At 68.4% G+C, this 52,469-nt stretch carries 46 protein-coding genes and 6 pseudogenes; 19 read left to right on the top strand and 33 right to left on the bottom strand.

Going from position 1 to position 52,469, the window contains the following annotated elements; genetic code table 11:
• Nucleotides 1-174: 174 nt before the first annotated feature.
• From IE239_RS37485 to IE239_RS37475, 3 genes and pseudogenes are all read left to right on the top strand, one after another.
• Nucleotides 175-372 (top strand): annotated as a pseudogene (locus IE239_RS37485) (transposase); the annotation flags it as partial.
• 110 nt (nt 373-482) lie between these two features.
• On the top strand, nt 483-1,202 hold the full coding sequence (locus IE239_RS37480) for an ISAs1 family transposase (RefSeq protein ID WP_190153927.1): 720 nt from the start codon (nt 483-485) through the stop codon (nt 1,200-1,202).
• A gap of 51 nt (nt 1,203-1,253) precedes the next feature.
• Nucleotides 1,254-2,354, top strand: coding sequence for a tyrosine-type recombinase/integrase (locus IE239_RS37475; RefSeq protein ID WP_190153926.1), 1,101 nt, complete (start codon nt 1,254-1,256; stop codon nt 2,352-2,354).
• 7 nt (nt 2,355-2,361) lie between these two features.
• Here IE239_RS37475 and IE239_RS37470 read toward each other — a convergent pair whose 3' ends face one another.
• Nucleotides 2,362-3,894 (bottom strand): ISL3 family transposase, encoded by a 1,533-nt coding sequence (locus IE239_RS37470; RefSeq protein WP_229878646.1) that lies wholly within the window; start codon nt 3,892-3,894, stop codon nt 2,362-2,364.
• Between the two features lie 345 nt (nt 3,895-4,239).
• Between IE239_RS37470 and IE239_RS37460 the strand changes: the two genes are divergently transcribed.
• Both IE239_RS37460 and IE239_RS37455 read left to right on the top strand, forming a co-directional pair.
• On the top strand, nt 4,240-5,166 hold the full coding sequence (locus IE239_RS37460) for a tyrosine-type recombinase/integrase (RefSeq protein ID WP_190153925.1): 927 nt from the start codon (nt 4,240-4,242) through the stop codon (nt 5,164-5,166).
• A complete protein-coding gene (locus tag IE239_RS37455; RefSeq protein ID WP_190153924.1) occupies nt 5,163-6,152 on the top strand; it encodes a tyrosine-type recombinase/integrase in 990 nt (329 codons plus the stop codon). The genes IE239_RS37460 and IE239_RS37455 overlap by 4 nt, the downstream gene beginning before the upstream one ends.
• A 141-nt stretch (nt 6,153-6,293) precedes the next feature.
• On the opposite strand, the gene IE239_RS37450 is transcribed toward IE239_RS37455, so the two are convergent.
• Entirely contained in the window at nt 6,294-6,437 is a 144-nt protein-coding gene (locus tag IE239_RS37450; RefSeq protein WP_190153923.1) for a hypothetical protein, read from the bottom strand.
• A gap of 50 nt (nt 6,438-6,487) precedes the next feature.
• Between IE239_RS37450 and IE239_RS37445 the strand changes: the two genes are divergently transcribed.
• Nucleotides 6,488-6,853: a transposase gene (locus tag IE239_RS37445; RefSeq protein ID WP_190153922.1), complete on the top strand. Its 366-nt coding sequence runs from the start codon at nt 6,488-6,490 to the stop codon at nt 6,851-6,853.
• A gap of 3 nt (nt 6,854-6,856) precedes the next feature.
• Here the strand turns inward: IE239_RS37445 and IE239_RS37440 are convergent.
• The 7 genes and pseudogenes from IE239_RS37440 to IE239_RS37410 form a co-directional block, all read right to left on the bottom strand.
• A pseudogene (locus IE239_RS37440) lies at nt 6,857-7,087 on the bottom strand (MaoC/PaaZ C-terminal domain-containing protein); the annotation flags it as partial.
• On the bottom strand, nt 7,084-7,983 hold the full coding sequence (locus tag IE239_RS37435; protein ID WP_190153921.1) for an amidohydrolase family protein: 900 nt from the start codon (nt 7,981-7,983) through the stop codon (nt 7,084-7,086). The gene IE239_RS37435 and the pseudogene IE239_RS37440, both read right to left, overlap by 4 nt.
• Nucleotides 7,980-8,369: a hypothetical protein gene (locus IE239_RS43185; protein WP_308435453.1), complete on the bottom strand. Its 390-nt coding sequence runs from the start codon at nt 8,367-8,369 to the stop codon at nt 7,980-7,982. The genes IE239_RS37435 and IE239_RS43185 overlap by 4 nt, the downstream gene beginning before the upstream one ends.
• 48 nt (nt 8,370-8,417) lie before the next feature.
• Nucleotides 8,418-9,635, bottom strand: a complete 1,218-nt coding sequence (locus tag IE239_RS37425) for a cytochrome P450 (RefSeq protein ID WP_190153920.1) — start codon at nt 9,633-9,635, stop codon at nt 8,418-8,420.
• 53 nt (nt 9,636-9,688) lie between these two features.
• Nucleotides 9,689-10,687, bottom strand: a complete 999-nt coding sequence (locus IE239_RS37420) for a PDR/VanB family oxidoreductase (protein WP_190153930.1) — start codon at nt 10,685-10,687, stop codon at nt 9,689-9,691.
• Between the two features lie 106 nt (nt 10,688-10,793).
• Nucleotides 10,794-11,561, bottom strand: a complete 768-nt coding sequence (locus IE239_RS37415; RefSeq protein ID WP_190153919.1) for an IclR family transcriptional regulator — start codon at nt 11,559-11,561, stop codon at nt 10,794-10,796.
• A 279-nt stretch (nt 11,562-11,840) separates the two neighbouring features.
• On the bottom strand, nt 11,841-12,386 hold the full coding sequence (locus IE239_RS37410; RefSeq protein ID WP_229878642.1) for a MarR family winged helix-turn-helix transcriptional regulator: 546 nt from the start codon (nt 12,384-12,386) through the stop codon (nt 11,841-11,843).
• 319 nt (nt 12,387-12,705) lie between these two features.
• Here IE239_RS37410 and IE239_RS37405 point away from each other — a divergent pair, with 319 nt between their 5' ends.
• The 6 genes from IE239_RS37405 (at nt 12,706) to hpaD (ending at nt 19,599) form a co-directional block, all read left to right on the top strand.
• Nucleotides 12,706-13,209 carry a flavin reductase family protein gene (locus IE239_RS37405; RefSeq protein ID WP_190153918.1) on the top strand — a complete coding sequence of 168 codons (504 nt, stop codon included), beginning with the start codon at nt 12,706-12,708 and terminating at the stop codon, nt 13,207-13,209.
• Between the two features lie 64 nt (nt 13,210-13,273).
• Complete coding sequence (hpaB, locus tag IE239_RS37400; protein ID WP_190153917.1) at nt 13,274-14,740, top strand: 4-hydroxyphenylacetate 3-monooxygenase, oxygenase component; 1,467 nt, start codon at nt 13,274-13,276, stop codon at nt 14,738-14,740.
• Nucleotides 14,740-16,185: a fumarylacetoacetate hydrolase family protein gene (locus IE239_RS37395; RefSeq protein WP_190153916.1), complete on the top strand. Its 1,446-nt coding sequence runs from the start codon at nt 14,740-14,742 to the stop codon at nt 16,183-16,185. The genes hpaB and IE239_RS37395 overlap by 1 nt, the downstream gene beginning before the upstream one ends.
• Nucleotides 16,182-17,114, top strand: a complete 933-nt coding sequence (gene dapA / locus IE239_RS37390) for a 4-hydroxy-tetrahydrodipicolinate synthase (protein WP_190153915.1) — start codon at nt 16,182-16,184, stop codon at nt 17,112-17,114. Before IE239_RS37395 ends, dapA begins: the two co-directional genes overlap by 4 nt.
• Nucleotides 17,111-18,598 (top strand): 5-carboxymethyl-2-hydroxymuconate semialdehyde dehydrogenase, encoded by a 1,488-nt coding sequence (gene hpaE / locus IE239_RS37385; RefSeq protein ID WP_190153914.1) that lies wholly within the window; start codon nt 17,111-17,113, stop codon nt 18,596-18,598. Before dapA ends, hpaE begins: the two co-directional genes overlap by 4 nt.
• A complete protein-coding gene (gene hpaD / locus IE239_RS37380; protein ID WP_190153913.1) occupies nt 18,595-19,599 on the top strand; it encodes a 3,4-dihydroxyphenylacetate 2,3-dioxygenase in 1,005 nt (334 codons plus the stop codon). Before hpaE ends, hpaD begins: the two co-directional genes overlap by 4 nt.
• A 167-nt stretch (nt 19,600-19,766) precedes the next feature.
• On the opposite strand, the pseudogene IE239_RS42690 reads toward hpaD, so the two are convergent.
• The 6 genes and pseudogenes from IE239_RS42690 to styD form a co-directional block, all read right to left on the bottom strand.
• Nucleotides 19,767-19,811: pseudogene (locus IE239_RS42690) on the bottom strand (hypothetical protein); the annotation flags it as partial.
• Nucleotides 19,812-20,065: 254 nt separating this feature from the next.
• A pseudogene (locus IE239_RS37370) lies at nt 20,066-20,431 on the bottom strand (TerC family protein); the annotation flags it as partial.
• A gap of 63 nt (nt 20,432-20,494) precedes the next feature.
• A complete protein-coding gene (locus IE239_RS37365; protein WP_190153912.1) occupies nt 20,495-22,039 on the bottom strand; it encodes an AMP-binding protein in 1,545 nt (514 codons plus the stop codon).
• Between the two features lie 24 nt (nt 22,040-22,063).
• Nucleotides 22,064-22,360 carry a MaoC/PaaZ C-terminal domain-containing protein gene (locus IE239_RS37360; protein WP_190153911.1) on the bottom strand — a complete coding sequence of 99 codons (297 nt, stop codon included), beginning with the start codon at nt 22,358-22,360 and terminating at the stop codon, nt 22,064-22,066.
• Nucleotides 22,361-22,446: 86 nt separating this feature from the next.
• On the bottom strand, nt 22,447-23,064 hold the full coding sequence (locus IE239_RS37355) for a TetR/AcrR family transcriptional regulator (protein ID WP_190153910.1): 618 nt from the start codon (nt 23,062-23,064) through the stop codon (nt 22,447-22,449).
• Between the two features lie 77 nt (nt 23,065-23,141).
• Complete coding sequence (gene styD / locus IE239_RS42685) at nt 23,142-25,940, bottom strand: phenylacetaldehyde dehydrogenase StyD (RefSeq protein ID WP_229878640.1); 2,799 nt, start codon at nt 25,938-25,940, stop codon at nt 23,142-23,144.
• Between the two features lie 423 nt (nt 25,941-26,363).
• Between styD and IE239_RS37345 the strand changes: the two genes are divergently transcribed.
• The 4 genes from IE239_RS37345 (at nt 26,364) to IE239_RS37330 (ending at nt 31,712) form a co-directional block, all read left to right on the top strand.
• Nucleotides 26,364-28,124 (top strand): amidohydrolase, encoded by a 1,761-nt coding sequence (locus IE239_RS37345; RefSeq protein ID WP_190153909.1) that lies wholly within the window; start codon nt 26,364-26,366, stop codon nt 28,122-28,124.
• Nucleotides 28,125-28,187: 63 nt separating this feature from the next.
• Nucleotides 28,188-29,252 (top strand): phosphotransferase enzyme family protein, encoded by a 1,065-nt coding sequence (locus IE239_RS37340; RefSeq protein WP_190153908.1) that lies wholly within the window; start codon nt 28,188-28,190, stop codon nt 29,250-29,252.
• Complete coding sequence (locus IE239_RS37335; RefSeq protein ID WP_190153907.1) at nt 29,231-30,886, top strand: amidohydrolase; 1,656 nt, start codon at nt 29,231-29,233, stop codon at nt 30,884-30,886. Before IE239_RS37340 ends, IE239_RS37335 begins: the two co-directional genes overlap by 22 nt.
• Before the next feature lie 58 nt (nt 30,887-30,944).
• Nucleotides 30,945-31,712, top strand: coding sequence for an SDR family NAD(P)-dependent oxidoreductase (locus IE239_RS37330; RefSeq protein WP_190153906.1), 768 nt, complete (start codon nt 30,945-30,947; stop codon nt 31,710-31,712).
• Nucleotides 31,713-31,730: 18 nt separating this feature from the next.
• Here the strand turns inward: IE239_RS37330 and IE239_RS37325 are convergent, their stop codons facing one another.
• The 8 genes and pseudogenes from IE239_RS37325 to IE239_RS37295 all read right to left on the bottom strand — a co-directional run bounded on the left by IE239_RS37325 (nt 31,731) and on the right by IE239_RS37295 (nt 37,920).
• Nucleotides 31,731-32,291: a dihydrodipicolinate synthase family protein gene (locus IE239_RS37325; protein ID WP_229878638.1), complete on the bottom strand. Its 561-nt coding sequence runs from the start codon at nt 32,289-32,291 to the stop codon at nt 31,731-31,733.
• Nucleotides 32,288-33,067, bottom strand: a complete 780-nt coding sequence (locus IE239_RS37320; RefSeq protein ID WP_229878636.1) for an RraA family protein — start codon at nt 33,065-33,067, stop codon at nt 32,288-32,290. The genes IE239_RS37325 and IE239_RS37320 overlap by 4 nt, the downstream gene beginning before the upstream one ends.
• Before the next feature lie 92 nt (nt 33,068-33,159).
• Nucleotides 33,160-33,363 (bottom strand): annotated as a pseudogene (locus IE239_RS42680) (fumarylacetoacetate hydrolase family protein); the annotation flags it as partial.
• Nucleotides 33,364-33,451: 88 nt separating this feature from the next.
• Nucleotides 33,452-34,081 carry an MBL fold metallo-hydrolase gene (locus IE239_RS37315; RefSeq protein WP_190153905.1) on the bottom strand — a complete coding sequence of 210 codons (630 nt, stop codon included), beginning with the start codon at nt 34,079-34,081 and terminating at the stop codon, nt 33,452-33,454.
• Nucleotides 34,082-35,164, bottom strand: coding sequence for an S-(hydroxymethyl)mycothiol dehydrogenase (locus IE239_RS37310; protein ID WP_190153904.1), 1,083 nt, complete (start codon nt 35,162-35,164; stop codon nt 34,082-34,084). It abuts the gene before it with no gap.
• Between the two features lie 49 nt (nt 35,165-35,213).
• Entirely contained in the window at nt 35,214-36,395 is a 1,182-nt protein-coding gene (locus IE239_RS37305; protein WP_190153903.1) for an NAD(P)/FAD-dependent oxidoreductase, read from the bottom strand.
• Nucleotides 36,392-36,730: a bifunctional 3-phenylpropionate/cinnamic acid dioxygenase ferredoxin subunit gene (locus tag IE239_RS37300; RefSeq protein ID WP_190153902.1), complete on the bottom strand. Its 339-nt coding sequence runs from the start codon at nt 36,728-36,730 to the stop codon at nt 36,392-36,394. The genes IE239_RS37305 and IE239_RS37300 overlap by 4 nt, the downstream gene beginning before the upstream one ends.
• On the bottom strand, nt 36,727-37,920 hold the full coding sequence (locus IE239_RS37295; RefSeq protein WP_190153901.1) for a cytochrome P450: 1,194 nt from the start codon (nt 37,918-37,920) through the stop codon (nt 36,727-36,729). The genes IE239_RS37300 and IE239_RS37295 overlap by 4 nt, the downstream gene beginning before the upstream one ends.
• A 148-nt stretch (nt 37,921-38,068) precedes the next feature.
• On the opposite strand from IE239_RS37295, the gene IE239_RS37290 reads away from it, so the two are divergent.
• Together IE239_RS37290 and IE239_RS42675 are read left to right on the top strand one after the other, a co-directional pair.
• A complete protein-coding gene (locus tag IE239_RS37290) occupies nt 38,069-38,998 on the top strand; it encodes a LysR family transcriptional regulator (RefSeq protein ID WP_190153900.1) in 930 nt (309 codons plus the stop codon).
• Between the two features lie 155 nt (nt 38,999-39,153).
• Nucleotides 39,154-40,012, top strand: a pseudogene (locus IE239_RS42675) (integrase core domain-containing protein); the annotation flags it as partial.
• Between the two features lie 136 nt (nt 40,013-40,148).
• Here IE239_RS42675 and IE239_RS37285 read toward each other — a convergent pair.
• The 10 genes from IE239_RS37285 to IE239_RS37240 all read right to left on the bottom strand — a co-directional run bounded on the left by IE239_RS37285 (nt 40,149) and on the right by IE239_RS37240 (nt 51,305).
• A complete protein-coding gene (locus IE239_RS37285; protein ID WP_190153899.1) occupies nt 40,149-40,400 on the bottom strand; it encodes a hypothetical protein in 252 nt (83 codons plus the stop codon).
• Nucleotides 40,401-40,702: 302 nt separating this feature from the next.
• Nucleotides 40,703-41,743: an LLM class F420-dependent oxidoreductase gene (locus tag IE239_RS37280; RefSeq protein ID WP_190153898.1), complete on the bottom strand. Its 1,041-nt coding sequence runs from the start codon at nt 41,741-41,743 to the stop codon at nt 40,703-40,705.
• Nucleotides 41,744-41,988: 245 nt separating this feature from the next.
• The gene (locus tag IE239_RS37275) at nt 41,989-44,154 is read right to left on the bottom strand and encodes a 3-hydroxyacyl-CoA dehydrogenase NAD-binding domain-containing protein (RefSeq protein ID WP_190153897.1); all 2,166 of its coding nucleotides are present in this window, start codon (nt 44,152-44,154) and stop codon (nt 41,989-41,991) included.
• A 41-nt stretch (nt 44,155-44,195) separates the two neighbouring features.
• Nucleotides 44,196-45,410: an acetyl-CoA C-acetyltransferase gene (locus tag IE239_RS37270; protein ID WP_190153896.1), complete on the bottom strand. Its 1,215-nt coding sequence runs from the start codon at nt 45,408-45,410 to the stop codon at nt 44,196-44,198.
• Nucleotides 45,411-45,427: 17 nt separating this feature from the next.
• Entirely contained in the window at nt 45,428-45,658 is a 231-nt protein-coding gene (locus IE239_RS37265; RefSeq protein ID WP_190153895.1) for a ferredoxin, read from the bottom strand.
• A 158-nt stretch (nt 45,659-45,816) separates the two neighbouring features.
• The gene (locus tag IE239_RS37260) at nt 45,817-47,217 is read right to left on the bottom strand and encodes an aldehyde dehydrogenase family protein (protein WP_190153894.1); all 1,401 of its coding nucleotides are present in this window, start codon (nt 47,215-47,217) and stop codon (nt 45,817-45,819) included.
• Nucleotides 47,218-47,230: 13 nt separating this feature from the next.
• A complete protein-coding gene (locus IE239_RS37255) occupies nt 47,231-48,022 on the bottom strand; it encodes a coniferyl-alcohol dehydrogenase (protein ID WP_190153893.1) in 792 nt (263 codons plus the stop codon).
• A gap of 21 nt (nt 48,023-48,043) precedes the next feature.
• Nucleotides 48,044-49,300 (bottom strand): cytochrome P450, encoded by a 1,257-nt coding sequence (locus IE239_RS37250; protein WP_190153892.1) that lies wholly within the window; start codon nt 49,298-49,300, stop codon nt 48,044-48,046.
• A complete protein-coding gene (locus IE239_RS37245) occupies nt 49,297-50,868 on the bottom strand; it encodes an acyl-CoA synthetase (protein WP_190153891.1) in 1,572 nt (523 codons plus the stop codon). The genes IE239_RS37250 and IE239_RS37245 overlap by 4 nt, the downstream gene beginning before the upstream one ends.
• 35 nt (nt 50,869-50,903) lie before the next feature.
• Complete coding sequence (locus tag IE239_RS37240) at nt 50,904-51,305, bottom strand: SCP2 sterol-binding domain-containing protein (protein ID WP_190153890.1); 402 nt, start codon at nt 51,303-51,305, stop codon at nt 50,904-50,906.
• Between the two features lie 304 nt (nt 51,306-51,609).
• Here IE239_RS37240 and IE239_RS37235 point away from each other — a divergent pair, with 304 nt between their 5' ends.
• Nucleotides 51,610-52,173, top strand: coding sequence for a TetR/AcrR family transcriptional regulator (locus IE239_RS37235; protein WP_190153889.1), 564 nt, complete (start codon nt 51,610-51,612; stop codon nt 52,171-52,173).
• The last annotated feature ends 296 nt before the right edge of the window (nt 52,174-52,469 follow it).

The following is a 52,469-nucleotide window of genomic DNA, read 5'->3' as shown; positions in this document are numbered from 1 at the left end:
GGCCTCCGTGCGGTGAAGATTCGACACCTCCACCACACACGGGGGCCTTCGTCACGATCAAGTCCGACCCGCGTCAACAACGCTCGTGATCAATACAACTAGGGCCTGTGCGAGGTCGTGATCAATCTCGGGTTTTGGTCCCTTGCGGGGGCAGGACCTGGTAGGACGCTGGGTGTGAAACGTAGGCAACTCAGCGACGGGCAATGGGAGTTCATCGAGCCGTATCTGCCGATAGGCGAGTACGGTCCATACCCCGAACGGCTGCGGGAGCAGTTCGAAGGGGTGATCTGGCGGTTCCGGTCCAGCGCCCAGTGGCGCGAGATGCCCTCCGAGTTCGGACCGTGGCCGACGGTCTCAGGGCGGTTGCAAGTTCCGGGATCGCGTAGATCGTCCGCTTCCAGCGGGAGTTGACGCAGCAACAGCACGGGCACGAGACCGGTGATCATCCGGGTGTCTACGCCAGCTGATCACATCGAGGTCCCGTGCCTGCCGCTTCATCCTCCCTGGTACCTGCCGCTCTGGCGAAACTGGGCCCCCTTCACCAGCACGACACCGGCCGCCTGCGCGCCCACCTCCGGCGCGTACCCGACCCGCGTTCGCGTCGCGGGCGGTGGTATCCCCTGACCGGCCTGCTGCTGATCTGCGCCTGCGCAGTCGTCTCCGTCGCCCGGACCATCACCGAGATCACCGAGTGGGGACAGCGCGCCACCACCACGGTGCTGGAACACCTCGGCATCCGCCGCCATCTGCCCGGACGCCGGCGCGCCCCGTCCCATGCCACTTTCACCCGGCTCCTGGCCGCTCTCGACGGCGATGCCCTGGACGCCGCGATCGGCGCCTACCTGGCCGGACACAACCACACCGACGCCGGCACCGGCTTGGCGCCGCGGCCGGCGATCGCGGTGGACGGCAAGGCATTGTCAGGCTCCGCGCACCGGCAGCAGCGCCACCGGCACCTGCTGTCCTCCGTCACCCACGCCCCCGCCGTGCCCCTGACCCAGCGCGAGGTGGGGGCCAAGACCAACGAGACGGCCGCCTTCCGTCCGCTGCTGGAACCACTCGATCTGACCGGCACCGTGGTCACCTTCGACGCCTTATGCCGACGTCGGCATAAGGCGTCCTATGAAGACCTGTGGGTTATGCCGATCTGCTGTCCGGTAGCGGTGCTGGCAGCGGCGTCCCCGGACAGCAGATCGGCGTAATCAGGCGCCGGATCGGCGTTGCCCCTCTTCCACCCATGGAGAGGGAAGAACGTGAGAAATCCTGCACTGGTCCAGGTCCTGGGCCCGCTGGCGCTGTTCGCGGAGGGGTTCCGCGAACGGCTGGAGATGCTCGGATACGCCCCACAGCCGCGGGTCGTCCACCTGCGAGTGATGGCCCACCTGAGCAGCTGGCTGGAAGAACGCGGGCTGGACGGCTCGGCGTTGAGCGCGTCGGTCACCGACGGGTTCATCCACGACCGACGGGTTGCTGGTCACCGTGATGCGCGGTCCGGCCGGTCGCTGCGGCCGTTGCTGGAGTACCTGCGGGAGATCGGAGCGGCTCCGCAGCCCGTGCCGCAGCAGGCGGTCGGGCCGGTGGAGGAGGTGCTGGCCGACTATGCGGCCTACCTGATCCACGAGCGGGGGCTGGGTGTACTGACGGTTCAACGCAGTACGGACTTGGTCCGCACGTTCCTGGCCGCCCAGGCCACCGGTGACCGGCTCAACCTGGAAGTGCTGACGGCCGCGGACGTCACCGCGTTCGTGCTCGCCCGCATCGAGAGCGTCTCGCCCGCGACAGTGCAGCGCACGGGTGCAGCCCTGCGCTCGCTGCTGCGCTTCCTGCACCTGCGAGGGATGATCGGCTTCTCGTTGGTGGGTGCGGTGCCCACCGCCGCCAACTGGAAACTGGCCGGGCTGCCGAAGTATCTGACACACGAACAGCTCGCCGCGCTGCTGACCTCGTGCGACCCGGACACTGCCGTCGGACGGCGTGATCTCGCGATCCTGACGTTGCTCGCCCGGCTCGGGCTGCGGGCCGGCGAGGTCGCCGCGCTGAGGTTGGAGGACATCGACTGGCGGCGTGGTGAGATCACGGTGCGTGGGAAGGGCAACCGGCACGAGCGGCTCCCGCTGCCGGCCGACGTCGGGGAGGCCGTCGTGGCCTACCTGAGCCAGTTCCGTCCCGCCGCTGCCGCGGGCCGGGAGGTATTCGTCGGCGCACGGGCCCCGCATCGGGCGCTGACCCGGGGCGCGGTCACGCAGCTGGTGGCCCGCGCGTCGCGCCGCAGCGGCCTGGGGTGTCGGCGTACGGACTTTTCTGGCCCTGGCAAGATTTTCGTGAAGCGGGGCTGTGCCACCGTGCGCCGGTGACGCTCCGTCACGGGTAGCGGCGTCGGAGGTGGGCCATGAGGACGACGCGGTGGCGCAGGAGCGGAACGCCGGCGCGGCCGGCCATGATCCGTTTCTGGAGCTTCAGGTCCGTGATCCGGCCTTCGTTGACGCCGGAGTTGAACGGGGTGGTGATGCCCTGCACGACTGCGGGCTGGTCCTCGCGGATGGCCTTGGCCAGGCTCGCCAAGGCAGACAGGCCAGAGGCCGCGAGTTGGTCGAGCCAGGCCGGCAGCGGGGCGGCGTCGCGGGCATCGAGCATGGCCGCGAACTGCCTTACCAGAGTGTGGGTTTGGTCGAGCTCCGGACAGTGTTCAAGCAGCCGACGGAGCGCCTCGGCAGGGTGCAGGCCGCGCTTCGGCGGTGTGGTGGTGATCCACCGGGCGACCTGGCGGGGGGATGGTGGCCGCTCGCGCGGTGTGTCGATCGGTAGACCGCGGCGTAGCGGCGCGATGGCCATCTTGACCCGCTGGTAGTGGCCGCCGTAGCCCTTGGCGGCGATCTCCTGGTGCAGCACGGTCGCGGTGTGCTCGCCTTCCTCCCACCGTTGCCTCAGATACTCCAGATACGGGTCGAGGCTCGTGGACCGGCGGGGCGGAGTGCGCCGTACGCACTCCTGCCAACAGGCAGCGCGTGCGTACTTGGCCACGGTGCGGCGGTTCAAGCCGAGCTCGCGGGCTATCGCGCTGAGACTGCGGGCCGTGCTGGTGTATCCCTGGACGGTCTCGAACAGTCGCTTCGCGTGACGGCGGGCGGGAGTGTCGGCCGCCTCGCACGGTTCGTCCGACGGCGGTGGGGCCGGTTCGGGTTCACGTACTGCGGCGGCCAGGCAGTCGCGGTGGGCCGCGGCGATGTCCGAGACCCGCTTCGACAGCCCCTGCCACAGGTGAAAGCGGTCGCTGACCTGCACCGCGTCCGGGGCTCCCTCGGTGATGCCCTGCCGGTAGACCAGCGAACCGTCCCGGCACACCACCTCGACGCCGGGATGCGCACGCAGCCAGGAGGCCAGCTGCTCGGCATCACGCCCGGCCCACAACTCGATCGGCAGCTGTGTGTCGGCATCCACGAGCAGCGTGCCGTAGACGTCCGCGTACAACGCGAAGTCGTCCACGCCCAGCACGCGCGGTGTCGCGACCGGCGGAAGTCCCATGCGCATCAACTGGAACAGCACACTCGTCCGCGACAACGGCGTCTTCAAGATGCGCAGAAGCCGGGCCCCGCCACGGCCAGCGAGCAGCACCCCGGCCATCTCGACCAGATGCTGCAGCAGCGGACTGCGACGCTGATAGCGCACCGTCAGCCCCTCCACCTGCTCGGCAAACGTCCGCCGACCGCAGTCCGTACTGTCGCAAAACAACCGCCGCACCGCCAGACTGATCAGCACCGGACGGCCCCCGGCAGCGACATCGGCCAGCGTGCGGGAATACCGGCTGTGCACCCGCGTCGACTCGCACCGGCAATCCGGACACGCCACCATCAACTCGCTGGTACGGGCAGCGATACGGACCACGCCGCCCGCCACCCACACTCGTTCCACCCGCACCGCATCGAGGTGCGGCGACACAATTCGTACGAGGTCATCACACTCGCCGAAGGTCCCGCTACCCGTGACGGAGCGTCACCGGCGCACGGTGGCACAGCCCCGCTTCACGAAAATCTTGCCAGGGCCACGTTCACGTGTACGCCGACATGGGGACGATCTACGCGCACCGGCTGCGTCACACCGCGGCCACCAGCATGCGGGCGCGTCACTGGAGGAGATCGGCCAGGTGCTGCGGCACCGGCATGCGCTGACCACGGCTGGTTACGCGAAGGTGGACCACGAGGGCCTGCGCGCGCTGGCCCGGCCCTGGCCGGGAGAGGCCGCGTGAGCGCGCTGCACCGGCGGTTGCAGGAGTATCTGGCCGTCCGCCGGGCCATGGGGTTCAAGATGGAACGCCACGAGAAGCTCCTGACGCAGTTCACGGACTACCTCGCGGCGCACCGCACCTCCACACTGACCATCGAACACGCCCTGGCCTGGGCGACCTTGCCGAGCTCGTCGGATCCGCGCTGGTGGGCGGCGCGGCTGTCCATGGTCCGCGGCTTCGCCGTCCACCTGCACGCGCTCGACCCCGCCCACCAGGTGCCGCCGAGCGGGCTGATCCCGCACGGCTCTCGACGTACCGTTCCCCACCTCTACACCGGCCAGGAGATCAACGCCCTGATCCGGGCCGTCGGTCAGCTGTCCTTCCCGCTGCGGGCCGGGACCTGCCAGACCCTGATCCGCCTGCTCGCCTCCACCGGCATGCGCGTTGGGGAAGCGATCCGGCTCGACTGCGAGGACCTGGACGACAAGCTCGGCGTGCTGACCGTGCGCGGCACCAAGTTCGGCAAGTCCCGGCAGCTGCCCCTGCACCCGACCACCAGCGCGGGCCTGCAGGAATACCTGCGGCTCCGCGACCGACTGCTGCCGCAGCCGCACACCAGTGCGCTACTGCTGTCCACCAGGGGCTTCCGACTGCGCTGTGAACGCGTCTGGGACACCTTCCACCGGGTCCTCGGACAGGCCGAACTGACACCACGTTCGCCAGCGAGCACACCAAGAATCCATGACCTGCGGCACACCTTCGCGGTCACCACCCTCCTGGACTGGTACCGCGACCGCGCCGACGTTCAGGCCATGCTGCCGCGCTTGTCGACCTACCTCGGCCACGCCGACCCCAAGTACACCTACTGGTACCTGTCCGCCGCCCCGGAACTGCTCGCACTGGCGGCCGACCGCCTCGACGCCCACCAGGAAGACCCCCGTTGACCTCCCTCGCCCCTACCCTGCAAGCATTCTTCACCGACCGGCTGGCCCGCCAGCGCCAGGCCAGCCCCCACACCGTCGCCGCCTACCGCGACGCGCTGAAACTGCTGCTGGCCTTCGCCGCCCAGCGCACCGGCAAGCAGCCCTCCCAGCTGGAGATCAGCGACATGGACGCGCCCTTGATCGGCGCGTTCCTCGACCACCTGGAAACCGAACGCGGCAACGGCGTCCGCACCCGAAACGCCCGACTGGCCGCCGTGCACGCGCTGTTCCGCTTCGCCGCCCTGCACCATCCAGAGCACGCGGCCGTCATCCAGCGCGTCCTGGCGATCCCGCCCAAACGCTTCGACCGCAGACTCGTCACTTACCTCACCGAACGCGAGGCCACCGCGCTGATGGCCGCCCCGGACACCACCACCTGGACCGGGCGGCGCGATCACGCCCTGCTGGTCCTGGCCATCCAGACCGGCCTGCGGGCTTCCGAACTCACCGCGTTGGCCTGCTCCGACATTCGCCTGGGCACCGGAGCGCACGTCAACTGCCTGGGCAAGGGCCGCAAACAGCGGATCACCCCGCTGACCTCCACCACCGTTGCAGTGATCGGCTCCTGGCTGGCCGAACGCCGCGGAGACCCCACCGAGCCGCTGTTCCCCAGCCGATACGGCACCGCGATGAGCCGGGACGCCCTGGAGCGGCGGCTGGCCAAGCACGCCGTGACCGCCGCCCACGCGGAACCGACCCTGGTCGAGAAGAAGATCTCGCCTCACGTTCTACGGCACACCGCAGCGATGCGCCTGCTCGCGGCCGGCGTCGACAGCACCGTCATCGCTCTCTGGCTGGGCCATGAGAGCGTCGCCACCACCCAGATTTACATACACGCCGATCTCGCCCTCAAGGAACAGGCACTCGCCCGCACCGCGCCGCTGGACACCGCACCAGGACGCTACCGCCCATCCGACACCGTCATGGCGTTCCTCGAAGCACTGTGACTATGCCGATCTGCTGTCCGGGGACGCCGCTGCCAGCGCCGCTACCGGACAGCAGATCGGCATAACCCACAGGTCTTCATAAGACGCCCTGCGCAGCGTCAAGGACCAGGTGCGCTGGCTGGTACAGGAGAAGAAAGCCCACTACATCGCGGTGATCAAGGGAAACCAGCCGACCGCGTCGGCCCAGCTCAAGGCCCTGCCGTGGAAGCAGGTGCCCATGGCGCACACCGTCTCCGGCACCGGCCACGGCCGGCGGGAGTCCCGCTCGGTCAAGACCATGGCCATCGCGGCGAACCTGGGCGGGATCGCCTTCCCGCGTACGCCGACAGCTGGCCTTGCGCATCCACCGGCGCCGCCAGGAGAACGGCAAGCGGCAGGCCCGGGAGACGGTCTACGTCGTCACCAGCCTCGACACCCACCAGGCCACCCCTGCCGACCTGGGCGGATACGTGCGCGGGCACTGGGGAATCGAAAATTCCAGCCACCATGTCAGAGATGTCGTGTTCGCCGAGGACGCCTCCACCGTCCACACCGGCAGCGCGCCGCGGGCGATGGCCGCTCTGCGGAACCTGGCCATCGGCAGACTGCGGCTGCTGGGAGCGGACAACATCGCCAAGACCACCCGGGCGATCCGGGACGCACCCGAACACGCCCTCTGGACCTGGGGCATCACCGACAGCCCGCTCCTACCGGGACCTTGAAGCCACCCTGCTCCACAGCGGGATCAGCAGCGACAGGGTCAAATAGCCGTGGGTGATCGGGCCGCCGAAAGGCCCGTCCTTGGCGCGCTCGGGGTCCGTGTGGATCTACTGGTGATCGCCGGTGGCGTCGGCGAACTGGTTGATCATCGACTGGGTGACGTCGATCCAGTCACTGGCGCCCAGCTGGGCGCCCTCCACTCCGGACAGGTCTTCCAAGGAAACGGTGATGGTCATCGGCTGCCCTCTCGGTCGAGTCGTAGGGCCCGCACCGCGTTGTCCTTAAGGATCTTGGGGCGGACGTGGTCCTTGATGTCGAGCTTGGCGAAGTCGGCTCGCCACCGGTCGGGGGTGATCAGGGGGTAGTCGGAGCCGAACAGGACCTTGTCCTGCAGCAGCGTGTTGGCGTACCGCACGAGCTGGGGCGGGAAGTACTTGGGCGACCAGCCGGACAGGTCGATGTAGACATTCGGTTTGTGCGTCGCGACGGCCAACGCCTCGTCCTGCCACGGGAAGGAAGGGTGCGCCATGATGATCGTCAGCTCGGGAAAGTCGACGGCGACATCGTCGAGCAGCATCGGGTTCGACAACGAGAGGCGGATTCCGCCTCCGCCGGGCAGGCCCGCGCCGATGCCGGTCTGGCCGGTGTGGAACAGTGCCGGCACTCCCAGTTCCTGGGCGACCTCCAGCAGCGGGTAGGCACTGCGGTCATTCGGAGCGAAGCCCTGGATCGAGGGGTGGAACTTGATGCCGCGCATGGCATGCTTCTCCACGAGGTCGCGGAATCGACGGGCGCCGGCGAGGCCCTTGGCGGGGTCGACGCTGGTGAAGGGGATGAGGATGTCGCGATGACGGGCTGCGGCTTCGGCGATCTCCTCGTTGGACAGCGCCGTATGTCCGGTCGCGGATTCGATGTCGACGCTGAAGACGACGACAGCCGTTCTGCGCTCCCGGTAGTAGCCGGCGATCTCGTCCAGAGTCGGTGCCCGGCGCTCGGCGGCGAAGTACTTCGAAGAAGCCTCGACGAAGTCGTCGGGCAGGGACAGATGACCGTGTCCGTCCACCTCGACGTGGGCGTGTACGTCAATTGCGTCGAGCGTGTCGAGGTCGAGGCCCGTGGCCGAGGTGCTCACGAGGCGTCGGTCTTCGGCTCGGGCAGCGTTTCCCCGACGCTCTGTTGGTGGCCGGCGAACACAGTGGGCCACGCCTCGGCGATGGCGTCGGCGCTCCAGCCGCCGTCGGCATAGGCGGAGACGGCCTGTGTCGGGTGGGTCCACAGGCTGAGCCGGTCCCCGCCCACACCGATCGCCTGGCCGGTCACGTCGGCCGCGGCGTCCGAGGCGAGGAACGTGATCACACCGGCCGCGTCCTCCGGGGATCCGATGGTCGGCGTCCGGCGCGCGAACGGCGGGATCGGCCGACCGGCGCGCAGAGCGCCCGGAGCTGGCAAGACGATCGTCTCGACGCGTACCGGTTCACCCTTGGCACGGGCGACGACGCCGCGTACTTGCTGGGACATGGGAATCCTCTCTGTACAGCTGGGAAGCGGCAGGACGGAGCGGCGCAGTCACCGCGCCGTGCGCACGCGAACGGGTATCGAGGCCCAGGAGCGCAGGGTGTTGTTGAGATGGCGGCGCGGTTCGCCGGTGAGTTCGATGCGTTCGATGCGGCGGGCGAGGGCGGTCAGCAGCGCCTCGGCTTCCAGACGGGCGACGTGCTGGCCGACGCACTGGTGGATGCCCATGCCGAAGCCGACGTGGCCGGAGGGGTCACGGGTGAGGTCGAAGCTGTCGGGGTCGGACCAGCGGGCCGGGTCACGGTTGGCGGAGCCGAGGAACATGAGGATCTTCGTGCCTTCGGGAATGCGGGCGCCGGCAATCTCGACGTCGGTGGTGGCGGTGCGGAAGAAGGTCTGCACCGGCGACTGCCAGCGCACCGCCTCGTCGAACGCGACCCGGGCCAACTCCGGTCGTTCGCGTAGCCGCTGCCACTCGCCGGGGTGAGTGGCGAAGGCGTAGAGGGCGGCGGCCAGGCCGTGGACGGTGGTGTCGACGCCGGCGGTGAGCAGGGAGCGCACCACCAGCGGTGCCTGCTGCTGGGTGAGTTCACCGCGGTCGGCGGCTGCCCAGATGCGTGCCCCGAAGCCGTCTTCGCTCAGTGCCTCGCGGGCGCACTGGGCGTTCACCCAGGCCGACAAGTCGGCCACCCGGGGCGCGTCGGACTTGACGAGGTCGTTGACCGGTCCGAAGGCGTTGAAGGCCATGTTGCCGTAGGGCAGGAGGTTCGCCCGTCCATCAGGTCCTAGGCCGACCGCGTCGGGGAAGACCCGCAGCGGGAAGGCCTTGGCCAGGGCGTCGAAGGCGTCGAAATCCTCTCCTCGCTCGGCCAGTACGTTGTCCAGGAGGTCCTCGGCTGCCTCTTGCCATACATCCCGCAGGCGGCGCAGCGCGGGTGGGGCGAGGGCCTCGCGCAGCACTCGGCGTGGGGCGTCGTGATGCGGGGGGTCGGCCTCCAGCAGCAGGCTCGGCGCGCGCCATGGCTTTTCGTGGCGGAAGTTGGCCAGGCCCACCCCGGCGCCCGACTGGAAGGTCTGCCAGTCGACCAGGGAGGCGTGCACCTCCTGGTAGCGGGCCAAGGCATGCACGCCGTAACGGGAAAGACGGACGACAGGGCCGGCTTCGCGAAGCTGTTGGTGCAGTGGCTCGGGGTGCTCAAGATGTTCGGCGGCGAACGGGTCGGCGTCATGGACGGGCGGCATGACAGTGGTGGCCTGTACTCGGGACATCACAGCTCCAGCGACATCGGCTCGGATGGATGAAGGATGAGGAGGGGCACAGCTCAGAGGTCCAGGACCAGGCGCGCTGAGCGGGAGCGGGAAACACACGGCAGCATGCAGTCGTTGGCCGCGCGTTCGTGATCGGCCAGAACCGAGTCCCGATGATCCGGCGTGCCCTCCAGCACCGGCGTGAGGCAGGTCCCGCAGGATCCCTGCTCGCAGGAGGACAGCACCTCGACTCCCGCCTGTCGCACCGCCTGGAGGACGGAGGTTTCCCGGGTCACGGTCACCGTTTGGCCGCTGCGCCGCAGTTCCACCTGGAACGGCGCACGGCGCACGGGGTCCGCCGCGGCCGCGGTGAAGCGTTCGGTGCGCAGGCTGTACGGCGGCCAGCCGACGCACGCCCGCTCGACGGCGGCGAGCAAAGGGGCCGGCCCACAGCAGTACACCTTGGTGCCCGGCGCAGGCTCGCTCAGCCAGGCAGCCAGGTCCAGCAGACCGCATTCGTCCTGAGGAGCGACCTGTACGCGCCGGCCGTGGCATTCCGTGAGCTCCTCACGGAATGCCATCGAAGCACGGCTGCGGCCTCCGTAGAGCAACTGCCAATCGGCGCCCGTCATTTGTGCCTGACGGAGCATCGACAGCAGCGGTGTGATCCCGATGCCGCCCGCGATGAAGAGATACCGCTCCGCCGGCACCAGCGGGAAGTGGTTCCGCGGCCCGCCCACGCCGACCCGGGCCCCCAGTGCCAGCTGATCATGCACGTACGCCGATCCCCCGCGCCCCTCAGGTACCCGCAACACGGCGATGCGGTAGCTGTAGGGATCCCAGCGGTCGCCGCACAGCGAGTACTGCCGGGCAGTCCCGTCCGGCAGGACCACATCGATGTGAGCGCCCGGTGTCCAGTCCGGCAGCCGCACGCCGTCCGGGTGGGCCAGGGTGAGGGACACGACGCCGTCGGCGACGACGTGCTTGGAACGGACCTCCAACGTCACGGTGGAGGGAGAGGGCTGTGAGGCTGTCGGAAGCAGGCTCTGCACGACCACGGTGTCGACTCCCATCAGTGGCATGCAGGAAGAATGAGGGTGGCCGCCATCGCACCGCGACGGAGTTCTCACTCAGTGAGAGACGTTTTTCGTGCGATTGTCATGTGGCTGACTCATTGCGTCAGGACGGCTTTCCCCGATGGGGGGGCGCGCTCAGGGCACGGGAGATACCCCGAGCAGCCGTCCGGACCACGGGAACGACGGCATGGGCGCTCGACTCGTTGGGCACGATGACCGACAGCGCCGCGACCACCGCACCCTCGGCTCCGCGTACCGGAGCGGCGATTCCGAGAGCCTCTTGATGGACGTATCCGGGGCAATAGGCGTATCCCTGCTGCCGGACCTCGGCCAGGACCGCACGCAACCGGGCGGGCGCGGCCGGAGTGGCCGACGTGTAGGCGATCAACGGGCCCGAAAGGACAGCTTCCTTCAGGGATGTGGGGCCGTAGGCCAGAAGCACCAGTCCGCTGGAGGATGCGTGCAGGGACAGGCGCCCAGCGATGCGGGTGTAGTTGATCACCGCGTTGGGGGCCGAGAGCCGTTCCAGGAACAGGACATCCTCCCCGTCGAGAACACCGAGCTGCACATGATGGCCCACGACGTCGTGCACGCCTTCCATGAACGGCATCGCCGTGTCACGCAACGACAAAGTGGGCGAGGCCCGTGTCACCAACTCCCACAGCCGCACACCGATCCGCACCCGACGGTCGACGTCCCGGCTGAGAAAACCGTGTCCTACCATCTCCGCCACCAATCGCGAGGCGGTCGCCACATGCAGTCCGGCGCGGCGCGCGATCTCGGAGACGGTCAACGCCGGCTCCTCCTGGCTGAATGCCTCCAGGATGCGAGCGGACCGAGACAGGACCGACTCTCGGTGTGGTGTCTTCATGGAAGTGCCGTTTCGACTGTCGGAGGGTGACATGAAACCGTCGCAGCACACACTCTCCAGACCACGCAGATCTGCTGCACCATCGAGTGTCGCCACCGCGGTCGCCGACCAACTGTATGCACAGAACGCGAACATCGTCGCGCACGCGGCACCCGGTCGCGACGGACTCGAACAGATCGTGCGGTGGCGTGTCTACTCAGCACCGCAACAGCCCTGACGACGGCTGCCCGTCCGCCAGGTAGGACGCCTGCCATTGGCTCGTCGCCCTGGGAAAACCCCTCAGGTCCGATGCCGGACGTCGAAGTGCGCGGAGTGCGCGGTCAGCTTGCCGAGCAACTCAATGAGGGTCTGCTGCTCGTCCTCACTGAGGGCGCCCGCCCATTCCTGTTCACGTGCGTTGTGTGCCTGGAAGGCGGTGGTGATCGCATGCACGCCGGCCTCGGTGAGGCCGAGTTGGACCGCGCGCCCGTCGTAGGCGGCGCGCTCCTTGCTCACCAGGCCGTCCCGTTCCAGCGTGTTCACCAGCGCCGACACGGCGGCTCGGCTCATGCCGGACAGCTCCGCGACCTTCTTCGCCTCGACCGGGCCCGACAGCCAGATGGCGAACAGCACCCGGAAGCCGGGCCATGACCAGCCACGAGGCCGGTGCACAGTGGATTCGAGGTCGTAGACGAGCATGTTGGCCGCGCGGTGGAGGGTGAGCACCAGCCGCATGGCGAGCGGGTCGATGCCGGGGAGTTCCCGCGAGGCCCGGTCGACGGCGTGATCGATGAACGACCAGAAGTGCAGGTGGTCGACATCCAGCGGTTCCGGTTCCTGGGTCACAGTCGGAGTCTAGGCCGGGCGGCATCACGGACCGCATACGGGAAACGGGCGCACGCCGGGACCCCATCCAGGTTTCCGGACCGAAAAAATCTTCATCGGAGGCTTCCCCGGAGATGCCGACAGGAGTACGGTCCCCAATTAATCAAAGCATTGATTACATTCTCTGAGCATGATTCGCCTCGTTTTGTCCCCTGGGTCTGTCAGGGGACAGGTCTCCTCCCTGCCGTGCGTCCCGATGTGCGGCCGGGCGGCCCCGGCCGTTCCTCCTCCTCCGTGAAGGGGGACGGGGTGGCGGGTGATCGATCCCAAGGAACCTCGTATGCCCGAAGCACTCGCTCCCCCCAGTCCCGGCGCGCTGCGTGCCTGCATGTCCCGTTTCGCCACCGGCGTCACGGTGGTGTCGTACGCCACCGACAGCGGCCCGCGCGGCGCCACCATGAACTCCTTCACGTCCGTGTCCGCCGAACCGCCGCTGGTCCTGGTCAGCGTTGCCCGCCGGGCCCGCTGCCACGAGCAGCTGAGCGACGGGCCCTTCTGTGTGAACATCCTCGGCGCCGAACAGGAGCCGTTGGCCCGGCTGTTCGCGGGGGCCCCGAGCACCATGGAGCCCCGCTGGGCACAGGGCGCGCGCGTCCCCCGGCTGGCCGACCCGCTCGCCTGGGTGGAGTGCGAGCCCTGGCGCACGTACGACGGCGGCGACCACACCCTGGTCCTCGGCCGCGTCACCGACCTCGGCCACCGCGACGGCGACGCCCTGACCTACGCCTGGAGCCGTTTCGCGTCCACGACCGAGTCGACCGACGGCATCGAGCACCTCTTCTGAAGCTCTCATCCGCCCGGCCCTCACCCCCCTCTCAAGCCTCACCGCACTCCCCAGGAGAACCACCATGGCCGCACGCACCGGCAAGGAATTCCTCGAGCGCCTCTCCCAGTCCCGCCCCACCGTGCACATCCAGGGCGAGACGCTCACCGGAGGAATCCAGGAGCACCCCGCTTTCTGCAACGTGGTGCGGACCTACGCCGAGCTGTACGACCTCCAGCACAGCGACGCACACAAGGACGTCCTCACCTACGCCTCCCCCACCTCCGGTGAGCCGGTCGGCACGTCCTTCCTCACTCCGCGCACCCCCGACGATCTCGTCAAGCGCCGTAAGGCGTTCAAGGTGTGGGCCGACCACAGCAACGGCATGCTGGGCCGCACCGGCGACTACATGAACAGCTCCCTAATGGCGCTCGCGTCGGCCGCCGACTGGTTCGCCCAGTCCAACCCCGCCTTCGGCGAGAACATCCGCCGCTACTACGAGAAGGCCCGCGAAGAGGATCTGCTGTGCACCCACACGCTGATCCCGCCGCAGGTCAACCGGGCCGTGGCCGGTACCCAGCAGGCGGGCGGCAAGCTCGCGGCACGCATCGTGAAGGAGGACGACAACGGCGTGGTGATCCGCGGGGCGCGCATGCTCGCCACCATCGCCCCCTTCTCCGACGAGATGCTCGTCTTCCCCTCGACCGTGCTCCGCGGCACCCCCGAGGACAAGCCGTACTCGTACGCCTTCGCCATCCCCAACGACACCCCCGGCCTGCGCTACATCGCCCGCGAGCCCCTCGACTACGACCGCCCGCGCCACGACCACCCCCTCGCCTCCCGCTTCGAGGAATCGGACTGCGTCGTCGTCTTCGACGACGTGCACGTGCCCTTCGAGCGCTGCTTCGCCCTCGGTGACGCCGAGCTGTGCAACGGCTTCTACTCCCAGACCGCCTCCGTGGTGCACATGACCCACCAGGTCGTCACCCGCACCACCGCCAAGACCGAGTACATCCTCGGACTGGTGACACTGCTCACCGAGGCCATCGGCATCGAGCAGTTCCAGCACGTCCAGGAGGACATCGCCGAGATCATCACCACCCTGGAGACGCTGCGCGCCTTCCTGCGCGCCGCGGAAGCCGACGCCGAGATCAACGAGTACGGGGTGCTGACCCCGGCCTGGGCCCCCCTCAACGCCGCCCGCAACCTCTACCCCAAGCTCTACCAGCGCTTCCCGCAGATCCTGCGCAAGCTCGGCGCCTCCGGCCTGATGGCCACCCCGACCGAACTCGACATCACCGGCCCGGCCGCCGCCGACATCGAGGCCTACCTCCAGTCGGCCACCCTCACCGGCCCCGAGCGCGTGAAGCTCTTCCGGCTCGTCTGGGACACCTGCATCTCCGCCTTCTCCAGCCGCCAGGCCCTGTACGAGTACTACTTCTTCGGCGACCCCGTCCGGATGGCCGGCGCATACGTGAAGTCGTACGACCGCGAGCCGTACAAGGCGAAGGTCCAGAACTTCCTGGACCAGCACAGCCTGGAGCGCTCCTGATGACGCACCCCCTGGGCAACCCCCCGTCGAAGATCATCGCCGTCCATCTCAACTACCCCAGCCGGGCCAAGGAGCGCGGCCGGATCCCGGCCCAGCCCTCCTACTTCCTCAAGCCCCCCTCGTCGCTGGCAGGCACCAAGGAGGCCATCGTCCGCCCGGAGGGGTGTGAACTTCTCGGGTTCGAAGGCGAGATCGCCCTGGTCGTCGGCAGCCGGGCCCAGCGGGTACGGCCGGAGGACGGCTGGTCCCACGTGCGGTGGGTGACCGCCGCGAACGACGCCGGGGTCTACGACCTGCGGTATGCCGATCGTGGTTCCAACCTCCGCTCCAAGGGCGCCGACGGCTTCACCCCGATCGGGCCGCGACTGCTCGATGCCCACCAACTCGACCCGGCCGCACTCCGGTTGCGCACCTGGGTCAACAGCGAACTCGTGCAGGACGACACCACCGACACGCTCCTCTTCCCCTTCGGACAGCTCGTCGCCGACCTGTCGAGACTGGTCACCCTGGAGCCCGGGGACGTGATCCTGACCGGCACTCCGGCCGGCGCGTCCGTGGTCTCCCCCGGCGACACGGTGGAGGTCGAGGTCACCGGCAGCGGGCAGTCCACCGGGCGGCTGCGCAACCCCATCGCCTCCGGGCCCGCCCTGGAGACGTACGGAGCGATGCCGAGGACGGACGCGGCCGAACGCGAGGCCGCCCACGGAGCCGCGTACACACGCGAGCCACTGCTCGACGAACGCATCGAGCAAGGCCTGCGTTCGGTAGCGGTCGCCACGCTCAGCGCGCAGTTGCGGGGGCACGGGCTGCCGCACATGTCCATCGACGGGGTACGTCCCACACGGCCGGACACGAAGATGGTCGGCGTCGCCCACACACTGCGCTACCTGCCGCTGCGCGAGGACCTGTTCAAGCGGTACGGCAACGGCATGAACGCCCAGAAGCGGGCCATCGAGCAGCTGCGACCCGGTCATGTGCTGGTCATGGACGCCCGTCGGGACACCTCCGCCGGCACCCTCGGCGACATCCTCGCCCTGCGCGCCCAGCAGCGCGGCGCGGCCGGCGTCGTCACCGACGGCGGCCTGCGCGACAGCGCCGCAGTCACCGAACTCGGCCTGCCCGTCTACCACGGCGGCGCCCACCCCTCCGTCCTGGGCCGCCGCCACGTCCCCTGGGACACGGGAGTGCCGATCGCCTGCGGCGGTGCGCTCGTGCAGCCCGGCGACCTGCTGGTGGGAGACGCGGACGGCGTGGTCGTCGTACCGCCCGAGCTGGCCGAGGACCTGATCATCGACTGCCGGGAGCAGGAACAGAAGGAGCGCTTCATCACCGAACAGGTGCGCGCCGGACACGGCATCGACGGCCTCTATCCCCTCGGTCCCGACTGGCACGAGACGTACGAGCGGTGGCGCAAGCAGCGCAGCACGCAAGGAGAGCACTCATGAAGTTCCGCAGCGACCCGTCCACCATCCGCGGCTCCATCGCTCCCGCCATCACCCCCTTCACCTCGGACGGAGCCGTCGACCACGACAGCCTGCGCGCGCTGATCCGCTTCCAGCTGGAGTCCGGTTCGCACGGCATCTCGCTGGGCGGCTCCACCGGCGAGCCCAGCTCGCAGAGCGTGGCCGAGCGGATCGCGGGGATGCGGACGGCGGTCGAGGAGATCGGCGACCGCGTCCCGTTCCTGCCCGGGACCGGCTCCCACAAGCTCGACGAGACCCTTGAACTCACCGCTGCCGCACAGGAGTTGGGCGCGGACGCGGCGCTGGTGATCACGCCGTACTACGCGCGCCCCACGCAGGAGGCGCTGTACCAGTGGTACGCCACGGTGGCCCGGGAGTTCCCGGACCTGCCGATCGTCGCCTACAACGTGCCCTCCCGCACGGCCGTCGACATCGCGCCCGAGACGGTGAAGCGGCTGTTCACCGACTTCGAGAACTTCGTCGGAGTGAAGGAGACGACGAAGGACTTCGAGCACTTCTCGCGCGTCCTGCACGCCTGCGGGCGCTCACTGCTGGTGTGGTCCGGCATCGAGCTGCTCTGCCTGCCGCTGCTGGCGCTCGGCGGTGCGGGGTTCGTCTCGGCCGTCGCGAATCTGGCGCCCGGCGCGGTGGCGCGGATGTACGAGCTGTGGGAGGCGGGCGATTTCGACGGTGCCCGCGATATCCACTACCGCCTGCACCCGCTCGTCGACCTCCTGTTCGTCGAGACGAACCCGGCGCCGGCGAAGTGGGTGCTGCACCAGCAGGGACGTATCGCGTCACCCCATGTCCGCCCGCCGCTGATCACCCCCACCGACGCGGGCCTGACGACGATCCGGGCGCTCCTCTCCGAGGGCGGCGACCTCACCCAGCAGATCGGAGCCGCGCAGTGAGCCCCACCCCTGAGCACCTTCCCTCCGTGATCCGGCACTGGATCGGCGGCGAGCTGGTGGACGCGGCCGACAGTCGCACGTTCGACGTCGCCGACCCGGTCTCCAACACGGCCTACGCACAGGCCGCGCGTGGCTCCGCGGCCGACGTGGACCGGGCGGTGACGGCCGCCCGGGTCGCGTTCCCGCAGTGGGCCGGGCTGTCCAACCGGGCCCGCGCGGGTGTCCTGTACAGGATCGCCGAGGCCGTCGAGGCCCGCCATGACCGGCTCGCCGCCTTCGAGTCGTACGACTCCGGTCTGCCCATCACGCAGGCGCGCGGCCAGGCGCGGCGCGCTGCCGAGAACTTCCGCTACTTCGCGGATGTCATCGTGGCCCTCGGCGAGGAGGCGTTCCGCCAGGGCGAGGACCAGTTCAGCTATGTGGTGCGCACCCCGGTCGGGGTCGCCGGGCTGATCACGCCGTGGAACACCCCCTTCATGCTGGAGAGTTGGAAGCTGGCCCCCGCGCTGGCGTCCGGCTGCACGCTGATCCTCAAGCCCGCCGAGTGGACCCCCTTGTCGGCATCCCTCTGGCCGGAGATCTTCGACGAGGCAGGCGTGCCCGCCGGAGTGGTCAACATCGTCCACGGCATCGGCGAGGAGGCCGGCCAGGCCCTCGTCGACCACCCGGACGTGCCGCTGATCTCCTTCACCGGCTCCTCCGACACGGGCCGGCACATCATTCGCTCCTCCGCCGAGCACCTGAAGACGGTGTCGATGGAGCTGGGCGGCAAGTCCCCGGTCGTCGTCTTCGCCGACGCCGACCTGGAAGCCGCCCTGGACTCGGTCGTGTTCGGCGTGTTCTCCCTCAACGGGGAGCGCTGCACGGCAGGTTCACGCGTACTCGTCGAGCGCCCGCTGTACGAGGAGTTCACCCGGCGACTGGCGGAGCGGGCCGCCAACGTACGTGTCGGGCTTCCTTCCGACCCGGCCACCGAGGTCGGCGCGCTGGTACACCCCGAACACTACGAGCGCGTCCTGAACTACGTGGAGATCGGCAGGAAGGAGGGCCGTCTGGTCGCCGGTGGCAGCCGCCCCGACCACCTCGCCGACGGCAACTACCTCCAGCCCACCGTCTTCGCCGACGTCGAACGCGACGCCCGTATCTTCCAGGAGGAGATCTTCGGCCCCGTCGTCGCCGTCGCGCCCTTCGACGACGAGGCCGAGGCGATCGACCTGGCCAACGCCACGCAGTTCGGGCTGGCCGCCTACGTCTGGACCTCGGACCTCAAGCGCGGCCACCGCATCGCGCACGCCGTCGCCTCCGGCATGGTCTGGATCAACTCCCACAACGTCCGTGACCTGCGCACCCCCTTCGGCGGCGTCAAGGCCTCCGGCGTCGGCCGCGAGGGCGGCGCCCACAGCATCGACTTCTACACCGAATCGAAGATCGTCCACGTTGCCCTCACCGAGGTGCACACCCCCCGCTTCGGAGCCACATCATGATCGCCTCGAACGCCCCCGACGTCGTCCGGTCCGCCTACGCCCAGCTCGCCGTCACCGACCTCGGCGCAGCCCGCTGGTTCTGGGTCGACATGCTCGGCTTCCACGTCCAGCACGAGGACGCCGAGTCGCTGTACCTGCGCGGCACCGACGAACTCACCCACCACTCGCTGGTGCTGCGCAAGGGCGAGCTGGCGGCCCTCGACCACATCTCCTATCGCGTCCGCACCCCCGAGGACGTCGACAAGGCGGAGAAGTTCTTCGCCGACCTCGGCCGTCCCGTCCGGCGCGTGAAGAAGGGCGAGGGAACACACGGCATCGGCGACGCCGTCCGCGTCGTCGACCCGCTCGGCTTCCCCGTGGAGTTCTTCCACGAGATCGACCGCGCCGAGCGCCTCATCCAGCGCTACGACCTGCGCCACGGCGCCGAGATCGCCCGCCTCGACCACTTCAACATCTGCACCCCCGACATCCCCGCCGCCTACGCCCACTACCGCTCCCTCGGCTTCGGCTGCTCGGAGACCATCGAGGGCGACGAGCACGAGCTGTACGCGGCCTGGATGTACCGCAAGCAGACCGTCCACGACGTCGCCTTCACGGGGGGTGCCGGGCCGCGCCTGCACCACGTCGGGGTGGCCACCCACGAGTCCCACCAGGTCCTGCGCGCGGCCGACCTCTTCGGCTCGCTGCACAAGGAGCACCACATCGAACGCGGCCCCGGCCGGCACGGCGTCTCCAACGCCTTCTACCTCTATCTCCGCGACCCCGACGGCCACCGCGTGGAGATCTACACCTCGGACTACTACACCGGCGACCCCGACCACGAGACGTACCGCTGGAACGTCCGCGACGACCGCCGCCGCGACTTCTGGGGCAACGCCGTCATCGAGTCCTGGTACAAGGAGGCCGTCCCCGTCCTTGACCTGGACGGACGCCCGCGGCCCGTCACCGACACCGTCCTCGACGAGTCCGCGGTCCAGGTGGGTGCGGACGGCCTCGGCTGACGCTCCGGGCGGTTGGGGGGACCGGAGGTGCTTCGCGCCCTTCCGGGGCCCCTCACCGCGCGGTGTCCGCCATCCTCCGGCGGGTCGGCGAGTACGGTGACCGTGCCGGCGGCGCCGGTGGCGCGCAGGCGTGTGCCGGTACGGATCTCGGTCGTGGCGTTCTTAGCCTGGGCGACGGTGGGGATACCCAACTCCCGCGCCGTGACCGCCACATGAGTCAGAGAGCTGCCCGCCCCATTCGATGACCAGCGCGGCGGCCGAGGACAGCGCGGCCACCCAGCCGGGGTCGGTGCGGTAATTGAGCAGGATGCCGCCGCCAATGTCGCGGGGGGTGTTGGTGACCACCGCGGGCCCCTCGACGACGCCGGGGCAGCAGGGGGTACCGCGCAGTTCGCGGGTGCCGCTGCGGGCGGCTGGGCGCCTGGGCGCCTGGTCCAGCCGGCCCGCTCCGGGTTGCCCGACCAGTACGGGGCGCCGTGGGGAGGCTGAGCACCACGGAACCTGCCAGGACGATGACGATGACTGCGAGGCTGATCGGTGAGGGGATTTCCGGGATGCCGGGGCTGATCATCTTGTGGGATGCCTGGAGGATGAGCTTGACGCCGATGAAGGCGAGAATGATCGCCAGGCCCTTGTTCAGGTAGTGGAAGCGGTCCAGCAGGCCAGCGGGCATGAAGTGGAGGGCCCGCAGGCCGAGGATGGCGAACGCGTTGCTGGTGTAGACGATGAAGGTGTCGTCGCTGACTGCGAGGACGGCCGGGACGCTGTCGACGGCGAAGATCAGGTCGGCGGCCTCGATCGCGGCGACCACCGCGAGCAGAGGGGCCGCCATTGCGTAAGACGAACCCACGCAGGAAACCGGGTGCGGACGGGGGCCGGCCTCCTGCGGTTGTCGCTACTTGAGGAGCCGGCGGAGGATCTTCCCCGCGGCCGAACGCGGGATCTCCGACACGAACTCGACCGCCCGCACCTTCTTGTACGGCGCCACCCGTTCCGCGACCCACGTCATCAGGTCGTCCGGGTCCAGGGGTGCCGAGGAGACCACGAAGGCCTTCGGAGCTTCGCCGCCTTCCGCATGTGGCATGCCGACCACAGCAGCGTCTCGCACCTCGGGGTACGTGAGCAACAACGACTCCAGCTCCGCGGGTGCGACCTGGTAGCCCTTGTACTTGATCAGTTCCTTCAACCGGTCAACGACCCAGAAGTTGCCGGACTCGTCCACCTTGACGATGTCGCCCGTCCGCAGCCAACCGTCCGCGACGAGTGTCTCGGCGGTCGCCGCGGGATTGTGCAGGTAACCGGCCATCACCTGTGGGCCGCGGATCCACAGCTCGCCGGGTTGCCCAGGATCGCAGTCGTCGCCGGTGACCGGGTCGACCAGACGGGCCTCAGTGGAAGGCATCAGGCGCCCAACCGACCCCGCCGGGGTCGTCGCGAACTCGGCATCAGGTACCGAGTTCGTTCCGGGACTGGCCTCGGTCATGCCGTACCCCTGACGGATCAGGCAGCCCAACCGTCGTTCAGCGCGTGCGGTCACGTCCACGTCCAAGGGCGCCGCCCCACAGATGGCCAACCGCAGTGAGGACAGGTCGTAGCCGCCGACCTCATCGTCCGTGGCCAGACCCAGCACCATCGGAGGTGCCAGGAATGCCCGGGTCACTCGGTGTTCCTGCACCATCCTCAGGTACGCCGGAAGGCTGTAGCGGGCCAGCGTCACGACCGTCGCACCGGCTTTGAGCGCGGAGTTGAGGATGATGGTAAACCCGTAGATGTGAAAGAACGGCAACGCAGCCGCGAGGACCTCGTCCTGGGTAACCGGCCACCCGGCGGCGATCTGCTCGAGGTTGGCGACCAGGTTGCGGTGGGTCAGCATCACCCCCTTCGACAGGCCGGTCGTGCCACTGGAGAACGGCAGGGCCGCGATCGCCGTGGCGGGATCGAGGGCCACCCGGGGCCGGGAGGCGCCGGAGCCGGTCAGTTCGCTGAACGGCCGGAAGCCCTCCGCCTCGCCGAGGACGAACCGGAGCTCGATGCCCGCTGCGTCAGCGGCCTCGGCCGCTTTACCCGCCGCTTCCTCCGACGTGATCAGGACGCTTGCCTGCGAGCCGGCGAGCTGCTTGATCAGTTCGCCGGTGGTGAGCACCGGATTGATCGGAGTGACGGCGGCGCCGATCGCGAGCGCCGCGTATACCGCGAGCGGATAACGGGGTTGATTGTGGCTCATCACGGCGACGACCTGGCCGGGTCGCACGCCGAGCCGAGCCAGCGCCCCGGACCCGGCGTCGACACCCTCGACGAGTTCGCGGTAGGTCAGCCGTTCACCCGAGGCCGCGTCGACCAGGGCGACCTTGTCGCCGAACTCCCGGGCTCGCGCCAGGACATGATCCACGAGCGAGACGTCGGGAACTTCAATGGTTGGCTCGGGACTGCGGTAGATCATGACGACTCCCTTGTCGCACGGTGCTCAATGGTGGAACCGGAACACGGGCTGCGCTATGCACGCCGGCTTGGCGCCATCTCGGATGGCGACCACGACGTCGGCGGTGATCTGCACACCGCCGACGGCCGCTTCCTCGACCTTCGCGATGGAACCGGCCGGCCGGATCGACGCTCCGGCTGGCACGGGCGCGGGGAAACGCACCTTGTCGAGCCCGTAGTTGACCTTCGTTGTGGCGTCGCTTACATCCAGGAGCTGGGTCCACAGCGGGATGAGCAGCGACAGGGTGAGGTAGCCGTGCGCCACAGTGGTTCCGACCGGCATCCTTGGCGGGTTCGGGATCAGCGCCGATCGCTCGGGGGAACGAGCAATCGGCGGCTACCTCATTTTTCAGTCAGGACCAGCCGTGCTCATAGTCCGCTGACGAGGGCACGCATGGCCTCGAGGATGTCGGCAGGCTGGGCACGCTGCCGGGCTACCTTTGACAGGCCCGAACGCACCGCCCCCACCAACAGTTCGCTGATCGCCTCTGGTGTGGCCTTCGTCGTGACCGAACCGGCCTTGCGCGCGGCAGCGAGATCCGCGGCGATCAGGTCAGCGCAGACACGGGAGGCGTGGCCTCGCACGGGCGTCAGCGCAACGTCCAATGCCGGGTCGTCGATGGAATAGAAGCGGCCGATCAGAGGCCGTTGACCAATCTCGAGCACCGCGCCCATCATGGCCACCACGCGGTCGGTGAGGTCGCCTTCGCCGGCGAAGATCTCATTGACCTTCTCGATCAACTCGTTGTTGATCTCCTCGTACAGCTCCCGGAACAACTGTTCGCGGCCCTGCGGAAAATAGCTGTACAACGTCACCTTGGACGCGCCGGCTCGGGCGGCGATGTTCTCCACGGTGGCCGAACCGTACCCGGATTCGGCGAAGACCTCCAGCGCTGCGTCGAGCAGCTCCCGGCGCGTCCTCAGCCGGTTCCGCTCCCGTAGCGACGGCCGCGCCGAGCGCTCATCCGATTTAGCTCTGGCAGCCACGACGGGACTCCTTCGATGTCGACTTCATCGCCGGCCGGTGATGTCCGGCGATACCCGGGCGGAGCACGCGGAATCGTTCAGAGCACAACGGTGACGACCTTTTCCTCGGTACTGGCCAGGATGCCGCTCCAACCCAGCTCCCGGCCAATGCCGCTGGCCTTCATACCGCCCCAGGGCAGGGCCGGGTCGATGGCCGCCCAACCATTGACCCAGACGGTCCCGACGCGCAACCGCCGCGCCACCGTGTGCGCCAGACTCACGTCGCGGGTCCAGATGGTGGCAGCGAGCCCGTACTCGGTCTCGTTGGCGATACGAACGGCCTCATCGACATCATCGAAAGGCATCACCGCGCCGACCGGGCCGAAAATCTCCTCGCGGGCGATGGCGGAGTCATTGCGGACATCCGCGAAGATCGTGGGCTCGACGAAATATCCCTTCGTCGAGGGGCGACCGCCACCCGCGACGAGCCGTGCACCCTCGGCCTTGCCCCGCTCGATATAGCTGAGGACGCGATCCAGATGTTCGCGGCTGATCAGCGCACCCATCGTGGTGTCCGGGTCGAACGGGTCACCCACCACCTGAGCCTTCGCCACGTCCGCCAGCAGCGAGACGACGCGCTCGTAGCGCGACCGGTGAACCAGGATCCGCGTTCCCGCTGCGCACACTTCGCCCTGGTTGAAGAACAGGCCCATGGCGATCCCTTGAACCGCCGCCTCGACATCGGCGTCCTCCAGGACGATCTGTGGGCTCTTGCCGCCCAGTTCCAGGGTCACCCGTTTGAAGGTGTCGGCAGCGGCCTTCTGGATCTCCCGGCCGACCTCCGGCGAGCCGGTGAAACTGATCTTGTCAACGCCTGGGTGACGCACCAAGGCAGCTCCCGCCACGTCGCCAAAGCCAGGGACGACATTCACGACACCGGGCGGGAATCCAGCCTCCTCGATGAGTCCCGCGAGGTGCAGGATCGACAGCGGGGCGTCTTCGGCGGGTTTGACTACCACTGTGTTTCCCGCCGCCAGCGCCGGTCCCAGCTTCCAGGCGGCGATCATCAGCGGGGTGTTCCAGGGAATGATCGCGCCGATCACGCCTATCGGTTCACGCACCGTGTAGGAATGTGTCGGGCGACCCTGGTAACCGGCGGTCGGCACTGTCGTGCCTTGGATCTTGTCCGCCCAACCGGCGAAATGCCGGAACGTCGCGATGGCATTGGGCACGTCGAACGCGGCGGGCTGTCCCACCGGTTTGCCGATGTCCAGGGCTTCGAGACGGGCCAGCGTGTCGGCGTCCCGTTCGACCATGTCCGCGAGGCGGTTCAGCAGCGCAGCGCGCCTGGCGCCCGGAACTTCGGCCCACTCGCCGGCGAGCGCACGCCGGGCGGCCTGCACCGCATCGTCCACGTCGGACTCCCCACCGGCGGAGACGCGGGCGGCGAGCGACCCGTCCGCCGGGTTCAGAACGTCGAACTTATTCGAATTCGAGCGCCATTTGCCGTCAATGAACAGCCCTGTCCGAAGCGGAGAGTTCACTCTGCCTTTCCTTCCGTTCCTGGTGGCCGACGCCGGCGATGCAGCCTGCTCGTGTGCTTCAGTGGTTTCCAGATCGTCGAGGCTCGCGGTGAGACGCTCGACGAGCAGATCGACATGTTCCCGTTCGAAGATCATCGGTGGGCGGATCTTGAGAACGTTGTCGTGCGGGCCGATCCTGCTGATCAGGACCCCTCGGCGGCGCATGTTCTCGACGACCCACTTCGCCTGCGCGGTTCCCGGCTGACCGTTGTCATCGACGAGTTCCAGGCCGAAGAAGAGTCCCTGCCCCCGCACCGCTTTGACGTGGGGCCGGTGCTCGACCAGCTTCTCCAGGAGCTCGCGCGCGCGGGCACCGACGTCCCATGCGTTTCGCTGCAGCTCGCGGTCGGCCATCTCCCGCAGAACCGCCAGACCCGCGGCGGCCGAGACCGGATTGCCTGCGAAGGTGTTGAAGTAGAGGTTGTCCGTGCCGAACTCCTCCAGCAGTTCGGTCGTGGTGACCACGCCGCCCACTGGATGACCGTTGCCTAGCGGTTTACCCAACGTCACCAGGTCGGGCGCGATGTCGTACAGCTCGTGGCCCCAGAACTGCGAGCCGGACCTTCCTAGCCCGGACTGCACCTCGTCCGCGATGACCAGGCCGCCCGCCGCACGGATCATGGTCGCCACGGCTTCGACGTAGCCCGGCGGCGTACGAAGGAGTCCTTCTGTCGAGAACAGCGGGTCGAACAGGAAAGCAGAGACGCCATGTCCGGCTGCCTTCAGCGACGCCAACGCGGCAGCGACCTGATCCAAAGCTTCGTCAAGTACGTCCTCCACGGGCCGCTCGTCCGCGTCGAGGTCCGGAGTGCGCAGCGCACGGACATGAGAGCCGAGCCGCTCCTTGACGCGAAGGCCGGTGGTGAGTTCGGCCAGGCTCGTGGTGTTGCCGTGGTAGCTGAAATCCGTGACCACGATGCCCGTATTGCCCGTGTGCTGGCGCGCGATCCGGAGTGCCAGTTCGTTGGACTCCGATCCGCTGTTGGTGAACAACACCTTGTCCAAGCGCGGGTCGAAGGTCGCCAGAAGCGCCTCGGCATACTCCACTACGGGCTCGTGCAGGTAGCGCGTGTGCACGTTCAGCAGCGCGGCCTGGTCGGCGATCGCCCGGACGACGGCCGGGTTGCAGTGCCCGACATGGGGAACGTTGTTGTAGGCGTCGAGGTAGTCGATCCCATCCGTGCCGCGTAGCCAGACTCCCTGACCGGACGTCACGTGGAGCGGTTCGTCGTAGAACATGGGCGAGTGCCGCCCCACCACCGCCTCCCGACGGGCCATCAGCGCCCGAGCTGCCCACGTACTCGCGGTGGTCATGACGTCTCCTGTCAGCCGAGCCAGATTTCTGAACTAACCGTACACATATCTAACTACTAGTACAGCTAGCGTCGACACATCTCCAGTCCTCGGTCACACGTCGAGCAGGGCACCTACGCACCGTAGGCCCGGCGGCTCCGGACGCTGGACATTTTTCTGAACGGACCGGAAAGTTAGCGTACGCCATGTCTTGACGCTGAACGGTACGCCTGTAAACATCGTTTTGCGCCACACTTCCGCGGATAGACCCGCTCACGACCGTCAAAGAGGCCGAGAGGTCGCAGGACTTCGGTTCCATCACCACGACGTTGCCTGACCGGTACGGCCGGCTCCGCAGTGTGGGCGCAGCTGACAGGCAAGGAACGAACCAACGAGTCGTACTCATTTGCCAGCTGACATCGCATCCGCAAGGAAGGGCAGCCCATGGGCAACGGATCGAACAATGGACAGGCCGACATCGTCTACATCGACGGCGAGGTACTGCTGGACGCGGGCGAGACCGCCGAGGCGATCCTGATCCGGGACGGCCGTGTGGCCGCCGTGGGCTCCAACGAGGAGGCGCTGCGCGCCGCGGATCCACAAGCCGAGCGCCTGAGCCTGGACGGCGCCACGGTCATCCCCGGCCTCGTCGACACCCACCCGCACCTGTTGAACTTCGCCGCGCTCCGGGCACCCCTGGTCGACCTCTCCCAGGCGCGCAACCACGACGAGATCGTCGAAGCGATCCGCCGGAAAGCGGCGCAGACTCCGAAGGGCGAGTGGATCAGGACCACCCCCGTCGGGGAACCGCACTACTTCAACCGCAGGTCCTACCGCGACCTCGCCGAAGGCGCCCTGCCCGACCGCCGCGTCCTCGACCACGCCACGAGCGACCATCCCGTCATGATCCAAGCCTGGGCGCCGACGCTGCCGAACATCTGTGCCTTGAACTCCGCGGCGCTCGCCGCCGTCGGGATCACCCCGTCCAGCCCTGACCAGGTGTCCCATGTGTGGATCGAGAAGGACGACCAGGGCACCCCCACGGGCATCCTGCGCGGCGCCGTGACCAACTACTACAACTTCGACCCGTTCTTCATGCAACTGCAGGAGCGGATGCCGCCGCTGATCCAGCCCGACCTGGTGCCCCCGGTCTTCATGGAGGCGATGGCCGGCTACAACGCGCTCGGCATCACGACGATCTACGAGTGCCACGCGATGGACCTCTCCCTCGTCGAGGCGTACCGCGGCCTGCGCGCTATGGACATGCTCAGCCTTCGGGTCCAGGTGGCACCGGAACTAGAGTCGGGAGCGCTGCCCACGGACCGGAACAAGTCGCCCGACGAGCTGCTGGCGACCCTCGAGACCGCGCTCGCAATGCGCACCCTCGACGACGACTGGCTGCGCATCGACGGGATCACGGCCTCTGTCTACGGGCCGTGCAACGCGGGCATGATGCCGTGGAACGCGGGATACCGCGATGCCTGGGGCGAGCGGACCACCGGGAACCGCTGGATGAGCGAAGAGAATCTTCGCGCCGCGTACGAGTTCTGCGCCGAGCGCAGGCTGCGGTTGAACCTGTGCGCCGGAAGCCCGGACGAGCACGACGAGCACATCGCCTTGACGGCCGAGGTCATGCGCAAGCACAACCTCGTGCGCACGGGCTGGATCCTCCAGCACGGCATCCTGATCCGAGAGGATCAGGCTCAGCGCTACGCCGAGCTCGGCTTCGACATGACCACCAGCATGAGCTTCACCTTCGGCAAGGGCGACACGCTGGCCGAACGGGTCGGACCCGAAGCGCTCCCCCTGCTGAACCCGCTCCGCCACCTCATCGACGCCGGCCTGACGGTCGCCGCATCCATGGACTGGGGCCCCACCAACCCCTTCGAACAGATGAAGCTCGCCATCACCCACGAGATGTTCCCCAGCGGTCGATCCAACGCCGGGCCGGGCCAAGTCGTCTCCCGCGCCGAGGTTTTCCAGATGTGGACAGCCAACGGCGCCAAGGTCCTCGGCTGGGACGGCATCGGATCCCTGGCTCCGGGAAACCACGCCGACCTGGCGATCGTCGACCGCAACCCCATCACCTGCGACCTCGACGCGCTGCCGTCGACGCAGGTCATGCGCACCCATGTCGGCGGGCGCATCGTCCACGACAACGGCTCGCTCAAGGCGCCCGGCGCGACGGCGGGCCCGGACGCGTAGGCGCGGGCCTGCCACGGGCTCACGCCCCATTGATCCATGATGAAGAAGGGACCAACCGGACACATGATCGCCGATCTCGACGCTGCGGAGCGGGTCGCGGCCCGCGCGCTGCCCCACTACGACGCCGACAAGGGCGCGGTACTGACCTTCGTGAAGTACCGCGAGAACTACGTGTTCCGGGTCGACCAGCCGGGCCGCACCCATGCCTTGCGGCTGCACCGCAGCGGGTACCGCACGGATGCCGAGCTAGTGGAGGAACTTGAGCTCGTGGCCGAGCTGGGTAAGGCCGGCGTAGCTGTTCCGCAGGTTTGCCTCACGGCCGCGGGCGCGTCCTTCTGCCGGGTCGCCGACGACGACGGGGACGTTCACCAGGTGGACATGCTGGAATGGGTGTCTGGCGCGGTACCCCTTGGCGACGTCGGGGAAGCCTTCAGCGGTGAGGTTCCGGTCGACCCAGCCACCTTCCATTCGCTCGGCACTCTCGTTGCCGATCTGCACACCAAGGTGGCCTCGCTCAAGCGCGGAAAGCCGTCGGTACGAGCTGCGTGGGACGCGGATGGCCTGGTCGGTGACGCGCCCGTGTGGGGCGATCCCCGCCGCGCGTTCCACGACGGCGCACCGGGTCACGACGCCGTCGACCAAGCGACGTCACTACTCGAAGCCGAGCTGACCGCGTATGGCAAAGCGCCTGACCGGTACGGGCCGATCCACGCCGACTTCACCCCGGAAAACGTGCTCGTCCACAACGGACACATGACCGTCATCGACTTCGACGACAGCGGGGACGGCTACTACCTGTTCGACCTGGCGACCGCGGCGTTCTTCTACCTCCCACACCCCCGGTTCGACGACATCGTCTCGGCCCTGCTGGCCGGATACCAAAGCGTCCGCCCACTCACCCAGGAAGACCTCGCGCTCTGGCGTCCCCTGCTGCTCGCGCGTGGCCTGACCTACCTGGCCTGGGCCGCCGACCGGCTCGGCGACGAGACCTCCGATTTCGTACTCCAGCACGTGCGGCCGTTGATCGTAGACCTCGCGACGGAGTTCGTCGCTCTCACCGTGCCACCCCACTCACCATCGGCCCTTTCCCTTCCGGAGGCACCACCATGCCCCAGCACGCGGATCTGATCGTCACCAACGCCGTCGTCTACACCTGCGACCTGGCCCAGGAATGGGCCGAGGCGTTCGCTGTGGCCGACGGTGAAATCATCGCCGTCGGAAATGCCGCCGACATCGGCGCCCTGTCCACCTCCGAGACCGAAGTTGTCGACGCCGATGGGCGCATGGTCATGCCCGGACTGTGCGACGTCCACACCCACCTCGGCTCCGGCGGCATGCAGGCCGCCTGGGAACTGAGCCTGCTGCCCACGGACACGCTCGACGAAATCCTGGCCAAGGTTCGCGACCGCGCTGCCTCCTTGTCGCCCGGAGAATGGGTCGTCGGCGGCGTGATCGGCAGCCCCATCCTGGAGGCCGCCGCCAAGGGTGGCTTCCTCCCGGCTCTCGACGAGGCGGGTGCGGGCCACCCGGTGCTCCTGCGGGACGAGTCCTGGCACAACCGCTTGATCAATTCCCGCGCACTCGAGATCATCGGCGTCGAGAAAGGCACCCCGGACCCAGAGGGTGGCAAATACGTCCTCGACGCACATGGCGAGCTCACCGGCGTCCTGCAGGAGCTGGCGTCCAAAGTGGCCGAAGACGCGATGGCAGCCTCCGTCGAGAATCCGGAGGAACGGCTACGGGTCGCATTCCGGACCGCCCTGCGGATGGTGAACTCCTTCGGCATCACCGCCGCTCAGGACGCCGCCATCCTCGAACACAACCTGCGCGCGCTGGCCGACCTCGACGACAAGGGTGAGCTGACCGCCTGGGTCGTCGGATCCCTTCCGTCGCGCCCGTTCTTCGAAGAAGGCGCCGTCGGTGAAGAGCTCTATGCCGTCGCCGGGAACCACCGCCGCACCCACGTCCGGCCCGACTTCATCAAGCTGTTCCTCGACGGCGTGCCCATGACCCGCACGTCGGCGATGCTGTCTCCTTACATCTGTCACGGAGACCACGAGGACCCCGACTTCAAGGGCGAGCCCTATTTGTCGCTCGATGACGTCGCGAAGGAGCTTGAGCGGTGCTGTGAGCTCGGTCTCGGCGCGAAGCTCCATTGCGCCGGAGACGGCTCGGTGCGGCTCGCACTCGACGCGATCGAAAGGGTCCGCAAGACCCGCGGCGACGGCCCGACCTTCCAGATCGCACACGTGGTGTACGTCGACCCGGAGGACATCCCACGGTTCGCCCCGCTCGGAGTCGTCGCGGACGCCTCCCCCTACATCTGGTTCCCGAGCGTGATCCAGGACAGCTGCGCCAACCAGGTTCCTGGTGCGACGTTCGAGCGCAGCTTTCCCTGCCGGGACCTCGTGGACAGCGGCGCGCTGCTTGCCGCAGGCTCGGACTGGCCCGTCGTGCCGCTGCCGAATCCGTGGCTCGGCATCGAAACGCTCGTCACGCGCGCGAACCCGGACCCGGCCGTGCCCGGAGAGCTCAACCCCACCCAGCGACTCTCCTTGCCCGAGGCCATCGCCGTCTTCACCCGCAACCCGGCCAAGGCGATGGGGCTCGGCGACAAGATCGGCGCCATCCAGCCGGGGCGGTCAGCGGACTTCATCGTTCTCAACCACAACCTGTTCGAAATCGAACCGAACACTATCCACCAGACGCAAGTACTGGCGACCTACTTCGAAGGACGACAGGTCTACGACAGCACTGCCTGATGAGTTCAGGTTGTCGCCCGATCCGCATCATCATTCCTGAACAGATTGGAGCTCACGAATGGACCTGGGATTCAAGGGTCGAAACGTCCTCATCACCGGCGGCACCTCGGGCATCGGCCTGGCCGCTGCGGACCTCTTCGCCGGCGAGCAAGCCCGCGTCGGCATCATCGGGCGCTCGGCGGTACGGATGGACTCCGCCCTCAAAGCCCTCCGCACGGCCCACCCCGAAGCGAAGATCGTCGGATTCGTCGGCGATGTCGCGGCCGAGGAGTCGCTGCAGCAGGCGGTTGACGCGATCGTGGCCGAACTCGGCGGGATCGACCATCTTGTCAACAGCGCCGGCATCGCGGGAACGCTCGGCGATCCTGTTGACCAGGTACCAGCGGAGGAATTCCTTGAGGTCCAGCGCGTCAACGTCCTGGGCGCCTTCCTGTCCGTCAAGCTCACGCTGCCGTTCCTCAAGAAGGGCGTGAATCCGACCTACACCCTCATTGGAAGCGATTCCGGTTTCGTCACCGCCCCCGGGATGCTCGCCTACAACGCGTCCAAGGGTGCGGTGGCCCAGCTGACCCGTGCGCTTTCGGTCGAACTGCACGAGCCGCACGGCATCCGGGTCAACAGCGTCTGCCCGTCCATTGTGGACACACCGATGGCACGCGACGGCATGGGCGTCGAGTCCTTCTCCGGGGTGGACTACCCGGTGAGCACCCCGCAGGACATCGGCTGGCTCGTGCTGACCTTGGCGTCGCCGAAGTCCCGGGCAGTCAACGGTGTTTCGTTGCTCGCTGACTACGGCTACCACGCCCGCTCCTCCTTCCCCGCCTGAGCCGCATTACCAACGTCGTCAGCACACGGGAGAAGTGCTCGAAGTCTTGGTGGTCTCCTTGACTCCGACGAAGTTGTCGAAGTCGGTGAACAGCTGCCTCACCGTCTCGGGGGCGATGTCGACCGCCGTGCGGGAGGGCATGTTGTACGCGACGATCGGCAGGTCCGGGAACTCCCTGGCCACCGTCGCATACCAGTGAGCCGCACTGGTACGGCGCCTCTGGGTGGAGCGCGCGTAATAGGGGGTGATCACCAGGTCCGCCTCCGCTCCCAGCTCCCGGGCGGCGGCCGTCAGCTCCAGCGTCTCGTTCAGCTTGTGCAAGCCGGTGCCGGGCAGGAAGGGCACCCGGTCGCCAGTCTCCTCGACGGCCGTACGCATGGTGGCGATCCGCTCGGCAACGGTCTGTGCGCTGGGCTCGCCGGTGGAGCCGCCGAGCGAGATGCCGTGCGAACCGGATTCCAGCTGGAAGCGGATCAGGGAGCGCAGACTGTCGTGGTCGACGGCGCCCTCGTCGGTGAACGGGGTGACGACCGGGGCGATGGATCCGCGGATGGTGGCGGGATCACTGCGGAACTTCATGCGGTTTCTCCTTGCGACTCTTGCGAAGGGGCGTGGCTGCGGCGCCACTGTTCGAACGGTTGGCGCCAGTCGGGACCGAGGGGGTACAGCCCGTCGACGCTGTGCCCGGTGCGCACCTGCTCGGTGATGAAGCGCTCGCGCAGCTCCTGCTCCCGGCAGTAGGCGATCAGCTCGGGTGGCACGACCACGACACCGTCCGCGTCACCGACGATCAGGTCGCCCGGCTGTACCAGCGCGCCGCCGCACGCGATGGGCACGCCCGAGTCCCACGGGACGTGGCGGCGGCCCAGGACGGAGGGGTACTCCCCGCCGTGGTAGACGGGCAGGCCGAGTTCGGTGACCGCGGCGCTGTCGCGCAGGCCGCCGTCGGTGACTACCCCGGCCGCACCACGTCTCTGGGCACGCAGCGCGAGGATGTCGCCGAGGGTGCCGGCGGGTGTGTCCCGGCGGGCGTCCATGACCAGCACATGGCCGGGTCGCAGCTGTTCGATCGCCTGCTTCTGGGCGTTCATGCCGTTGCCGTACTTCTTGAACAGGTCCTCGCGCAGCGGCAGATAGCGCAGGGTGTGCGTGACGCCGACCATGGTCCGGTCCGGCAGCGTGGGGCGGACGCCGTCGATGGACATGTGCGGCAGGCCGCGGGCGCGGAGCTGTGCGCTGAGGGTGGTGACGGCGACCGAGCGCAGCCCCTCCTCGAACCGCTTGTCCAGCAGGGGCGCGGGAGTGTACGCCGTGCTGTACGCGGCCTCCCCCTCCGCCGGACCGGCCTTGGGCATCGCCCCGTACGGGTCCAGCTCGGGCCCGCGGTGACGGGATTGCGGAGGCGGCCGGTGGACAGTCCATTTCCCGTCACCTCGACCTCGATCACGTCACCGGGGGCGACCACGGAGGCCCCGGCCGGCGTGCCGGTGAGGATGACGTCCCCCGGCTCCAGGGTGACCTGCCTCGACAGGTCCGCGATCGACTCGCCGAACGGGAACAGCAGTGTGTCCGTGGTGTCGTCCTGGACCAGATCGCCGTCGACCCAGGTCTGCAACCGCGGGGAGGCCGGGTCGAGTTGGCGTGCGTCCAGCAGTCGCGGCCCGATCGGCGTGAAGCCGTCTCCGCCTTATTCGGAGGTACCTGTACCGACCGCTCCTGGGAAGGCAAGAGCGCGGATTTCAGTGCCCGCGGAGAATCCACTCCTCCGGATGCGGAGCCTCGGCCCCGATGGTCGTGGTCGCTCCGTGCCCGGTGAGCACCCGGGTGTCCAGCGGCAGGGGGAGGAGTTCGCTGCGGATCGAACGGATGATGGTGGGGAAGTCCGAGAACGACCGCCCGGTGGCACCCGGGCCGCCGGCGAAGAGCGTGTCGCCGGTGAAGACGGCGCCGAGGTCCGGCGTGTACAGACAGATGGCCCCGGGGCTGTGGCCGGGAGTGTGCAGCGCGATGAGTTCCGTCCCGGCGACTGTGAGCCGATCCCGGTCGGAAAGATAACCGTCCGGGGATGTGTCCGGGTGGACGTCCCGCCACAGGAGGCGGTCGTCCAGGTGGAGAAGGATCGGCGCACCGGTGCGGGCGGCGAGCGCCGGGGCGGCGTTGATGTGGTCGTTGTGGGCATGCGTGCACACGATCGCGGTCAGTCGACGCTCGCCGACGGCTGCGGCGATCGCGTCCGCGTCGTGGGAGCCGTCGATGACAAGGGCCTCCTCGTCGTTCCCGACGATCCAGACGTTGTTGTCCACTTCCCACGTACCGCCGTCGAGGGTGAACTCTCCGGTGGTGACGACGTGTTCGACCCGTGCGGCCACTCAGAACACCACCACGGACCGCAGCACCTCACCTGAGTGCATCTTCTCGAAGGCCTTCTCCACCTCGTCGAGGGTGATCGTTTCGGTGACGAAGGCGTCCAGGTCCAGTCGCCCTTGCCGGTACAGGTCGACCAGCATCGGAAAGTCCCTCGAGGGCAGACAGTCGCCGTACCAGGAGGACTTCAGCGCCCCACCGCGGCCGAAGACCTCCAGCAGCGGCAGCTCCAGCTTCATGTCCGGCGTCGGGACCCCCACCAGCACGACGGTCCCGGCCAGGTCCCGGGCGTGGAAGGCCTGCTGGTACGTCTCCGGACGGCCGACGGCATCGATCACCACGTCCGCCCCGTGCCCGCCGGTGAGCTCGCGGATCGCCGTCACGGGGTCGGTATCGCGGGAGTTGACTGTGTGCGTGGCGCCGAAGGTCTCGGCCAGGGCCAGCTTCCGGTCGTCGATGTCCACCGCGATGATCCTGGCCGCTCCGGCGAGGCGGGCACCGGCGATCGCCGCGTCGCCGACGCCGCCGCAGCCGATCACCGCGACGCTCTGTCCCCTGGTGACCGGTGCGGTGTTGAGCGCGGCTCCCAGCCCGGCCATGAGCCCGCAGCCGAGGAGGCCGGCCGCTTCGGGACGGACCTGGGGGACTTTCGTGCACTGACCGGCGGCCACGAGGGTCTTCTCCGCGAAGGCCCCGATACCGAGGGCGGGCGACAGCTCCGTGCCGTCCTTCAGTGTCATCTTCTGCCGTGCGTTGTGCGTGTCGAAGCAGTACCAGGGCTGGCCGCGCCGACAGGCACGGCACCGCCCGCACACCGCCCGCCAGTTGAGGATGACGAAATCACCGGGGACGACGTCGGTGACGCCGTCCCCGACCGCTTCGACGACTCCCGCGGCCTCGTGGCCGAGCAGGAAGGGGAAGTCGTCCCCGATGGCGCCCTCCCGGTAGTGCAGGTCGGTGTGGCACACCCCGCAGGCCTGCACCCGCACCAGGGCCTCCCCCTGTCGGGGGTCGGGCACCAGGATGGTCTCCACCGAGACAGGGGCACCTTTGCTGCGGGCCACGACAGCGCGGACTTCATGAGACATGTCTGTGTTCCTCTGGAAAGTTGAGTGGGTCGGCGACGCGTCGACTGGGCTACCGGATGCTCCAGGCGCTGCGGAGATCCCGCCGCAGCCGTCCGAACTCCCTTGGGCTGTCGACCGCGAGGACGCCGGAGATCTCGCCGTCGCGTCGGTACACGGCTGCGAAGCTGTCGTCGAACGAGCCCGAGACGAGTTCGAGCACGTCGTCGACGCCAGGTCGGCCGGCGATCTGGAGGTGGACGCCGTACTGGTCCGACCACACATAGGGCAGCGGGTCGTGGACCGGTTGTGCCGTGGGGTCCTGCCCTCGCAACGTGGCCAGCAGCGATCCGGCCGCGATGACCGGCATGTCCCGCGCGTTGGTCCAGTGCTCGATGCGCAGCCGCCCCCCGCGGCAGCGGTATGCGGCCACGTCGCCCGCCGCGACGACCCCTGGCACGGTGGTCCGGCACCGCTCGTCCGTGAGAACGCCGTTGTCGCAGGCGACACCGGAACCCGTCAGCCACTCGGTGTTGGGCACGGCTCCCACGCCGACGACCACCACGTCCGCGGGAAGGAGGCGGCCGTCGGACAACTGCACCGCTCGCACCCCCTCCTCGCCGACGAGGCCCGTGACACCCACGCCGGTCACCAGAGCGACCCCGTGGTCCGTGTGCAGGCGGCTCAGGATGCCGGCGGCGTCGGCCCCCAACTGACGTAGCAGCGGCTTCTGTTCGGACTCGACGATGGTTACCTCGTGTCCGAGGGCACGCGCCGAGGAGGAGACCTCCGCGCCGATGAACCCGCCTCCGACCACGACGACCCGGCCGGGCCGGGACAGGTCCTCGCGCAACCGGTGTGCGTCATCGAGCGTGCGGAGGGTGTGCACCCCACGCAGCCGCGGCATTCCGGGGAGTGTGCGAGCGCGGGCTCCCGTGGCGATGACCACACCGTCCGCGTGCAGGCTTCGCCCGTCGGCGAGGGTGAGCGCCCGTGAGGCCGGATCGAGAGCGGTGCCGCGGGTACCGAGCAGCCATTCGGCGTCGAGCACGGCCCGCAGGTCATCGTCCGTCAGCGCGATGTCCTGGCTCTCGCACTTGCCCAGCAGCACCTGCTTGGACAACGGAGGCCGGTCATAGGGCTGCGCGGCCTCCTCACCGACCAGCACGAGACGCCCGTCGTAGCCGTCGGCGCGGAGGGCTTCGGCGGCTCTGACACCCGCCAGTCCGGTGCCGACGACGGCGATCGTGGTCATCGCGCGGTCTCCGCGATCGGCGCCAACGACGTCGCGTCGACGCACACCATGCCGTCGACGACTTCGACGACATGGGTCCGGATGGGCCGCCGCGCGGGCGGGCAGTCGGGCTTGCCGGTGCGCAGGTCGAAACGTGACTCGTGCAGCGGGCATTCGATCTCGTGGCCGTCGAGCCAGCCGTCGGACAGCGAGGCGGTCTCGTGGGAACAGGTGTCGTCGATACAGAAGACACGTTCGCCTACCTTGACGAGTGCCAGGGGAACCGGCACGTCGGGCCTGGCGATCCGGGTGACCACACCGGGGCTGAGGTCCGCGATCAGACAGAGCTGGATCACTGTGCCGCTCCCTTCACGCCCTGGGCGTCGTGACGCATGAGGACCGATTCCGGTCCGCGGAACATCCAGCCGACGAGGTTCGGAGTGCTGGTGACGCGCAGCCCGGTGAGGGAGCCGAACAGTGCGGGCACCGCGGTGCGGAGCTGCTCCCGTGCCAGATAGGTGCCGAGGCAGTAGTGGGCGCCGAGCGAGAAGGCGAGGTGGTCGGACAGTTCGGGACGGTCGATGTCGAAGGCGTCGGGGGCGGCGAACTTCCGGTCGTCCCGGTTGGCCGACGCGGCGAGCGCGAGCAGCTTGTCCCCGGCCCGCAAGGTCACGTCCCCCACCGTGTGGTCGACGGCGAGCTGGCGCGGAAAGGCTCCAACGGGGGTCAGCCAGCGCATCGTCTCCTCGATGGCCGCGTCGAGGGCCTCGGAGTCGGCCGGCACGCGGTCGCGCAGCTGAGGCTGTTCACACAGCTGCCAGACCAGGGTGGCCAGCGCGTGCCAGGGCTCGTTGAAGCCGCCGGAGATCATCAGACGCACCTGAGTGGCGATCTCCTCGGCCGTCAGCGGTTCGGTGAGCTCGGCGTGCACCATCGCGGAGATCACGGTGTGGTCCGGTACGGCCGTCACACGGGCGACGGCCTCGCGGACCAGCTCCCCCACCTCGGTCCTGGCGCGTCCGGCACGCTCCCAGACCGCGGGGTCGTCGTCGTGGTTGGCCAGACCCGCGATGAAGGCACGCGACCACTCGACCACCTGCTCGGTGGTCACGTCGGGCAGCCCCGCCGTCCGCATCAGCGCCTGAGCGGCGAACGGCGCCGCGAAGTCCGACACCAGGTCGAACTCCGGCTTCTCAGCCAACCGCCCGGCGAGTTCCGTGGCGTGCGCGGTGAGCCCCGCCGACCACTGCTGACGCACGTTGCGACGCTTCAGCGGGCCGTCCACGGCCGAGCGCAGCCTGCGGTGGACGTCACCGTCAGTACGGATCATGACCAGCCCCATGGTGCGTTCGGCGAGGGAGTTCTCCTGGTGCGCGGTGAAGATCTCGGGGTGCTCGTCGACGAAGACGACGTCCTCGTAGCGGCTGACGAGCCACATGCCGAGTCCGTCCGACCAGGCCCAAGGCTCGTCGTCCCTGAGTTCGCGGTAGACGGGATACGGGTCGGCGTAGAGGTCTTTGCTGGTGAGATTGCGTGCGATGGACATGGCGGCTCCTCACGTGTCGGCCACATCCGGACAGGGGATGTCGGCCGCATCGGGCTGCAACGACTGTGCGGTACGGCGCCTGAGCACGGAATACTCTGGGATGCAGCAATGCGCCGACAACAACCACAGGAATCCTGAGGTATGGACCATGACGCTCTCACTGCGCCAGCTCCGGTTCTTCGTGGCGGCGGCCGAGGCCGGCACCATCGCGGGCGCCGCGGCACGCGAGCACATCTCCCAGTCGACGATCGCCCTGGCCGTCAGCGAGCTCGAGCGCACCCTCGGCGTCCAGCTGTTCCTGCGCCGTCAGGCCAAAGGGCTGACGATCACTCAGGCCGGCCTGGCCGTGCTCGCCGACGCGCGCCCGCTGCTCGCCCACGCGGACGAACTGGTCTCCAGTGCACGCAATCTGGGCGGGGAGCTCTCCGGGAGCCTGACGGTCGGCTGCTACACGACCCTGGCCCCGTTCGTGATGCCCGGCGTCCTGGAGGGTTTCGCCACCGAGCATCCGACGGTGCGGCTGAGCTTCGCGGAGGGCACTCAGGTGGAGCTGCAGGAGAAGCTACTCGACGGCAGCTGCGAGATGGCCCTGCTGTACGACCTCGACCTGCAGCTGGGTATCCAGCAGGAGACGCTGTACCTCACCCGGCCTCATCTGCTCCTGCCCCGCGCACACCCCCTGGCCGGACAGGCGCCGGTGAGCCTGCACGACCTCGCGGACGAACCGATGGTCATGCTCGACAACCCGCCAAGCCGGCACTACTTCACTGAGTTGCTCGCGTCACTCGGCATACGGCCTGTGATCCGGCATACGACGAGCAGCTTCGAGACGGTACGGTCACTGGTGGCGCGGGGCCTCGGGTACTCACTTCTGATCCAACGGCCGGCCTCCGGCATCAGCCACGAGGGCGTACCGCTGGCCGAATGCGAGATCCGGGAGGAGGTGCCGGACATGCCCGTGCTGCTCGCCTGGCCCGCCCGTGCCAACCTCACCAGACGAGCCAAGGCGTTCGCAGATTTCTGCCGCCGCGCTCTTGCGGAGGGACCGGTACGGCCGGCGGTCGGGGATCACACGTGATCAGTTTTGGGGAAATCTCGGCGTAGCCAGGGGCTTTCGGCACTAGCAGGACTCCGTTAGGTTGTTCTGGCTCTTGGGTTTGGGCTGGTGGTGGACGTTCTTGGCAGGGGGCGGTGGCAGGTGGTGCAGGTGCCGGTCCAGCAGTTCAGCAGGTCCCGGACACTGTGCTGCGCTGGCACCGTGACCTGGTCTCGCGCCGCCACGCGGCCCGTTCCCGGCCGGGGCGTGCGGGTCGGCCGCGTACGGTGCGCTCGATCCGCGTTCTCGTGCTGCGTCTGGCGCGGGAGAATCCCGGCTGGGGCTACCGGCGCATCCACGGCGAGCTGCTGGTCCTGGGCGTACAGGTGGCCGCCTCCACGGTGTGGGAGATCCTGAAGGAGGCGGGGATCGACCCGGCACCCGAGCGGACGTCCAGTACCTGGACGGACTTTCTGCACTCCCGGGCTGATGCCCTGCCGGCGTGTGACTTCTTCGAAGCGGTCACCCTGTCCGGGGGCGCGGCTGTATGTGTTCGCGGTGATCGGGCACGCCGGCCGGCGCATCCGCGTCCTGGGCGCGACGGCGCACCCGACCGCCTCCTGGGCGGCGCAGGCCGCCAGGAACCTCGTCACGGACCTCGAAGACACCGGCTGCCGGGCACGGTTCCTCATCCGCGACCGCGACGGCAAGTTCCCCGCCCTGTTCGACACCGTCCTCAAGGACGCGGGGATCGACGTCGTACGGACCGGCGTCCAGATACCGGCGCATGAACGCGCTCATGGAACGCTGGGTACAGACCTGCCGGCACGAGCTGCTGGACCGCACCCTGATCTGGAACCAGCGCCACCTGCTCCACGCCCTGCGCGAGTTCGAACAGCACGACAGCTCCCACCGGCCCCACCGGGGCATCGCAGGCGCCCGACCACTGCACGCCTTGCCCCACCGATCACCGATTCGGAGCAGCTCACTCACCTCGACATACGCCGACGTGACCACCTCGGCAGCACCCTCCACGAGTACCGACATGCGGCCTGAACTGCACGGACGGAGTTCTCGGCAGGGACACCCCGCCATACCTCGGTCGGCGAACTCTGGATCATGCCGACCGAACAGGTGTGACCACGGCCCCCGTACGCAGGCCGGACAGGGGAGCGGCGGGGTGCGGCCGTTCTCAGGGCGCGGGCGGCGAGCCGCCCTGCTCCGGGTCGCGGGGCGGTGCGGCATGCTCCAGGCCGTGCAGCCGGGCCGCCGCGCGCCGGAAGCGTTCGGCCAGGTCGGGGTCGGTGCCGCGCAGCCGCCGCAGATCGGTGTCGGCGGTGCGCAGCGCGGCGGTCAGGAGGCGGGCCCTGCCGCATTCGAGGCGCAGGACCGCCCGCGCGGGGGCGCCTGCCGCCGCGTGGGCGTGCGCGGCCTCCGCGGCCACCTCGGTCGCCCGCCAGCCAGATCTCCGCGGCGGGGCGGGTCAGTTGTGTCCGGACGAGCAGGTCGACGGCGTCCACCGCGTGGTCGAACGCCTCCGCGGCCTCCTCGTGGGCCTCCCGGCGCGTCGCCCAGGCGCCCCAGGCGCGGCCCGCCACCAGCCGCACCGGTACGTTGTCCGGGTCGGCGAGTCGGCAGCCCTCCCGGTAGGCGCGCACGGCCTCCGCGGCGTCCCCCGACTGTCCGCGGTCGGCGAGGGCGTGACCCAAATCGCTGAGCCTGCCAGCCCGTACTAAGCGCGAGGCGTCAGCCCAGCATGTCGCGCAGTCGCTCGACGGCGTGGAGGCGTTCCCTGTGCGTGCCGGCCAGCGGCTTCACGCACAAGGTCGTCACTCCGGCGGCAGCAAAGGCATCGAGCTGTGCGGCGATCTGCTCCTTCGTCCCCACCAGGGATATGGCCCGCAACAGCCCCTCGGGAACGGCGGCTTCGGCCTCCTGCTTCTTTCCTGCCAAGTACAGGTCCTGGATGTGCGCCGCCTCCCGTTCGTAGCCGTAACGGCCGGCGAGCCGGGCGTAGAAGTTCTTGTTCCTCGCGCCCATCCCCCCAATGTAGAGGGCCAGCTGCGGCCGAGCTCGGTCCAGCAGGTGTTCCACGTCGTCGCCGACGGCCAGAGGCGCCGTCACCGTGATGTCGAGCGTGCCCAGTGCCGCATCGCGCCGGGCCAGCCCCGCTGTCAGTGCCGCTCCCCACACCTCGGCGGCCTTTCCGGGATGGAAGAACACGGGCAGCCAGCCCTCGGCGAGTTCGGCCGTCAGCTCTACGTTCTTCGGCCCGATCGCCGCCAGGGTGATGGGGATGCGGGAGCGGACCGGCTTGTTGACGAGTTTCAGGGGCTTGCCGAGCCCGGTGCCCCGCTCGGCGGGAAGCGGAAGCGGGTACTTCGGGCCCGGATGCACCACCGGTTCGCCCCGCCACACCTGACGGCAGATCTCCACCACCTCGCGGGTGCGGCTGAGTGGCGCGTCGTACGGCACCCCGTGGAAGCCCTCGATCACCTGCGGTCCCGATGCTCCGAGGCCCAGAGTGAACCGTCCGCCGGAGAGGTCGTCCAGACCGGCGGCGGTCATCGCCAGGAGCGACGGCGTACGGGTGAAGACCGGGAGGATCCCGGAGGCTATCTCCAGGCGTTCGGTACGAGCCGCGAGGTATCCCAGTCGGCTGACGGCGTCGAACGAGTAGGCCTCCGACACGAAGGCGATCTCGACCCCTGCCGCCTCGAAATCCCTTACGGCACGGACCGATTCGATGAAGTCGACGCTGTAATCCAGTGTCATACCGATACGCATGCGAAGGCCCCTCGTCTTCTGTCCGATTGAGATTTTATCGAACGATCTCTTAACACGGTGCTGTCAACTTTGACTGGACATCAGATGATCAAGAAGGAAGAACCCAGCCAGCTCCTCCCTCCGGCAGGCCGATCCGGCGCTTCATTCACGGAATCAGAGGTGAAGATTGCCAATCACCTTTGTGATCACCTGGCGGTGCGTCAAAGTTGTCAGTTCCCCAAGTCGAGTTGGAGCTTCGGATACCTTCATCGGACGGTACCGCCCCGCTCCGCCGTCACCACCAGGGACTCCGGCGGGAGGAAGCGGTCGCCGTAGCGCTCGGCGAGTTCGTTGGCGCGGGCGACGAATCCGGCGACACCACCGGGGAAGCCGTCGATGTACTGGATCACGCCGCCGGTCCAGGCGGGAAAGCCGATGCCCAGGATGGATCCGATGTTGGCGTCGGGGACCGAGGTGAGTACGCCCTCGTCGAAGCACCGCACTGTCTCCAGCGCCTCCGCGAAGAGCATGCGTTCCTGCATGTCCGCGAACGGGATCTCGGCGCCTTCCTTGGTGAAGTGCTCCCGCAGCCCCGGCCACAGCCGCAGCCGCTTGCCCTCTTCGTACGTGTAGAAACCGGCACCGGCGGTCCGGCCTCCGCGACCGAACTCCTCGATCATCCGCCCGACGACCGCGTCCGAAGCGTACTCGGGCACGGCCAGGCCATCACGCCGGAGTGTCTCCGCGTTCTCCTCACGGACCTTGCGCCACAGGACGAGGCTGAGCTCGTCCGCCAGCTGCAGCGGCGGAGCGGGGTAGCCGGCCTGGGCGCCTGCCTGCTCGATGGAGGCGGGGTGCACTCCTTCGCCGACCATGGCGAGGGCCTCCTCGAGAAAGGTGCCGATCACCCGGCTGGTGAAGAAGCCGCGGCTGTCATTGACCACGATCGGCGTCTTGCCGATCTGCCGTGCGAGGTCGATCGCCCGGGCCAGCGTGGCGTCACTGGTGCCCTTCCCCCGGATGATCTCCAGAAGCGGCATCTTCTCCGCCGGTGAGAAGAAGTGCAGGCCGATGAAGTCCTGCTGCCGTTTGACGCCCTGGGCCAGGCCGGTGATCGGCAGGGTGGAGGTGTTCGAGCCGAGAAGGGCGTCCGGTGCCACGAACTTCTCGGTCTCGGCGAGCACCTTGTGCTTGAGCTCCTGGCTCTCGTACACGGCCTCGATGACCACGTCGCAGCCGGCCAGGTCCGACGCAAGGACCGTGGGTGTGATCCGGGCCAGGATCCGGTCGGCCTCGGCCTGTGTGCTGCGGCCGCGCTGTACGTCCTTGGCCAGCAGGCGGGCTGAGTAAGCCTTGCCCTGCTCCGCGGATTCGGGCGAGACATCCTTCAGGACGACATCCAGACCCGACCGCGCGCACGCGTAGGCGATGCCCGCGCCCATCATCCCGGCGCCGAGCACACCGGCCTTCGTGAAGGCGGACGCCGGATGCCCGGCGGGCCGGGAACCGCCGGACTCGATGTGCTGCATGTCGAAGAAGAAGGCCTGGATCATGTTCTTCGCGACCTGAGCGGTGGCGAGTTCGGTGAAGTAGCGGGTCTCGACCAGCAGGGCCGTGTCGAAGTCCACCTGCGCGCCTTCGACCGCGGCCGCCATGATCGCCCGCGGGGCCGGCAACGGCGCGCCCTTGAGCTGCTTGCGCAGGTGCGCGGGGAAGGCAGGCAGAGTCGCCGCGAGGGAAGGGCTGGACGGCGTGCCGCCGGGGAGCCTGAAGCCCTTGACGTCCCAGGGCTGCACCGGCTGCGGGTTGGCCCTGATCCACTCCTTGGCTCTGGGCAGCAACTCCTCGACGGTGTCGACGACCTCGTCCACCAGACCGGTCTCGCACGCGGCGCGCGGCTGGTACCGCTGGCCCTGGAGCAGCACCTTGAGCAACGCGTCCTGGATGCCAAGCAGCCGGACCGTGCGGACCACGCCGCCGCCACCGGGCAGCAGACCGAGAGTCACCTCCGGCAGCCCGATGCGGGAACCCTGGGTGTCGGCGGCGATGCGGTGGTGGCAGGCCAGGGCGATCTCCAGGCCGCCGCCCAGCGCCGCTCCGTTGACAGCGGCGACCACCGGCCTGCCCAGCCGTTCCAGCCGTCGGAGCTGGTCCTTGACCTGGGTGCCCTGGTCGGCGACGGCCCGGGCGTCCGCCGGCGTCGCCCGGAGAATGTCGTTGAGGTCGCCGCCGGCGAAGAACGTCTTCTTCGCGGAGGTGATGACGACTCCGGTGATGCTGTCCCGTTCCGCCTCCAGCCGGTCGACGACCCTGCCCATGGAGGCGATGTATGCGGCGTTCATGGTGTTGGCCGACTGGCCGGGGTCGTCCATCGTCAGGACGACGATCCCGTCCTCGTCGCGGGTCCAGCGGATGGTGTCCTGCTCGTTCATGTGTCGTGTTCCCTTTGCCATGTGAAGGACGAGGACGGCCGTCAGACGCGCTCGACGAGGGTCGCGATGCCCATGCCACCGGCTACGCAGAGGGTCACCACGGCCCGGCGGGCCCCGCGGCGCTCCAGTTCGTCGACCGCGGTGCCGAGGATCATCGCGCCGGTCGCGCCGAGCGGATGGCCCAGGGCGATGGCGCCGCCGTTGACATTGAGCTTCTCCTGAGGCACATGGAGGTCCTTGGCGAACTTCAGGACGGCGGCGGCGAACGCTTCGTTCATCTCGAAGAGGTCGATGTCGTCGACGGTCAGGCCGGTACGGGCCAGTAGCTTGCGGGTGGCCGGGGTCGGTCCCGTGAGCATGATCGTGGGATCGGCGCCGCTGGTCGCGGCGGCTGCGATCCGGGCCCGCGGGGTCAGCCCGAGATCCTTTCCGACCTGCGCCGAACCGATGAGTACCAGCGCGGCGCCGTCAACTATCCCCGAGGAGTTCCCCGCTGTGTGCACATGGGCTACCGACTCGACCTGGTGGTATTTCTGGAGGGCGACGGCGTCGAAACCGCCCCCCTCCCCGATCGTCGCGAACGCGGCGGGCAGGCTGCCCAGGCTGTCGAGGGTCGCGTCCGGCCGCAGATGTTCGTCGTGGTCGAGCACGGCCAGGCCGCTGTTGTCCGTCACCGGGATCACCGAGCGGTCGAACCGACCGCCGCGCCAGGCGTCCGCCGCCCTGACCTGGGAACGCAGGGCGTAGGCGTCCAGGTCCTCGCGGGAGAAGCCCTCCATGGTGGCGAGGAGGTCTGCAGCCACTCCCTGGGGAATGAAACGGGTGTCGTAGGCGGTGGCCGGGTCGGCTGCCATTGCGCCGCCGTCCGAGCCCATCGGTACCCGCGACATGGACTCCACCCCGCCGCCGATGACCAGCTCGTCCCAGCCCGACCGGATCTTCTGGGCCGATGTGTTCACCGCCTCCAGGCCGGAGGCGCAGAACCTGTTGAGCTGTACCCCGGCCACGCTGTCGGGCAGGCCCGCCACCAGGGCGGCGGTGCGCGCGATGTCCTGGCCCTGCTCCCCGACCGGAGTGACTACACCGAGCACGATGTCCGAGATCCGCTCAGGGTCCAGACCCGGGTTCCGTTTCCTCAACTCGTCGATCAGTCCGACCACCAGCGACACCGGTTTGGTGCCGTGCAGCGATCCTGTCTTCTTGCCGCGGCCTCGCGGCGTGCGGATCGTGTCGTAGACGAAGGCTTCAGTAGTCATGGTCGGACGGTCCTTCCTCACAATGCTGTCTTCCGGCTGCCGCGATGGCCCCTCGCATCACCGCTCAGGCGCAGCACCTCGGTCGGGCATCCGGCGATGGCTTCCTCGACCTGCGCCACGCAGCCGTCGGGCACCGTGTCCGTGAGCGGGACGAGGTCTCCCGCGCTATTGACCTCGAACACCTCGGGGGCCAACGACTCGCAGATGCCCGGCCCGGTGCACTTGTTCTGATCGACGATGATCTTCATCGCGGCTCCTGATGCCGTCCGGTCAGTGGCTGGGCACTTGCCATCCTCGTGATTAATATAAAGTAGATTAAATACATGGAGTGTCAAGCGGCCCTCCGAATTCTCGACCAGGTGTTCTCGTGGTATCGAGCCACCCAAGTTGATCTACGGCACGATCGTCAGAGGATCCTGCGCATCATCTTCAGCGCCCTATCGGTGTAAGGCGGGTAGACCAGTCGTAGATCGGGCCTGAAGCCCTTGGCCAGCACCGCCTTCCGGTGGCTGAGTGCCTGGAAGCCCCATTCCCCGTGGTAGGAGCCGATGCCGCTCTCGCCGACCCCGCCGAACGGCAACGCGGGCGCAAGGCAGTGCATGGCTACGTGGTTGATGACTGCGCCGCCGGCGGGGATCTCGTCGACGAGCCGTCTGCGTGTCGCCTTCGATCTCGCGAAGATGTACAGGGCGAGCGGCTTGGGGCGGCTGTTGACGAACCGTACCGCCGCGTCGAGGGAGTCGACTGCCAGCACCGGCAGGATCGGGCCGAAGATCTCCTCGGCCATCGAGGGTTCCTCGGGGCCGGGGTCCACGATGACCGTGGGCTCGATCGTCAGCCCGGCGCGGTCCGTCCCACCACCGGTCACGATCGAGCCCTGGGTGGCCGCGAGGTAACCGGCGAGCCGGTCGAACTGCCGCTCGTTGACGATGCGCAGGCCGCCGTCCTGGTCGGCGCGGAACGCCCTCATCGTCGAGACGATCCTGTCGACCAGTGCGTCGCGGATCGATCGCTCGGCGAGCACGTAGTCCGGCGCGATGCAGGTCTGTCCGGAGTTCATCAGCTTGACCCAGGCGATGCGGCGCGCGGCGACGTCCAGGTCTGCGTCGGCCATGACGACGACCGGGCTCTTTCCTCCGAGTTCGAGGGTCACCGGGGTCAGCGTGGGAGCCGCGCCGGCCATGATCTTCTTGCCGACCTCCGTGCCGCCGGTGAACAGTACGTGGTCGAATCCGAGGGCCAGCAGGCCTTGTGTGACGACGGCGTCGCCCTCGGCCACCTTGACGGCCTCGGGGTCCAGGTACTGGGGAATCAGCCGGGCGAGCAGCGCGGAGGTCGCCGGAGCCAGTTCGGAAGGCTTGACGACCGCGCAGTTCCCCGCGGCCACCGCGGCGACGAGCGGGCCCAGGCTCAGATAGACCGGATAGTTCCACGGACCGATGATCAGGACGACTCCGAGCGGCTCGTACTGCACCCAGCCCGAGCCCGGCCGCTGGTTCAGGGTCAGGCGCTGCCTCCTGCGCTTCATCCAGGAGCGCAGGCGCTTTCGCGCGTACACCGCTTCGCCTCTGGTGGAGGCTATGTCACCCAGCCATGCCTCAGCGGCGTTCCGGCCGAGGTCCTGTGCGAGGGCCTCGGCGATGTCCGCCTCGCGTTCGTCCATGAGCCGTGTGATGCCGTCGAGTTGCTCCAGCCTCCACTCAAGGCTTCGCGTCCGGCCGGTGGAGTGGACCGACCTCAGTGCTGCCAGCATGTCCTCGAACGTCGGCGCGTCAGGTGCAGCAGGGGTGCTCAGTTGCGTGGTCATGTAGTTCTCCCGATCAGATCTCGGGAGCCGGGACATTGCCGGAGAAGACCGAGGCGCTGATGCCGCCGTCGACGATCAGCGCGTGACCGTTGATCCAGCGGGCCGCGTCCGACAGCAGGAACAACACCACTCCGGCGATGTCGTCCGGTGTGGCATGACGGCCGAGCAGCTCCTTCACACCGTCGAGCTGGTCCTTGCCCATGGACTTCTCGAAGTCCGTCAGGATCGGCGTCTCGACCGGGCCCGGCAGCACCGCGTTGATGCGGAAGCCCATCTCGCCCAGGGCGAGGGCCATGGACATTGTGTAGACCGTCGTGACTTCCTTGGAGAAGTTGTAGGCGTTACCCTCCTGCGGGTGGTCCTTGAACCACTGGGCTCCTTCTTCGAAGGTGTCGGTGGCCAGCAGGTCCCGGATCGCCGCAAGCCGGTCGGCCCACGCGTAGCCCGCGGTCGACGACACGACCACGACCGAAGCGCCGGGCGTGAGCCGGTCGAGAAGCGACTCGGTCAGGTGCCGCACCGCGAGGGAGTTGACGGCGAGCACCGTGTCGGCCGGGGCCGTGCCGGGAATGCCCGCGATGTTGAGCAGTCCGTCGAAGTCACCGTCGAGCCGGGATATGGCCTCGTCGATGCCGGCGTGGTGGGCGAGGTCGACCTTGATGTGCCTCTCGACCTTCGCGGAGGGCTCGTTGCGGTCGAGACTGTAGACCACCGCGCCGGCGGCGATCAGGTTCTCGGCGACCTGGTGGCCGATCCCCGAAGCGGCTCCGGTGACGACATAACGCTTTCCAGCGAAATCGGACATCTGACGCCTTTCAGGGGTGTCTCAAAGGGTGTACGGCATGGACTTGACGGCACGCACGAAGTTCCCGGTCAGGTACTCGGGCTCGCCCAGCCGAAGGGTCGGCGCACGGTGCAGCAACTGGTCGAAGATCTCGGTCAGCTGGATCTTGGCCAGGAAGTTGCCCATGCAGTAGTGCGGGCCGCCGCCGCCGAAGGCCAGGTGGTTGTTCGTGGGCCGCAGGATGTCGAAGACGTCAGGGTCGTCGAAGGCGCGCTCATCGCGGTTCCCCGACGCGTACATCATCAGGACCCACTCGCCCTCCTTGATCTGCTGCCCGCCCAGCACGGTGTCGCGGGTAGCGGTGCGCCGGAAGGTCATGACGGGGGTGGCGTAGCGGACGAACTCCTCGATGGCCGGGGTGATCCGGCCCGGGAAGTCCTGGAGCAGAAGTGCCTTCTGGTCGGGGAAATCCTGGAGTGCCCGGGCCGTCAGGCTGATCGTGTTCCGCGTCGTGTCGTTGCCGGCGACCGAGAGGAGCACGAAGAACGAGGCGATCTCGTCGTCGGTGAGACGCTGTCCGTCGACCTCGGCATGGATCAGGTTGGTCCAGAGGTCGGCTTTGGGTTCGGCCCTGCGGCGTTCGGTGTGCTCCATGCCGATCTGCAGCAGGGTGACAAGGGCCTCACTGAGCACCTCGCCCGGCTCACGCCCGGCAGCCACGTCCTCGTCCGCCCACGAGACCATGCCGTCGGCGTGGTGGGCGGCGAGCTCACGCTGATCCTCCGGCAGGCCCATCATCTCGTAGATGGTCCACATGGGCAGACGCTTCGACACCTGGCTGACGAAGTCGCCCTCCTTGGTTGCCACGAGACCGTCCACGATCGCCGACGCCTGGCGCCTGATCTGGTCATGGATCCTGGCGACCTGCTTCGGCGTGAACGCCGAGCTGACCAGACGCCTGAGCGAGAGGTGCCGCGGACCGTCCATCACGAGGAACGACGACGCCGCCTCATTGATGTCGTCAGGGACCTCCTCGATCATCACGCCGCGGGCGGAGGAGAAGACCTGGGGATTCTTGCTCACTTCGAGGATGTGCTCGTGTCGCGTGACGACCCATACCCCATCGTTCTCCGGCGGCATGAGCGCACCCTCCAGCGGCGGATGCCAACTGACCGGGCGTTCGTCACGGAGGAATTTGAACGATCTTTCCCGCTGTTCCCACGTGCCGGCCCAGAAGGCGAGCGGCGAAACGCTCACCGGGTCGTACGTTCGTTCGATCTCGGTGACCTGCGCGGTCATGTCCCCTCCTTTTGGGGGCCCGGCGACAGCACGAGATGCCGACTCGGGTAGAGCTCCTGGAGCTTGCGTTTGACGAGCTTGCCTGTGGCGGTACGCGGCAGAGCGGTGACGAAGTCGACGCTGCGGGGCGCTTTGAAGTGCGCGAGGCGGTCACGCACGTAGGCGATGATCTCGTCGGCCAGAGTTCCGGTCTCCTCGACGCCGTCACGCAGCTGGACGACGGCCTTGACCTCTTGGCCCATCTCGGGATGAGGTACGCCGATGACGGCGACGTCGAAAATCTTCGGATGCAGGGTGAGGACGTTCTCTATCTCCTGCGGGTAGATGTTCACGCCACCCGAAATGATCAGGAATGCCTTGCGGTCGGTCAGGAACAGGTAGCCGTCACCGTCGACGTAGCCGATGTCGCCGGCGGCGCTCCAGTTCGGGTGCTGCGGATGCTGCGCCTCAGCGGTCTTCTCCGGATCCTTGTGGTACTCGAACGGCATGAACTCCCGCTCGAAGTAGACCAGGCCGACCTCGCCGGTCTTCTGTTCCACGCCCTCGTCGTCACAGATGTGCACGACGCCGAGCACGGGCTTTCCCACGGATCCGCGCTTGTCGAGCCATTGCGGCGTCGAGATGAACGACATCCCGTTCGCCTCGGTCGAGGCGAAGTACTCGGTGAGAATCGGACCCCACCAGTCGATCATCGCCTGCTTGACGTCCGGAGGGCACGGTGCCGCGGCGTGGACGACAGAGCGCAGGCTGCCCAGGTCGTAGGCGGACCGGACGTCCTGGGGGAGTTGCAGCATCCGCACGAACATGGTGGGCACCATCTGCGCGATGGTGACCTTGTGTGTGTCCATCGCGGCAAGGGCGCCTTCGGCATCGAACTTCTCCATGACGACGGTGGTGCCGCCGAGGGCGTGGACAGCCCCGCACCAACGCAGCGGTGCGGCGTGGTAGATCGGCGCGGGCGACAGATAGACGTCTACCGAGCTGACCCCGAAGACCCCCGCCACCAGCCCCGTCAACGGGTCCCCGGGCTGGTCGACGGTGATCGTGGGGAGCGGCGGCTTCACGCCCTTGGGGCGGCCGGTCGTGCCTGATGAGTACAGCATGTCCGAGCCGCGCGGCTGCTCGGTCAGGCGGTTACCGGCGCCCTGCAGGAGAGTTTCGTAGGACTGGTAGCCCGACACCTCGCCGCCGAAGGCGAAGTGATGTGCCACTCCCGGCACCAGTGGCAGCACCTCGGCCGCGAGACCGGCGACGGCCGCCGAGACGAACAGCGCTTTGGCATCGCTGTCCTCGATGATGTACGCGGCCTCCGCCGGCAGCAGCGAACGGTTGACCGCAGTGATGTACAGGCCTGAGCGCAGAGCGGCCCAGTAGATCTCGAAACATTCGGCGGCGTTGTCGGACAGCATGGCGAACACGTCGCCCTTGCGCAGTCCCAGCCCATGCAGCGCCGAGGCCAGCCGTGCCGAGTTCTCCTCGAGTTCGCGATAGGTGACGACCCGGCCGGAGCCCGCCATGATGACGGCCGGCTTGTCGGGATTGGCTGCTGCGTGCACACCTGGGTACATGGAGTGATCCCCTTCGTTCAAGGGCCGGGCTGTGGTCAGACGATGAGGTCGTCGCGTCCGTCGCTGCGGAGCGTCTCGATGTAGACGGGGAAGAGCTGCTTGCCGAGCGGAGCAAGCTTGAGGAGGCTCGCGACGTTGCCCTGTACCTTGATCTTGCTCTTGGCCATCGCCAGCGGGAGATTGACCTTGCCTTGCCAGTAGGCGTTGCCCGTGTCGGCGGCCATGCTCATGACCGCGCCGGGCGCGGCGCCATCGGCGCTGTCGCCGACCGTCGCCTTGACGGCGTCCACGACCACGACCGAGTCGGGCTCGGTGAACGTGAACTGCAGCACGATGCCGGTATCCCTGAGCTTCGGGCCGATCTCAGGGTCTTCGAACGCCGCCTCGAAGATGCCTCCGATGTACTTCCTGACTTCAGCTGCGTCGGCGAAGCCCATGTCTCCTCCTTCAGCGGGGACATCCCCACTCTAATGAATATAAATTTGATTAAATTCGCTGCCTCGGATCTCGGCGCTCGCGGTTTTGGGGTGGGTGGGCGGCGCCGCACGCGGCCCGGCGAGCGGACGGCGGCGACACGGGCTGACTCCGGCGCGATATCGGGCGTGACACGGCTTATAGGCGGTGCGCCCGATTACTTTCGGGGACCGTAACATAAGTCAAGTTACGTAGCTAGGGTCCGGAACCGGCGTCCGTCGACGGACGCCGGACCGGCCCCGTCCCTCGCCCGTCAGGAGTTCGGCCATGCGAACGAGCAAGGATGCAACCAGGTACTTCGACTGCGCGTTCGACATCCTCGCCTCGGAGGGCTTCGGCGGGCTCAAGCTGGCAGCCCTGTGCCGTCGGCTGGGCGTGACGACGGGCGCCTTCTACCACCACTTTCCAAGCTGGGGCGCCTTCAGCCACAGGTGCCTCGACCACTGGCACGAGGAGGCGACCACACGGCTCGCCACCCTGGCCCGTTCCGAGCCCGACCCGCTCGATCAGCTTGAGATACTGGTCAGCGCGACCCTCACCCTCCCCCACCGGGCAGAGGCGGCCATCCGGGCGTGGAGCACGGTCGATCCCGTGGTCGGGCGGCTGCAGGAGGACGTCGACCGCGAGCGTCGCACTGTCGCCTTCGAGGCGTTCCGCGCCTTGGTCGGCGACGACGAGGATGCCGGGCGTTTCGCCGACCTCGGGATGTACATCCTCATCGGCTTCCAGCAGGCCGAATCGATCGGCGATCCACAGTCACTGGAGTGGGCGCTGCGCATGCTCAAGCGTGCAGCCACAGAGGTATCGACGCAGCGCGCCCTCCCGGACTGAGGGCTCCCCCATGGGCCGACGGGGCCCGGCGCAGCGGCGCCCAGGGGGCCGGACACACGGACCTGTTCGAGTTCGAACGGCTTGCGCCTGGCAAGCGGACGCCGCGCTCCACGGTGGCCGGCTCTCCGTGCACGTCGAGGCTCGCTCGCGCTGCTGCGCTGCTGCCGAAGGCCGGAGGGCACTGGTCCACACCCCATCGCATTTAATTTAATGTAAGCTAAAATCTACTCTGTCGACTGCGGTGCAGGAGCAAGGTCTTGGTGCTACCCCTGTTGGAACAGCCCGACGACTGGACC

The sequence above is a fragment of the Streptomyces humidus genome (assembly GCF_014649655.1).
Lineage (GTDB): Bacteria > Actinomycetota > Actinomycetes > Streptomycetales > Streptomycetaceae > Streptomyces > Streptomyces humidus.
Note: the sequence above shows the minus strand (reverse complement) of the source record. Positions and strands in the feature narration are given on the sequence as shown.

What these genes read in the sequence shown, in the direction of transcription:
- IE239_RS37450 (WP_190153923.1), bottom strand. Translation starts at nt 6,437, where the DNA reads ATGGCCATGGTCTTGACCGAGCGGGACTCCCGCCGGCCGTGGCCGGTG.
- IE239_RS43185 (WP_308435453.1), bottom strand. Translation starts at nt 8,369, where the DNA reads ATGTCCCAGCAAGTACGCGGCGTCGTCGCCCGTGCCAAGGGTGAACCG.
- IE239_RS37425 (WP_190153920.1), bottom strand. Translation starts at nt 9,635, where the DNA reads ATGTCCCGAGTACAGGCCACCACTGTCATGCCGCCCGTCCATGACGCC.
- IE239_RS37420 (WP_190153930.1), bottom strand. Translation starts at nt 10,687, where the DNA reads ATGGGAGTCGACACCGTGGTCGTGCAGAGCCTGCTTCCGACAGCCTCA.
- IE239_RS37415 (WP_190153919.1), bottom strand. Translation starts at nt 11,561, where the DNA reads ATGAAGACACCACACCGAGAGTCGGTCCTGTCTCGGTCCGCTCGCATC.
- IE239_RS37405 (WP_190153918.1), top strand. Translation starts at nt 12,706, where the DNA reads ATGCCCGAAGCACTCGCTCCCCCCAGTCCCGGCGCGCTGCGTGCCTGC.
- hpaB (WP_190153917.1), top strand. Translation starts at nt 13,274, where the DNA reads ATGGCCGCACGCACCGGCAAGGAATTCCTCGAGCGCCTCTCCCAGTCC.
- IE239_RS37395 (WP_190153916.1), top strand. Translation starts at nt 14,740, where the DNA reads ATGACGCACCCCCTGGGCAACCCCCCGTCGAAGATCATCGCCGTCCAT.
- dapA (WP_190153915.1), top strand. Translation starts at nt 16,182, where the DNA reads ATGAAGTTCCGCAGCGACCCGTCCACCATCCGCGGCTCCATCGCTCCC.
- hpaD (WP_190153913.1), top strand. Translation starts at nt 18,595, where the DNA reads ATGATCGCCTCGAACGCCCCCGACGTCGTCCGGTCCGCCTACGCCCAG.
- IE239_RS37365 (WP_190153912.1), bottom strand. Translation starts at nt 22,039, where the DNA reads ATGATCTACCGCAGTCCCGAGCCAACCATTGAAGTTCCCGACGTCTCG.
- IE239_RS37360 (WP_190153911.1), bottom strand. Translation starts at nt 22,360, where the DNA reads ATGCCGGTCGGAACCACTGTGGCGCACGGCTACCTCACCCTGTCGCTG.
- styD (WP_229878640.1), bottom strand. Translation starts at nt 25,940, where the DNA reads ATGACCACCGCGAGTACGTGGGCAGCTCGGGCGCTGATGGCCCGTCGG.
- IE239_RS37345 (WP_190153909.1), top strand. Translation starts at nt 26,364, where the DNA reads ATGGGCAACGGATCGAACAATGGACAGGCCGACATCGTCTACATCGAC.
- IE239_RS37340 (WP_190153908.1), top strand. Translation starts at nt 28,188, where the DNA reads ATGATCGCCGATCTCGACGCTGCGGAGCGGGTCGCGGCCCGCGCGCTG.
- IE239_RS37335 (WP_190153907.1), top strand. Translation starts at nt 29,231, where the DNA reads ATGCCCCAGCACGCGGATCTGATCGTCACCAACGCCGTCGTCTACACC.
- IE239_RS37330 (WP_190153906.1), top strand. Translation starts at nt 30,945, where the DNA reads ATGGACCTGGGATTCAAGGGTCGAAACGTCCTCATCACCGGCGGCACC.
- IE239_RS37325 (WP_229878638.1), bottom strand. Translation starts at nt 32,291, where the DNA reads ATGAAGTTCCGCAGTGATCCCGCCACCATCCGCGGATCCATCGCCCCG.
- IE239_RS37320 (WP_229878636.1), bottom strand. Translation starts at nt 33,067, where the DNA reads ATGCCCAAGGCCGGTCCGGCGGAGGGGGAGGCCGCGTACAGCACGGCG.
- IE239_RS37310 (WP_190153904.1), bottom strand. Translation starts at nt 35,164, where the DNA reads ATGTCTCATGAAGTCCGCGCTGTCGTGGCCCGCAGCAAAGGTGCCCCT.
- IE239_RS37305 (WP_190153903.1), bottom strand. Translation starts at nt 36,395, where the DNA reads ATGACCACGATCGCCGTCGTCGGCACCGGACTGGCGGGTGTCAGAGCC.
- IE239_RS37295 (WP_190153901.1), bottom strand. Translation starts at nt 37,920, where the DNA reads ATGTCCATCGCACGCAATCTCACCAGCAAAGACCTCTACGCCGACCCG.
- IE239_RS37290 (WP_190153900.1), top strand. Translation starts at nt 38,069, where the DNA reads ATGACGCTCTCACTGCGCCAGCTCCGGTTCTTCGTGGCGGCGGCCGAG.
- IE239_RS37280 (WP_190153898.1), bottom strand. Translation starts at nt 41,743, where the DNA reads ATGCGTATCGGTATGACACTGGATTACAGCGTCGACTTCATCGAATCG.
- IE239_RS37275 (WP_190153897.1), bottom strand. Translation starts at nt 44,154, where the DNA reads ATGAACGAGCAGGACACCATCCGCTGGACCCGCGACGAGGACGGGATC.
- IE239_RS37270 (WP_190153896.1), bottom strand. Translation starts at nt 45,410, where the DNA reads ATGACTACTGAAGCCTTCGTCTACGACACGATCCGCACGCCGCGAGGC.
- IE239_RS37265 (WP_190153895.1), bottom strand. Translation starts at nt 45,658, where the DNA reads ATGAAGATCATCGTCGATCAGAACAAGTGCACCGGGCCGGGCATCTGC.
- IE239_RS37260 (WP_190153894.1), bottom strand. Translation starts at nt 47,217, where the DNA reads ATGACCACGCAACTGAGCACCCCTGCTGCACCTGACGCGCCGACGTTC.
- IE239_RS37255 (WP_190153893.1), bottom strand. Translation starts at nt 48,022, where the DNA reads ATGTCCGATTTCGCTGGAAAGCGTTATGTCGTCACCGGAGCCGCTTCG.
- IE239_RS37250 (WP_190153892.1), bottom strand. Translation starts at nt 49,300, where the DNA reads ATGACCGCGCAGGTCACCGAGATCGAACGAACGTACGACCCGGTGAGC.
- IE239_RS37245 (WP_190153891.1), bottom strand. Translation starts at nt 50,868, where the DNA reads ATGTACCCAGGTGTGCACGCAGCAGCCAATCCCGACAAGCCGGCCGTC.
- IE239_RS37240 (WP_190153890.1), bottom strand. Translation starts at nt 51,305, where the DNA reads ATGGGCTTCGCCGACGCAGCTGAAGTCAGGAAGTACATCGGAGGCATC.
- IE239_RS37235 (WP_190153889.1), top strand. Translation starts at nt 51,610, where the DNA reads ATGCGAACGAGCAAGGATGCAACCAGGTACTTCGACTGCGCGTTCGAC.